The sequence below is a fragment of the Ruegeria sp. CDSB029 genome, assembly GCF_059611125.1.
Genome location: NZ_JBXWOX010000015.1, coordinates 54,140 through 110,371 on the forward strand (window position 1 = coordinate 54,140; position 56,232 = coordinate 110,371).

Here is a 56,232-nt window from a genome sequence, read left to right on the forward strand (position 1 = left end):
CGTATTTCCGTTCACCGCCCTGCTGACTAGAGGCAGCGAAGCCACCCACGACGTGTATGTCGGTGGCGACGCCCGCGCGGGCATGGCACGGAAGGACCACGGCCTCGTCATGCGCTACGCCGATGACAAACTTGCCTAAGAAAGGCATATAGGCGCCCGGAAGGATGCTTTCGGTGATCATCTTGAGACGGTGGAATTTGACGGCAACGACCACTCATTGCTGACGCTGGATTTCCATGAACCGGCCTACCAGCGTGTTCAGGTCTACTTTCGCGCGCGCTTTGCCCGGGCTGAATAACATACAACCCTTCCCCTTCCCTTACGCATTCGCTATTGCAGGCGCTGACCCGAATTTGTTGACGCAGGACGCATCCTATGGCGATGGAAAAGACATTCAACGCGGCCGAGGCCGAGGCCCGCATTTATGAGGCCTGGGAACAGGCCGGAGCCTTCAAGGCAGGCGCGAACAGATCGCGCGACGAAAGCTTTACCATCATGATCCCGCCGCCCAACGTGACGGGCGCATTGCACGTGGGCCACGCCTTCAACAACACGCTGCAGGACATCCTGACCCGCTGGCACCGGATGCGCGGCTTCGACACGCTGTGGCAACCTGGTCAGGACCATGCCGGTATCGCCACCCAGATGCAGGTGGAAAAGATGCTGGCCGCCACCCAACAGCCCAGCCGAAACGAGCTGGGACGTGAGGCGTTTCTTGACAAGGTTTGGGAATGGAAGGGCGAATACGGCGGCACGATCATTGAGCAGTTGAAACGACTAGGGTCGTCCTGCGATTGGTCGCGCAACGCCTTTACCATGGCGGGCGCACCGCGTGATCCGCGGACCGGGCACGAGAACTCGGCCAACTTCCACGATGCCGTCATCAAGGTCTTCGTCGATATGTACGAAAAGGGCCTGATCTATCGCGGCAAGCGGCTGGTCAACTGGGATCCGCATTTTGAGACCGCGATCTCGGACCTTGAGGTCGAGAATATTGAGACGCCCGGTCATATGTGGCACTTCAAGTACCCTCTGGCTGGTGGTGAGACCTATACCTACGTCGAAAAGGACGAGGATGGGAACGTCATCCTCGAAGAGGAGCGCGATTACATCTCGATCGCCACGACCCGCCCTGAAACCATGCTGGGCGACGGCGCGGTGGCCGTTCATCCGTCGGATGAACGGTATGCGCCAATCGTTGGGAAACTCTGCGAAATCCCGGTTGGTCCGAAAGAGCATCGCCGCCAGATTCCGATCATCACCGATGACTACCCCGATCCCGATTTCGGCTCGGGCGCGGTGAAGATCACTGGCGCGCATGACTTTAACGACAACATGGTCGCCAAGCGCGGCGGCATTCCGATGTACCGCCTGATGGACACCAAAGGTGCGATGCGGGCAGATGGCGCGCCTTACGCCGAAGAGGCGGACAAGGCGCAGGAATACGCACGTGGTCGCGCGTTCACCGAGAACGAGATCGACGCGATTAACCTCGTTCCCGACCATCTGCGGGGTCTCGACCGGTTCGAGGCGCGCGCGAAAGTGGTCGAAGAGATCAACGCCGACGGTCTGGCTGTGATGACCCGTGCGGATGACCCGGTTCTGGGCACCAAGCTGGGCGAAGATGACGACCCGTCTGCACTGGTGCCGCTGGTCGAGAGCAAGCCGATTATGCAGCCCTTCGGCGACCGCTCGAAAGTTGTGATCGAGCCAATGTTCACCGATCAGTGGTTCGTGGATGCCGAAAAGATCGTCGGCCCCGCGCTGGATGCGGTTAAGGACGGCACGGTCAAGATCATCCCTGAGTCGGGCGAGAAGACCTATTACCACTGGCTGGAAAACATCGAGCCCTGGTGCATCTCGCGCCAGTTGTGGTGGGGGCACCAGATACCGGTTTGGTATGGTCTCGACCTGTCCGCAGAAGACTTCATCGATGACGAAGATGATGGTGACCTGGATCTGGTTGAACTGGGCCGGTTGCTGAATGAAGGTGGCATGCTGCACCGTGGCAATGTCATGGAATGCGCAACCAGCTTGGATGCAGTCACCGAGAAATTCCTGGACGACAACGCCAACATTCCCAGCCCGCTGAGCCACGCATCTGTTGTTGAAGTTTCAGACAAACACGAGGCGATCCATCGGTTTGCTGAAAGTCTCGCTCAGTATGCGGTCGAACAAGACCCAACCAATCTGATCTATCCGGTCTGGCGCGACCCCGACGTCCTCGACACCTGGTTCTCCTCCGGCCTCTGGCCGATCGGCACGCTGGGATGGCCCGAACAGACCGAAGAGATGGAGCGCTATTTCCCGACTGATGTGCTCATCACCGGCGCAGATATCCTGTTCTTCTGGGTCGCCCGGATGATGATGATGCACCTGGCCGTGGTAAACGAGATACCGTTCCATACCGTCTACCTGCACCAGCTCGTTCGCGACGAGAAGGGCAAGAAGATGTCCAAGACCACCGGCAACGTCATCGACCCGCTTGAGATCGTGGACGAATTCGGCGCCGACGCGCTACGGTTCACCAACGCCTCGATGGCAGCAATTGGCGGTGTGCTGAAGCTGTCCCGTGAACGCATCACCGGCTATCGCAATTTTGGCACCAAGCTGTGGAATGCTGTCCGCTTTGCCGAGATGAACGAGGTCTTCACCGACGCCGTTCCTCAACTGAACGTGGCTGACCTGAAGCCCAAAGCTGCGGTGAACCGCTGGATCATCGGCGAAACCGCACGTGTGCGGGAAGAGGTCGACGCGGCGCTGGAAAGCTATCGCTTCAACGACGCGGCCAACGGGCTTTATGCCTTTGTCTGGGGTAAGGTTTGCGACTGGTACGTGGAGCTGTCCAAGCCACTGCTGCAAGGGGACGATGCCGAGGCTCAGGCCGAAACCCGCGCCACGATGCGTTGGGTTCTGGACCAATGCATGGTCCTGCTGCACCCGATCATGCCGTTCATCACCGAAGAGCTGTGGGGCTTGACCGGCGACCGCGCCAAAATGGCTGTCCACGCCGATTGGCCAACCTATTCTGCGGTCGACCTGATCGACGCGGATGCGGATCGCGAGATGAACTGGGTGATCTCGGTGATCGAAAACACCCGCTCGGCCCGTGCACAGATGCGGGTTCCAGCCGGCCTCTATGTGCCGATGCTGGTGACCGAGATCGACGCCAATGGCCAAGCCGCGTGGGACCGCAACGAGGCGCTGATTAAACGTCTGGCGCGGATCGACAGCCTGACCAAAGCGGATGAGCTGCCTAAAGGTACGATCTCGATTGCCGCCCCCGGCGCATCTTTCGGCCTACCATTGGCGGATATCATCGACATTGGCGCGGAAAAGGAACGGCTGGAGAAAGCCAAGGGCAAACTGGCCAAGGAACTGGGCGGTCTGCGCGGGCGTCTGAACAACCCGAAATTCGTGGCCTCGGCCCCGGAAGAGGTTGTCGCGGAAGCCAAAGCCAACCTTGCCGCCCGCGAAGAGGAAGAGGCGAAACTGGACGAGGCGCTGGCCCGTCTGGCCGAGATCGCCTGATTTTCCTCTTTTTGTAGGTTCTCGAATTCCCCAAACCCGCCGTTTGCTCGGCGGGTTTTTGTTATGCGGTGACGCATTTCAACTTGTTTTCATCCGCTTCCAATTGTTAGCAAGTTCTGCAGACAGCTCCGAGGACTTCATGGCGCGCCCTTTCCCTCCTGTGCAGACAATTTCGACCGGGCTTGTGGTGGCGGTCGTAGGGTTTTTCAGCTCTTTCCCGATTGTGCTGCAGGGCCTTGTTTCAATGGGTGCTTCAGAAGCTGAGGCTGCATCCGGTTTGATGATGGCAGCAGTTGCAATGGGTGTGACGGCGATCGTGGTCAGCCTTTGGTACCGGCAGCCGATCAGCGTGGCATGGTCAACACCCGGTGCCGCCCTTCTGGCGGTTTCGGCGACCCCATTGGTCGGATTTTCTGATTCGGTTGGTGCATTTCTTTGCGCCGGAGCCCTGACGGTTGTTGCCGGAATGTGGCGTCCACTTGGACGGCTTGCGGCCGCTATCCCGACAACACTTGCGCAGGCCATGCTGGGCGGGGTTTTGCTGCCCTTGTGCATCATTCCCTTCAAGGCGGCAGTTGAGCTGCCCTGGCAAGCGCTGCCGGTCATTCTGACGTGGTTTATCGCCGGGCGGATCAATCGGTTGATCGCAGTTCCTGCCGCAGTGGTTACCGCGGCAATCGTCGTTGTATTGAACGCCGTTGACGGTTCGGTCCAGCCCGAACATCTGGTCGCCGCCCCTGTCTGGACCATTCCAACATTCTCGGTCGCATCGGCGATCGGGATCAGCATCCCGCTGTTCATCGTCACCATGGCTACGCAAAACATACCCGGCATCGCCGTCATGCGCAGCTTTGGGTATGCGCCAATTGCTGGCAAGTTGTTCTCAGCCGTCGGAGGAGCCAGTATTCTGTCTGCCCCCTTTGGCGCTCCGGCCACGTGCCTTGCCGCGATTACCGCTGCGATGTGTTCAAACGAAGACAGCTACCCGGACCCGAACCAGCGTTACTGGTCAGCGGTTATGGCAGGCCTATTTTACTGCGTCTTTGGCGTCTTTGCCGTGGCGATCACCGGGTTCGCGGCCCACGCCGACCCATTGCTCATGGGCACTCTGACCGGCATTGCCCTGATTGGTGTGATGGCAAATGCGACCTTTGCTGCATTAGAAGTTCCCGCCGAACGCGAAGCGGCGATTCTGACATTCGCCATAACCGCATCAGGAATCACCGTCTTCGGCCTGGGCGCTGCAGTCTGGGGTTTGGCCGCAGGTGGTATCGCCTATCTGGTTACCAACCGATCCAGATGACAGCTTTCCCCCGCTGTGCTGGTCGAGTAGTATGAACCTATGTTTGGATCGCTCGGAAAACTGGTCGAACGCCAGATCAAAAAGGCGCGAGCCGAAGGTCAGTTAGAGGGGCTGGAGGGCGAAGGCCAGCCGCTGCCTGACCGTTCGTCCGAGGCACAGACCGATCCGGCCGTCGCCGCCGGTCATCGGATCATGGCGCAAGCAGGCGTTCTTCCCGAAGAGTTCAGCATCAAGAAAGAGTTGGATGCCGCGCGCAAAACCTATGCGTCGCAGTCCGACGCTGACGAGCGTAAGGTGACTATGGCTAAGATCGCCGAGCTTGAGATGAGATACAATATGGCCCGCGATGCACGACGGGCTTTTATGCGTTAATTGCCGGGCGTAAATGCCCTGCTTGACACGGAAATCGAGTTTCCCGACGGATCCTTGGCATTCGCGAAACTGTAGCCGTCCGCCGTGTGGATCGAACCAAATTTCAGCCCGTGCTGCGCGGCTTGTCTGCAAAACCCAGCAACGTCCACGACATCAAAAACAATTTTGACCGCTGCTTGCCCCTGCCGGGCGGCCTTGCTGGCCGGATGCAACAACAAGCGCAAGCCGTTTTCGTCCGGCACAAGCTCTACAATCCGGTCCCCTTCGAGTTGGCGGGCAGCATAACCAAAATGCGTCTCATAGAAATGCACCATCTTGTCGATATCCTTGGTGTACAGGATCAATCGTGTGACAGGCGCCGAGATCATTTGAACTCTGGCTTGCGACCTTGCAAATTCGCCGCAATGACCTCCATCTGATCCGGTTTGCCGATCAGCTCCGCCTGCTCTGATGACTCCTCCAGCAGCACCTCTGTGCGAGGCTTGGCTTCCGCAACCTCTATCAGGCGCTTGGCCGCGCGGATGGCCGAAGGGCTTTGACCAGCGATGTCTTCGGCCAAGGCCAATGCCTCGGTCAGTGGGTCATCCGACAGTTTGGTAACCAGCCCCCAGTCCGCCGCCTGCGCGGCACCGATGGGGCGGGCCGAATAGGTCAACAGGCGTAAAACATCCGACCGGACCAGCTTGGGCAGCAGAACCATCCCGCCCATGTCGGGGATCAGACCCCACTTCATCTCCATCACGGCGAATTTAGCCTCGGGATGTGCTATCCGGATGTCAGCGCCCAGCGCAAGTTGCAAACCGCCGCCATAAGCAACACCCTGAATGGCACAAATGACGGGAACGGGCACGCGTTGCCAAACCAAGGCAACTTCCTGCACTTCATTGGCGTCCTTGTGGCTGCGGGTCATCAACCATTCGGTCGGGTCCGTTTGCGCCATGCTCGCAAAGCTGGCCATGTCCAGACCCGCGCAAAAGCTTTTGCCTTCACCCGATAGCACCACCGCACGGGCATCCGAGGCAGCGACCTCCTGCCCCGCAGAAATGATGGCCTTTATCATCGCATCATCCAGCGCATTCATCTTGTCGCCGCGCGTCAGAGTTACGTGCGCGATGTGATTTTTGTATTCGACGGATACTCGTGACATCTCAGGCCTCTCAATTCCGGTTAGGGGTACAATGCCCCGATGGATCAGGCAGTTCCACCTCAACGTTAGGGCAGATTTGACGCAGGCATGCGCCCGAACCAGGGCGAATCCAATGTCATGACGTAGAAATGTCCCCCGGCCAACTTGCCACCCGTGGTGATGCCCAGCCGACCCCCGGGGTCTTGCAAGGTCTGCAGGATGTTCCCGTCGCCGTCAAACTGCACCATCATCCCGCGATGGATCGGCGCAGGCCGCACCGTCGGCCCCAGTCGCCAGATCACCTTGCGCAAGAACGGGTATGGCATCAGTGCCTCGCTCGGCACGCGCGGGCTGGCAAATGCCATCCAATACGTACCATCGCCCTGTGCCTCGATGTTGTCGGGATAGCCTGGGAGATTGTCCATCAGGACCTCTTGCTGCCCGACCTTCGGGCCTGTCAGCCAAAGTTTGTGCACTCTGGCGCGCCCGGTTTCGGCGATCAGCAGAAAATCCTCACTCGGCGACAATGCGACGCCGTTCGTATAGACAAAGCCTTCGGCCAGTTTCTCGGTCGTGCCATCGGGCGCGTGGCGGGCAACGTAACCTGTGTCCGATTGCTCCCAGATGGTCAGAACCGAGGTCGGTTTGGTTCCACCCATCGTTTCTGGATCGAACCGATCAGACGAGTTTGAGAAATAGATCGCCCCGTCCTGCGCCACGTCCAATTGATTGGCATAGATCACTGGCGCGCCGTCTATCTCGGACACGACTGGCTGCAGCGTTCCGGGGCCGGTCCATCGCATGATGCCGCGGAAGCTGTCGGCGATGTAAAGCACCCCATCCGGACCGACCGTCAGGCCCAAGGGCCGACCACCGAGGTCGTCAACTTTCACCGGGACCTCGCCGTCTATCTGGTATAGAGCCCCGGACAGGCTGGTCGTGTAGACGGACCCGTCGGGCATGATGGCAATGTCTTCGGGGCCTTTCTCACCGTCAGGCAACGAGATCAGCTCCAGCTGGTCCAACGCATTGTTCTCCGCAAAGTCACCAGTGAAACCCGGTGCTTCGGGTGGGGTCCATGCCACCGGTTGAACCGGGACCGGCCAGAAAACCAGATAGGCGAGGCCGACAATCAACAAGCCCAAAACAATGCGCATGCGCGCTCCTCCCTTTAATCGTTACGCGAACAATGCGGAGCAGCATCCTGCAACGCAAGCTTGCCTGTCGTATGACCTTACGTTTATCTGCCCCCATGACAGAGCCACGCTATACCCCGCTTGCCCAATCCCTGCCTGCAACTGTGCCGTTTGTTGGCCCCGAAACGCAGGAACGCCAGCGTGGCGCGCCATTTGTGGCGCGGCTGGGCGCAAATGAAAGCGTGTTTGGGCCCTCTCCGCGCGCCATAGCGGCAATGACAGAAACGGGGATCTGGATGTATGGCGATCCGGAAAACCACGATCTGCGTGCCGCATTGGCGGATCACCATGGGGTCGGGTCGGAAAACATCGTGGTTGGCGAAGGCATTGACGGGCTGTTGGGCTACCTAGTGCGGCTACTGGTCGGATCCGGGGACGCGGTTGTCACCTCAGATGGGGCATACCCGACCTTCAACTACCATGTGGCAGGGTTCGGGGGGACACTCCACAAGGTGCCATATCGCGACGACCACGAGGACCCGGCGGCGCTGTTTGCCAAGGCACGTGAAGTGGATGCCAAGCTGGTGTATCTGGCCAATCCTGACAACCCGATGGGTAGCTGGCATTCCGGAGCGGATATCGTGGCGGCGCTAGACGATCTGCCCAACGGGTGTTTGCTTGTATTGGACGAGGCCTATGTGGAATGTGCGCCTGAAGGCACCGCCGCCCCTGTGGCAGCAGACGATCCGCGGGTGATCCGGATGCGAACTTTTTCCAAGGTGTACGGCATGGCGGGCGCGCGGGTTGGCTATGCCATCGGCGCACCCGGCCTGATTTTAGCCTTCAACAAGGTGCGCAACCATTTCGGAATGAACCGAGCCGCGCAGGCCGGTGCGCTGGCCGCACTGAAGGATGCAGAGTGGCTCAATCATGTTCAGACCAAGATTACCGAAGCGCGTGACCGGATTGGCCATATTGCACGAGAAAATGGTTTAGCGCCCTTGCCCTCGGCCACCAACTTCGTTGCCATTGATTGCGGGAAGGATGGAGCCTTTGCCAAGGCGGTTCTGGACTCGCTGGTTGCGCAGGGCATTTTCGTGCGTATGCCCTTTGCCGCCCCGCAAAATCGCTGCATCCGCGTCAGCTGTGGCGAGGCAGCCGATCTGGATGCTTTTGCCACAGCATTGCCAAAAGCGCTTGCCGAGGCGCGGCGTTAGGTCTTCGACGCAAGCACCGCAGCTGCAGCTTCTAATGCGCCTTTGCCGCGAGGGATATCTAGTGCGGCCATGGCTGTTTCCACACCGCCCAACGTAGCCATAACCATCTGGCCGTTGACGTGACCCATATGGCCAAGACGGAAGCATCCGTCCCAGTCGTCCATCCCCAGACCAATACCAAGGGTCAACCCCAGTTGGTTTTCAGTGAACTTGCGCAATGGCGTGCCGCGCTCCTCGGTCAGTCGCAAGGCGGTGACAGCGTGGCTGCGATGTAGACGATCAGCGGAATTCAGATGCAGCGCGCCACCTTGCGCCCAAATTTCACACGCTTCCCAGATCGCCGTGGCAAGGCGTTCGTGACGCGCCCAAACCTGTTCCATCCCCTCGGCATGGATCATGTTTAAGGCCGCGCGCAAACCGTAGAGGTGATGGGTTGGCGCGGTGCCATTAAAATACTGATAGAACAGCTCGGGGTTGGATCGTGGCTGCCAGTCCCAGTATTGCGATACACGCGGCATAGCGGCACGCTTGGCCTGTGCTTTGTCATTGAAGAAGACAAAGCCGGTGCCAGCGGGTGTCATCAGCCCCTTCTGACAGGCCGTAACTGTGACGTCGACGCCCCAGGTATCCATTTCGAACCGGTCACACCCCATCGAGGCAATGCAATCCGCCATCAAAAGCGCCGGGTGGCCCAGATCGTCCAGCAAAGCGCGCAGGGCTGGAATGTCGTTCCGGATTGAACTTGAGGTGTCCACATGAACGGCCAACACCGCCTTGATCTTGTGGGCCTTGTCGCCACGCAACGCCTCGGCAATACGGTCGAAGTCCCATGCTGTGGACGAGCCGAAGTCGATCAATTGAACCTTGGCGCCGATACCCTCGGCCATCTCGGCCCAGCCATGGGTAAATCGGCCAGATGCGGGGGCTAGAACCGTTTCACCGGGTGCGATGACGTTGGACAGCGCGGCTTCCCACGTTCCGTGGCCGTTAGAGATATAGATTGCAACGCTATGCTCGGTCCGCGCCACGCGGCACAGATCGCGGGTCAGCGACGGCATCATCTCGATCAGCTCGCCCTCGTAGATATTCGGTGACGGGCGGTGCATGGCTTGCAACACCGCATCCGGGATGACCGAAGGTCCTGGAATCGCCAGATACTCGCGCCCTTGCGCCAGGGAAATGGGGTCTATCATGGGATCAACCTGTATGAATTGACGCCCACCCTAGCGCAGCTTTAAGCGGCGTCAATCCATCAGCTTGGAGGCCGCGCGCGCAAGGTTTTCGATACCGGCCCAATCCCCATCAATGACCATCTTTTTCGGCGCAACCCAGCTTCCGCCCGCGCAGACCACATTGGACAAGGACAGGTAATCCTTTGCATTTTCGGGGGACACACCACCGGTCGGGCAAAACTTGATTTGCGGCAACGGTGCGCCGATCGCCTTCAACGCCGGTGCACCACCCGATGCTTCGGCCGGGAAGAACTTGAGCATGTCATAGCCCTTTTCCAACAGACACATCGCCTCACTGGCTGTGGCGGCGCCGGGCAACAAGGGCAGGCCTTCGGCCTCGCAAGCCGCGATCAGAATGTCGGTGGCACCGGGCGAGACCCCGAATTGCGCGCCTGCCTCTTTCGCGGCGCGCACATCTTCGGGCGTCACCAAAGTTCCTGCGCCGACGACGCCGCCCGGCACATCCGCCATCGCGCGGATCGCGTCCAGCGCGGCGGGTGTACGCAGAGTAACCTCAAGCGCGGGGAGGCCACCTGCGACAAGCGCCTCTGCCAATGGTCGCGCCTGAGCCGCATCATCGACGACAAGGACAGGAACAATGGGCGCAAGTGCGCAGATTTCACGCGTGCGTTGGGTTTTGGACATGGGTCAAACTCCGAAAATACTGGCGCCGGTGTCTGCTGATCCGACATTTTGGCGGAAGGTAGCGAACAGGTCACGCCCCACGCCGTGTTGGTTGGCCGACAGATCAGCAGTGGCAGGCGCACGGTCCAGAACCCCGGGGGTGACAATCTCCAACTCACCCTTCACCGCATCGACGCGCAAGATGTCGCCATCCTTCAGGTAAGCGATCGGCCCACCATCGAGCGCCTCGGGGCAGACATGGATCGCCGCAGGGACTTTTCCGGACGCGCCGGACATACGACCATCGGTTACAAGCGCCACCTTTTGCCCACGGCCCTGCAAGATCGACAGGATCGGCGTCAGCGAGTGTAGCTCGGGCATGCCATTTGCTTTGGGTCCCTGGAACCGGACAACAACGATGACGTCGCCTGTGAACTCTCCAGCCTTGAACGCGGCTTTCGCCTCATCCTGATCATGGAACATGCGTACAGGTGCTTCGACAACCTGATGTTCCGGGGCGACGGCCGAAACCTTCATCACGCCGGTGCCCAAATTGCCAGTCAGGCGCGACAACCCACCAGTGGGTTGGAACGGGTCTTTCGCCGGGCGGACGATTTTTTCGTTCAGGCTGTGGCCAGCTCCGTCTTCCCAAACCAGCTCACCGTTCTTCAGCTTCGGTTCTTTGGTATAATTCTGCAGCCCCTGCCCCGCGACGGTTAGAGTGTCGGGGTGCAGCAGCCCGTCTTCCAGTAGCGTTCCAATGCAGTACCCAAGACCACCCGCTGCGTGGAAGTGGTTCACATCTGCCAGACCGTTCGGATAAACCCGTGCAACCAAAGGCACCACGGCGGAAATGTCAGAAAAATCCTGCCAATCCAACACGATACCACCTGCGCGCGCCATTGCGATCAGATGGATCAGCAGGTTGGTCGACCCACCCGTGGCCATCAGACCCACGATGCCGTTCACAAACGCCCGCTCATCCAAAACCTGATAGACTGGTGTATAGTGGTTGCCCAGCGCACTCAGCGACAGGGCGCGGCGCGCGCCTTCTTCGGTCAGTGCGTCCCGCAGAGGCGTGTTGGGATTCACAAAGCTGGAGCCCGGCAGGTGCAGGCCCATGAATTCCATCAGCATCTGATTGGTGTTCGCGGTGCCATAAAAAGTACAAGTGCCCGGTCCATGATACGCGGCCATTTCAGCGGCCATAAGCTCGTCACGGCCGATCTCTCCTGCGGCAAATTTCTGGCGAATCTTTGCTTTTTCATCGTTGGGCAAACCGCTGGTCATCGGTCCGGCTGGCAGGAACACAGCGGGCAGGTGGCCGAACGCCTGTGCGCCGATGATCAAACCGGGAACGATCTTGTCACAGACGCCCAGGAAAACGGCCGCATCGTAGGTGTTGTGGCTCAGTGCCACTCCGGTCGCCAGGGCAATCACGTCGCGGGAAAACAGAGACAACTCCATCCCCGCCTCGCCTTGGGTGACGCCGTCACACATGGCTGGCACGCCACCCGCAACTTGTGCAGTGCCACCTGCGGCTCGGATCGCATCGCGGATCAGGCCGGGATAACGCTCGAACGGCTGGTGGGCGGAAAGCATGTCGTTATAGGCGGTGACGATGCCCAGATTACCGGCCGTATCAGTGGCCATCGCTTGCTGATCCTCACCCGCACCGGCATAGGCATGGGCTTGACCGCTGCAAGACAAATGCGCGCGCGCCGGTCCCTTGGATCGGGCATGTTCCATACGCTCAATATGCGGGCCGCGCAGTCCGGCGCTGCGGTCGATGATGCGTTGAGTGACGTCGGTGATGACTGTATTAACCATGATTACCCTCCGATCTGACGCCAGCGGCGCCCATCGCGATGCATCAGCATCAGCGCTTCTTCTGGGCCGGAACTGCCCTGATCATATTTCGCGGGGCGATCTCCACGCTCTTCCCAACTGTGAATAATGGGATCAACCCAGGCCCAGGCGGCTTCGGCTTCGTCGCCGCGCATAAACAGGGTTTGGTCGCCACGAATGACATCCATGATCAGTCGTTCATAGGCGTCCGGCGATTGCGCCTCATCCCCAAGCGCCTCGGCAAAACTCATGTCCAGTGCAACATCTGACAGGCGGAACCCGCCCTGCCCCGGTTCTTTAATCGTTGTTCGCAGGGTAATACCTTCGTCCGGTTGCAGGCGGATCACCAGCACGTTGCCGTGCAGCGCGCCGACATTGGGGAAGATCGTATGCGGCGGATCCCGGAAAAACACCGCGATTTCGGATTCGCGAGCCCGCAGGCGTTTTCCAGTTCGCAAATAGAACGGCACACTGGCCCAGCGCCAGTTGCCGATATGAGCCTTAAGAGCGATGTAACTTTCTGTGCGGCTCGCGGGGTTGCCAACATGATCCAAATAACCGTCGCCACCTTTGCTCGAACGATATTGGCCGCGTGCGATGTCAGACGGCGCAACAGGCTCCAGCGCCTCGATCACCTTGACCTTCTCGTCCCGCACGGCGTTGGGCGAAAATTTGGACGGAGGTTCCATCGCAGTCAGACACAGAAGCTGAACAAGGTGGTTCTGCACCATATCCCGCATCGCACCGGACTGATCGTAATAGGCCCCGCGCCCTTCGACGCCAACAGTCTCGGCCACGGTAATTTGAACGTGATCGACATGTGTCGCGTTCCAGAGAGGTTCGAACAGGGAATTTGCAAAGCGCAGCGCCATCAGGTTCTGCACCGTTTCCTTTCCCAAATAGTGGTCGATCCGATATATCTGGTGCTCTTCAAAGCAGGCTCGCAGCCCGGAGTTCAGCGCCCGGGCTGACGCGAGGTCGTGGCCAAAGGGTTTTTCGACCACGATACGGCTGTCAGGGGTCGCCAAACCATGATCGCTCAGCCGTTTTGCGATGCCCGAGAAAAGGCTGGGACCAACTGACAGGTAGAAGGCGCGTACCACGTCAGGACGCAAGGTGTTGGCAAGATCTTTCCAGCCAGAATCTCCCATTGCGTCAACGGGAACATATTCAACATGGCTTAGAAACTGATCCAGAACGTCCTTTTTGAATGCAGGCGCAAATTCTCTCATCGAGGCGTGTATTTGGTCCCGGAACCCGTCGCTGTCCATGTCGGACCGCGCTGTGCCGATAATCTTTGCGTCTTCGGGCATCTGACCGACTTCGAACCGATGATAGAGCCCGGGTAAGATCTTGCGCTGCGCCAGATCACCGGTCGCGCCGAATAGCACCAGATCGAACGGGTCTACCGGGATTACGCGTGAAACCATCTATGGGCTCCTTCAAATCTGCTGGCATCACTTAGGCGCAGTTATCACTGGTCCTTGTGATGCAAGCATTGTTACCGCTAACATTCAGGCACTGAATAGGGAAGCACAACTGGAAAATCAACCCTGATTCCGCAACCACTCCATTACCGAGGATCGAACCGATTGGTCTCCGCGATGACGGGCGTCGGCAATGATCTTACGCAGTGACTGCAGGTCGGCACGCAACAACACGCTTTTGACCGGGCCAATCGACGCCGGGCGCATTGACAAGGTCCGAATACCCATGGCTGCCAGACACAGTGCCTCAACCGGTCGCCCGGCATCCTCGCCACAGAAAGACAACGGCGTGTTCGAGATATTGCAGCGCTCGACAATCCGTTCGATGAAGGTCAGGAAGCTGACGTTCAGCGTGTCATAACGTCGGCGCACCAGCTCGTTTTCGCGGTCAGCGGCAAAAAAGAACTGTTTCAGGTCGTTGCCCCCGATCGAGACGAAATCCACCTCGTCAAAGAACTTCTGCGGGGCAAAGGCGAGAGATGGCGTTTCCAGCATTGCGCCAACTTCGATCGATTCTGGCAGCACATGACCAAGACGCTTTTCGCGTTCGATGGTCTTGTTCACTTCCCAACGTGCCTCACGGTATTCTTCGGCCTGCGCCACAAACGGGAACATGATTGTCAAAGGCCGCCCATTGGCTGCACGCATCAACGCCTGCAACTGCATCCGCATCACGCCGCGTTTGTCCAGACCAACGCGAATAGCGCGCCAGCCCAAAGCTGGGTTCGGCTCTTCGACGTGCTTCATATAGGGCAGAACTTTATCCGACCCGATATCCAGTGTGCGGAAAACCACGCGCATGTCACCAGCAGCATCCATTACGCGCTGGTATTGTGTCACAAGCTCGGACCGCTTGGGCATCTGGTTGCGGATCAGGAACTGAAGCTCGGTGCGGAACAGGCCCACACCCTCGGCCCCCGAATTGCCCAGCGACGGCAGATCAGCCATCAGGCCCGCGTTCATAACCAAATTGATCCGCTCACCATCGCGCGTCACTGTCGGAGTATCGCGGATCGAGGCATAGCGTTCCTGCGCTTTGGCCTGCATGGCGATTTTATCGCGAAACGCGGAGACAACCGTATCTTCCGGGCGCAGTTGGACCATGCCCTGATCGCCATCGACCAGAATATGATCTCCGTTCAATGCCTCTGTGGTGATGTGCCCAACGTGAACCACCAGTGGAATTGCCAGGGCACGGGCCACAATCGTGGCGTGGCTACCGACCGAGCCTTCCTCAAGAACGATCCCTTTCAACGAGCGACCATATTCCAGCAGATCCCCAGGCCCGATATTTCGGGCAACCAGGATCGGATCGGGTGGCAGGTCGGCCCCGTTGGTGCCCCCCTGCCCGGTCAGGATACGCAGCAGCCGGTTGCTGAGGTCATCCAGATCTGCCAGCCGTTCACGCAGATAGGGGTCGGTGACCTGCCCCATCCGGGCGCGGGCTTGCGATTGTTCTTTCTCAACCGCCGCTTCGGCGCTAAGGCCCAGGGCAATGTCCTCTTCCATCCGGCGCATCCAGCCCTTGGAATTGGCGAACATCCGGTATGCTTCCAGTACCTGCAATTGCTCCTTGTCACCGCCTTGCGAAATCTCAAGCATCTTGTCGACGCCCACGCGCAACTCATCAACGGCTTCGTTCAGACGTTCGCGTTCGCGGTGGGGGTCGTCGGCAATCGGGTTGGTGACGACAACACGGGGTTCATGCAGCCAGACATGCCCTTCGGCAGCTCCTTCCTGTGCCGGGCCTCCCTCAAATTGCACCGATTGCTGGTGCCGGGGTGAAAGGGCAGCGCCCTCGCCCACAAAGGCGCCAAGCTCGGTCATTTCGGCCAAGACCATGGCGACCACTTCCAGCGCGTAGACCTCGTCAGCGGAATACAAACGCGCGTCACGAGATTGAACGACCAATACGCCCAGCTTTTCACCCAAACGCTGGATCGGCACCCCAATAAAAGACGAGAATCTTTCTTCACCAGTTTCCGGCATATACCGAAACCCTTTGGTCGAAGGCGCGTCGGCGGTGTTCACGACCTTGCCGGATTGCGCGACATGGCCCACGAGGCCTTCACCCAACCGCATACGCGTTTTGTGAACCGCCTCTGGAGACAACCCTTCGGTCGCGCAAAGCTCAAGAGTGTCGGAATCCCGGAACAGATAGATCGAGCACACCTCGGCCCGGATACTATCCGCGATCAGATGCGTGATCCGGTCAAGACGTTCCTGACCGGCGGCTTCGCTCGCCATCTCTTCGCGCAGCCGCCCCAGCAGCTTGCGGGATTCTGTTTCGGTGCCTTCCGCCATATCCCACCCAAATTACGGAATCAGGCGAGACCTTTGGCTGAAATGCTCAGGCCGCCTTGTCCAATTCAAAGGCATCATGCAGTGCCTGAACAGCAAGTTCCATGTATTTCCTGTCGACAAGGACGGAAATTTTAATCTCAGAGGTTGTAATGACCTTGATGTTGATCCCCTCATCCGAGAGTATCTTGAACATCTTGGCCGCCACGCCCGACTGCGAGCGCATGCCGATCCCCACGACCGAGACCTTGCAGACATCCTGGTCCGCGACCAGTTCGGCATAGTTCAGCTCACCCGCATCCTTGATTGCCAGCAATGCCTGTTCGGCGCGCGCCACCTGATCGGTGGGGCAGGAAAAGGTCATGTCCGTGCGCCCCTCGTCCGAAATGTTCTGCACGATCATATCGACATTCACGCCCGCATCGCTGAGCGCGGTAAAGATAATCGACGCGATGCCCGGGCGGTCAGCCACCGAGACAACGGTCATCTTGGCTTCGTCGCGGGAATAGGCCACACCGGCCACAACATTGGATTCCATGATATCCTCCTCATCGCAGACCAGGGTACCGGCCTCGTCGGATTGTTCCTCAAAGCTTGAAAGAACGCGCAGTTTTACCTTGTAACGCATCGCCAGTTCGACAGAGCGGGTTTGCAGAACCTTTGCCCCCAACGAGGCCAATTCCAGCATTTCCTCGAACGAAATTCGGTCCAGCTTGCGTGCTTTTTCGCAGATGCGCGGGTCGGTGGTATAAACACCGTCAACATCCGTGTAGATGTCGCACCGCTCGGCACCGAAGGCGGCGGCAAATGCCACGGCGGTGGTGTCCGACCCACCTCGGCCCAGGGTCGTGATACGGCCTTCCGGGCTGATGCCCTGGAACCCGGCGACCACGGCAACCTTCATGCCCTCGCCAAACTTCTGGTTCAGGTTATCGGTCGGAATTTCTTCGATCCGGGCCTGGCTGTGGGCGCTGGTGGTCATCAGCGGAACCTGCCAGCCCTGCCAGCTGCGGGCCGGGACATCCATTTCCTGCAACGTCAACGCCATCAGGCCAGCGGTGATATTCTCACCCGAGGACACGACGGCATCATATTCCCGCGCATCGTACAACGGTGATGTTTCATCGACCCAGCCCACAAGCTCGTTTGTCTTGCCGGACATGGCCGAGACGATGACGATCACGTCATAGCCCTTCGCCACTTCGACGCCGATGCGCTTGGCTGCGCGGCGGATACGGTCAAGGTTGGCAACCGAAGTGCCGCCAAATTTCATCACGAGTAAGGGCATGGGGGCAAGTGTCTCCGCGCCTTGGATTTCTGGTCTCGTGCGTCTTATGCGAGGGGGGCCGCAAGGGCAAGAGTTCAAAACCGGTCGGATGGCCGCATCTGACCGCTTTACAACGGCCACAGAGGCTGTCAGCCTGCACCCCGCAATTATTCCCAGAGGTTTTCCATGTTCCGCGTTGCCGCAGCCCTCGCCCTTTTGTCTTCATCCGCCTTTGCGCAGGTCTCTACGCTGGCAGCAACCGACGGCAAGAATGCTTTGGGCACGGTGCCCTGTGCCAAAGCCGGTGCAGCGCTAAGCAGCTGCCACGCCGAGCTGCGCCACCATGACGACGGTACTACGACCTTGGCAGTGGGGCTGGGCGGAGCCGAAGTACGCAGCATCTATTTCACGGATGGTGTACCGACCTCTAGCAGCTCACCTGCCCGGATCAGTCACGAAACACGGGGTGATTTAACGGTGGTCTTCATCGATCCGGATGAAGTTTACGAAATCCCAACGGCGGCTTTGAAACGTCAATAAGCGTGCGGCTGACCGTCCCAGGTTTCAAAACACCCGGTTGTGGCAAGTGACAATGCCCCAAAGCGGTCAAGCAGCCCGTCGGCAGCCTGATCAACAGTGATCGCAGCCTGAGTGCCCCCCATATCCGTCTGCACCCAACCCGGATGGTAGATGCCAACGGCGACACCATCCGCGCGCAAATCCGTCGCCAGATTGCGCCCCAGATTCAGGGCCGCCGCTTTGGACGCACGATAGATATAGCTGCCACCGGGCGCGCGCGTATGCGACGCCATCTGGGACGACAGGATCGCAACCTTGCCTTTCGCGACCTGAAGATTGGGCAAAAGCGCCTGCACGGTCAGAAACACGCCCGTCACGTTGGTCGCAAAACTCTGCGCCCACATGTCGGCAGGATAGCCGTCTATGCCGTGGCCTTTGTCCAGATAGACCCCGGCGTTGCAGATCAACAGATCAACCGGACGACCCGCAAGCCCTTGTGCCATCGCGGCCTGCTGTTTCGGATCAGTCACATCCAGTACAAGCTGCGCACTGGAATCCCGGGCGGTTCCGGTAACGTCATGCCCCTGCGCGCGGTAACGATCTGCCAGAGCTTGGCCAATTCCGCGATTAGCGCCGGTGATAACGATATGCATGGGTCAGTTCGTTTTACGGGTGGGTAGGAAAGGAAGCGGCGAAACCGGCACGCCATCTTCAATCAGCGCTTTCGCCTCATCGGGCTTGGCTTCGCCATAAATCGCGCGTTCGGGCGCATCGCCCAAATGGATCTTACGCGCCTCTTTGGCAAAGTCCTTACCGACATAGTCCGAGTTTTCCTCGACCTTGCGGCGCAGATCGGCCAGCACCTTCTCGATGTCTGGCGACGGGGTCGCGACATCCACCTGTTTGCCTTGTGGTTCGGTTGTCTGAGCATTGCGGGCCGGACGAACGCGAGGGGTCATGATAGCCTTATCTACTTGCGCGTCACCACACACAACGCAGGTCACCATACCTGCGGAGGCGAGTTTGTCGTAAGCGGCGGCCGATTGAAACCAACTGTCAAATGTATGGTCGCGGCTGCATTTCAGCGAATATTGAATCATGGTCCGTCCATTTTCCGGTAGGCAAATAGATACCGACAGACATGGCAAGATCAAGCCCTTCGCAAGGCGAGTCAGTGTAGAATCGGGCCAAGACGGCGTAACAAAAGGGACAGTTCCCGCGATTTCACCAGAGAGGCCGCTTTTTTAGGCGAAACCCACTTTCGCTTTCGTTGGGCCCGTTCAGGAAATTCAGGCGCTATCGACGTAACACAGAGGGGAAAGACATCCACCAGACACAATACGGGGTTCGTACTGGAGTGGGGTTTCAAATATGAGAAACGGCCCATGGGATTGTTTGCGCAGTTGCCTTTAACCCCAGCCTCTTCCCAAGCTTCTCGTCCGGCGGTTTGCGACGGTGTCATATCCTCGATTAGCCAGCCCTTCGGTATGATCCAGCGCTTGGATTTGCGCGTTGTGATCAGCAAAACCCTGAGCTTTCCGTGTTTGATGCGATAGCAGAGCGCTGCCGATTGATGCTTAAGCCGCAGGTGCTGTTCGCTTCCCCGCAGACACGTCGGTTGCCTCGCACCGATCACGCCGCACCACCTTTCAAACTGCTTTCACCCTCAATCGCCGACCTTTGAGGTTTTTATACATTTAGCGGCCGGCTGGGGTCAGAATACCATATGGTGCGGTTTCTTCCAAGCATTTAGGTCGGTTTCAAACGCGGGCAGCCAGCTTCCGAACCAGATCTTCATGCGGGATATCGGCATCGATTGCCAGTCGCCGCAACCCGAAGTGAACGCGCGCCACCTGTTGATAATATCGGGTGTAGACATAGTTCGTACCACCACCTGCGATCGCACCCAGAACCGGTATCGATTGCGCTGCCAGCTTCTGGCCCAGTACAATGGACAGTCGCGGCGCTACCGCTGAAATTAGCTTTTGCATCGCTGGGCCAGTCAACGTCAGGCGGACCGAAAAGAAACCCAGATCGGCGCCATCGTCAAAAGACAGTGGTCCGGCTGCGGACAGGACCCGAACGCAATCAAATTTGACGCCTTCCTCGGACGGATCGAACCCTTCGCGGAACGCCGCACCCTGAATGGCACGCAATAGCATGGCCGTTGTTGCAGGCAATTCCATCAGGGCAGTCGACACGCCACCCATGCCACCGGCCGCCCCCATCGCCGTTGCGACAGCCGTGTTCACCCATGGCTTTTGATCCGGAACGGCACGACGCGAACCCTCGGCTGCGTGCATCGCTAGCCAAAGCGCCTGTTCGGTGGCCCCTGTCAGCCCCTCCCGCACAGATACAGGAAGTTGTTCCAGTAGCGATTCCGCCGACCCCCCCAAACTGTTCAACAGTTTAACGCCGGGACCTCCGGCGGTTCTGTAATACTTGGCCAACCGATCCAATTCGGCATCGGTATCCAGCTTTTCGACTAGAAGCACGTCCTGCATATAAGCCCTCCTGACGTTAAACATCGGGGCTGAACGGCAGGGTTTCAATAGCTCAGCGCGTCCAGCGGGTCACCTCGCCACGCACATTCAACCATTCACCGGGGCTCAATTCCACGCCTAAGACCCGGTCAGGGTTTGTTGGGGGCGGCATTTCCACACCGGAAAGCCGGGTGAACCCGAAACGCGCATAATAAGGCGCATCGCCCACCAGCATTGCCCTTTGCCAGCCAATTTCGCGACCAGCCTCAAGCCCCTGATGGATCAGGAATCCCCCCAGACCTTCGCCCTGGTGGGTCGGGTGCACCGCCACGGGACCCAGCAACAAAGCGTCGTGATCGCCCACATGCACGGGCCAGAAACGGATCGCCCCGGCCAGAATGCCCTGCCCGTCGCGCGCAACAAGCGAAAGGCCCGACACGGGTGGAACATCATCGCGCAGACGATACGAGGACAGCGCTTCACGCCCCGGCGCAAAGCACAGGTCGTAAAGTGCCTCGACCTCCCACCAATCATCCGGCTCCTCCGGCCTGATCACGAACTGCTGCACCCTGCCCTCTTTTCCTAGCTGGCAATCGCCCTAGCACTTCGGTACGCCTTGGGCAAACGCTTGGAGATCTTATGTTCTATCGCCCCGAAGACGGCCACGGCCTGCCACACAATCCGTTCAACGCCATTATCACGCCGCGGCCGATTGGCTGGATCTCGACGCGTGACACAGATGGGATCAACAATCTGGCTCCGTATTCGTTTTTCAACGGCGTTGCTTACACCCCGCCGCAGGTGATGTTTGCTTCAACCGGAACCAAACACGATCAAGACGGCACGAAAGACAGTCTTGCCAATATCAAGGCAACGGGGGTGTTTTGTGTAAACGTCGTGGCCCACGCACATCGCGACGCGATGAATGCCAGCTCAGCAGGCTTGCCGAAACATGTCGACGAATTTGGCCATGCAGGCCTGACACCCTTGGAATGCGAAACCATCCCATGCGCCCGGATCGATGGGGCTCCGGCAGCGCTGGAATGCAAGCTAACCCAGATCGTGTCCCTTCCGGGCGAGGCCAATCGGGTGGTGTTCGGAGAAGTAACCGGCGTACATCTGCGCGACGATTGCTTGAAAGATGGAATGTTCGACGTCACAACATTCCAACCGCTGGCAAGGCTTGGGTACCGGGACTATTCGGTGGTCACCGAGCTGTTCAGCCTTTCACGACCGGATGACTGATGCCAATTCCTGACCACTTACGCAGATACCCGATAACGCTCCCTGACGGCTCTGATCACAAGGGCACGGTTTTCCTGTCTGAAGCGATTGACCATCCCAAGTTTCAGGCCGGAGAATACAGCTACGCATCGGATTTTGATGCGCCCGAGGATTGGGCGCAACAACTTGCCCCCTACCTGTTTCCGTTTTCGCAAGAAAAGCTAGGGCTGGGGAAGTTCTGTCAGATCGCCCATGGCGTACGTTTCATCACATCATCGGCCAATCATTCAATGGATGGATTGACGTGCTTTCCGTTTCCAGTGTTCGACCCGGACGGAATGACCGGGTTTCAGCCGGACACGCGCGACACTCTCATCGGCCACGATGTCTGGATTGGCTATGGCGCGATGATCCTGCCCGGTGCGCAGATCGGTTCGGGGGCAATTATTGGTGCCGGGTCTGTTGTTCGCGGAAACGTACCGCCCTATGCGATCATTACCGGGAACCCTGCCGAAGTGCGGCGGTTCCGGTTCGAAAAGGACACCATCGACCGGCTTTTAGCATTGAACTGGTGGGATTGGCCCGCCGAGAAGATCGCCGAAGCCGAAGAGGCGCTTCTGTCTGGTAATATTGAAGAATTGGAACGGATTGCTCCAAAGTAAAAGGCGGCCGAAGTGGCCGCCTTTTGCAATCAATGCCCGCCCAGCACACCCGTGCGGACCGAGTAATCGACGGCCAATTCGTAGTCCGGGTCATCGTCGCTATCGACCATAAGGTGGCCGGCCTTGTTCAGCAGTTTATGGCAATCCCGGCTGAGGTGGCGCAGCATGACGCGTTTGCCCGCAGCCTCGTATTTTCCAGCGATGTTCTCGATGGCTTGCAGCGCGGATTGATCCACGACGCGGCTTTCGGCAAAGTCCACGATTACAGTGTCAGGGTCGTTCTGAATATCAAACAGTTCAATGAATCCGTCGGACGAACCAAAGAACAAAGGCCCCTGAATCTCATAGACCTTTGCGCCTTCTTCCGTCTCCGAGTCCCGTGTGACCGCATGGATGCGTTTCGCATTGTTCCAAGCATAGGCAAGAGCTGAGACGATCACACCTACAACTACGGCAACCGCAAGGTCTTCCATCACGGTCACAACAGTCACCAGAACGATGACGAACGCATCCATCAGGGGCACCTTGCGCATGATCTTGAACGAGTTCCAGGCAAAGGTCCCGATCACCACCATGAACATTACACCAACCAACGCAGCCAGCGGAATCTGCTCAATCAGCGGTGAGGCGAACAAGATGAACACCAGCAGGAACAGGGCCGCAGCAATCCCGGCGATGCGGGTACGGCCGCCGGATTTTACGTTGATCATCGACTGACCGATCATCGCACAACCGCCCATGCCGCCGAAGAATCCAGTCGCTACATTGGACACACCCTGCGCAATGCATTCTTGCGAGGCCCCTCCGCGCTTGCCGGTGATTTCACCAACGAGGTTCAGGGTCAGCAGGGATTCAATCAAGCCGATGGCGGCCAGAATGACAGCGTAGGGCAAGATGATCTCAAAGGTTTCCCAGTTCAGCGGCACCATCGGGATGTGAAACGCCGGCAGGCCGCCCTCAATTGAGGCCAGATCACCAACGCGCGGCACATCAAGACCAAAGCCAATTACCAGCGCGGCCACGACAACGATCCCAGCCAAAGGCGCAGGGATAATGCGTGTGATGCGCGGCATGACCCAGATCACCGCCATGGTCAGCGCGACCAGTCCCAGCATCGTATAAAGCTGTAGGCCCGAAAGCCATTCGCCACCGCCCACACCGTGGCCGGTGTTTTCCATGGTGCCTGGAACCTTGAACTGCCCCATCTGGGCCAGAAAAATCACGATGGCCAGACCATTTACAAACCCCAGCATCACCGGATGCGGCACCAGCCGGATAAAGCGTCCCCAATGCATCGCGCCTGCAATGACCTGCAAGACACCCATCAGAACCACCGTGGCGAACAGGTATTCCACCCCGTGTTCAGCCACCAACGCCACCATCACAACAGCCAGAGCGCCGGTTGCGCCGGAGATCATGCCCGGCCGACCACCGATCAGCGCTGTAATCAAACCGACCATGAACGCGGCATACAGTCCGACCAACGGGTGCACACCTGCGACAAAGGCAAACGCTACCGCCTCGGGGACCAGCGCCAGCGCAACGGTCAGGCCCGACAACAGCTCAATCCGCAGGCGCGAGACGGTCAGCCCCTCATCCGGCATCCAGCGGAGATCGGGTTTGGCTATACGATTGGCAAAGCTTGCCAGCATGGCTCGGGGCATGAGACGTCCTGTGGGGTTGTTTGTTCGCGCGAAAGGGGCCTTTTACCTGTCATACCTGACATTAGATACTGCACCCAGCGGGACCCTGATATGCGTAAACTGCATAGCTAACAAGCAAGTTACACAAACCCTTGAAGCCACTTGCCAAACCCGCGGTTGCCACGCAGAACTCTTTCAACAGTTTTTCACGGAGAGCAGCCATGACCCAGACCAAAATCGCCATTATCGGCGGATCAGGCATTTACGACATCGACGGTTTGGAAAATGCGGAATGGGTCACGGTCGAAACCCCATGGGGTGATCCTTCGGATCAGATCCTGACCGGATCGCTGAATGGCGTTGAGATGGCCTTTCTTCCTCGTCACGGGCGCGGCCACGTGCATTCCCCTACTGAAGTGCCTTACCGCGCCAATATCGACGCGCTGAAGCGGCTGGGCGTGACGGATGTGATCTCGGTGTCGGCCTGCGGGTCGTTCCGCGAGCACATGGCGCCGGGTGATTTCGTGATCGTCGATCAGTTCATCGACCGGACATTCGCGCGCGAGAAGACCTTTTTTGGCACCGGCTGCGTGGCCCATGTCAGCGTTGCACACCCCACCTGCCCACGCCTGTCGGACGCGTGTGAGACTGCCGGTCGAGCGGCAGGGATCACCATTCATCGCGGCGGCACCTATCTGGCGATGGAGGGGCCGCAATTCTCAACACTGGCGGAATCCAAGATGTACCGCGAACACTGGGGCTGCGACGTGATCGGCATGACCAACATGCCCGAGGCCAAACTCGCCCGCGAGGCCGAGCTTTGCTATGCCTCGATCGCGATGGTCACCGATTACGACAGCTGGCATCCGGACCACGGCGAGGTGGACGTCACCGCCATCATCGCCACACTAACCGGCAATGCCGAGAAAGGCCGTGCGCTTGTCAAAGGTCTGCCCGATCTGCTGGGCGCTGATCGCGCGCCCTGCCCTCATGGCTGCGACCGGGCACTTGAATATGCCATCCTGACCGCGCCGGAGAAACGTGATCCCACCGTGTTGGCAAAATTGGATGCTGTTGCTGGTCGGGTTCTCTGACCGGCAGCTTTAGTTGGCTTGCAGGGATTGTTGAACCTTATCCCACAACCCGTGCGACCAGAGGTCGTTGTGGGTGCCCTCCGGGATGACATAGATCTGCGCCGTCTCCCCGGCCATCGCGGCCAAAGCTTCGCCGTGATGCAGGGGAACCGTTTCATCCTCGGTCCCGTGGAAGATCAAAGTCGGAACGGTGACGTTCTCGATCAGATCACGGGTCGCGAACTGATCCCGCATCAGGGCATGCACCGGTAGCCAGGGATATCTTTCCGCCGCGACGTCCACCGTAGCCGTAAAGGGTGCCTCAAGCACCAGCAGCTGTGCATTTGGGCGCTGTTCAGCTACGGCAGTCGCAACGGCTGTTCCAAGACTTTGGCCGTGCAACACAACGTCCGCACCTTGGCGATCCAACTGGTCATACATCTGGATGCCGTCGGAAATCAGCGCCATCTCGGACGGTTCGCCCTCGCTGCCCGGATAGCCACGATAGCTGGGGGCCAGCAGGCCGAAGCCACTGTTGAGGATCTCTCTCATCCGGTCGGCCCGGTCGCCCAGATTGCCCGATTGGCCATGAAAAAACAAAACAGTTGGCGCGCCTTCTATCGCGGGTGGGGCGGTCCACGCGGTCAGCGTGACACCATCGGACATAGTGAGGGAAACGGTCTCAACATCGGCCAGGCCGATCGAATTGGGCGCAGACAACTCGCCATCTGGTTTGAACAACAGCGATTGCTGGTTCACATACATATACCCCACGATGCCCGCGTAGATCACCGCAAGGACCGGAACCAAAAGGATCAGCGCGCCCTTCACGTGGGCAAGCCGCAAGGGATTGGGGTCAGGTGTCGCGTTCGCGCGTGTTTGATCTGTTTGAACCATCGGCCTCTCCGAAGCGTTGCGTCCGGTCCAAGGTTGGTGGCCCGAGGAACCGTTTCAAGCCGCACGAAGCACACTTAATCCAATCTTAAAACTTGTTGCCGCATTGCACGGCGCCGGCTCTTTTTTGCCCGTCATCTTGAAAAATCGCCTGTGCTGCACCGATCTGTGGTTCGCACGGCACCGTCAAAACGCCGGCGAAACAGAGGGATAGCATGAAGCGACTTGAGGCATTGGACGCAGCGCGATTTCTGGCGTTTTGCGGAATGGTTCTGGTGAATTTCCGCATTGCTGCTGAGGTCGGCCCTGGTAGTGACTGGGCCTCGATTCTGATCGACTCGTTGGAAGGTCGCGCTGCCGCATTATTCGTCATTCTGGCCGGTATCGGAATTGGATTATCCTCTGTGTCAGCTTCGGTACTGCTGCGCCGGGCGGCGTTTCTGTTCGTGCTAGGCCTGGTCAACATGACTGTTTTTGACGCCGATATCCTGCATTTCTACGCCGCGTACTTCGTTGTTGGTGCAGCTTTCCTGACGGCCCCCGCAGGCGCGTTGTGGCTGGGTTCGGCTGGGGTGATGGCACTGTCCATCTTCGCCGTCATGATCTTTAACTATGACCTTGGCTGGGATTGGGACACACTGACATACACTGACCTTTGGACCCTGCCTGGTTTCTTGCGCAACCTGCTCTTCAACGGATGGCACCCGATCTTTCCCTGGGCGGCGTTCCTTTTGATTGGAATGGCCATTGGTCGGTCGGATCTTCACACAATCTGCATCCAACATCGGTTGATCATGTGGGGGTTTGGAGCCGCAGTATTTGCGCTTTTCCCGCAGATGCTGATCGCGGACCCTGATTTGGCGACCTATTTGGGAACAGAGTCCATTCCTCCTGGGCCGTTCTACATCATTGCCGGAACAGGGTCAGCTTGCGTGGTGATCGGATTACTATTGAAGCTGTGGCCGAAGATCGAAAAGCTGCGCATTGGCCCTGTCCTGACCGCGCCCGGTCGGCAAAGCCTGACACTTTATTTGGCCCACATCCTGATCGGCATGGGGATACTAGAAGAAGCCGGTCTGCTGAACGGATCACTGAACGCCCCACAGATCGTGGGTTGCGCGATTGCATTCTGCGCCGCGTCCTCGGTCTTTGCCCTATTGTGGTCTCGCAAATTCAAACGCGGTCCGCTTGAGGCGCTGATGCGCCTGACAACGCAACCACGCAGGGCTTGACCTTGCGCGCTGGTCCGGGCTTGCTGCGGAAAACGCATTACAGGATTTCCGATGTCCCTTGACCTTTGGCTCGCCTTTGTCGCTGCATCTACCGCCCTACTATTGATCCCAGGCCCGACGGTCCTGCTGGTGCTCAGCTATGCCCTGTCCAAGGGGCGCAGCGTGGCTGTCGCCTCGGCGACGGGTGTAGCTGTTGGGGATCTGGTGGCTATGACGGCCTCTCTTTTGGGGCTTGGCGCGCTGGTCCTGGCCTCGGCCACCTTGTTCACAGCCCTCAAATGGGTCGGTGCCGCCTACTTAGTCTGGCTGGGGATCAAACTGTTGCGCAGCGCGCCATCAGGCGGGCTTGAGACTGTGGACACCGGGCGCAACGTCACCGCAGGCAGCGTTTTTGGCCATGCGGCCGCCGTCACCGCGCTGAACCCGAAATCCATCGCGTTTTTTATCGCCTTCGTTCCTCAGTTTCTGCGTCCGGCTGACCCACTCGGACCGCAATTTGCTATCCTGATCGCAACTTTCGTGGGATTGGCATGGCTGAATTCGCTGGCATACGCCCTGTTGGCGGACCGCCTGCGTCAGATGATCGGCCGTTCTGGCGTCATCACCGCAATGACCCGGTTCGGAGGGCTGGCATTAATCGGGATGGGGGTGGCCACGGCTGTCCTGCGCCGCCCGGCCTGAGGGCTCAGCCCTCAGCGTGTTCCTTCATGAACCCGCGAATGAACCGCCGGATTTCTCGAGCGGCCGACGTGTCCAGCTCTTTGCATAGCTGAACAAACTCGTCCCGTTCATCCTTGTCCAGCCGCAGGACCAACTGACTGTTTTTCTTGGTTGAAACCTTGCCGTCTTTCGTTCCCACGCGTCCCATTTCCATCAAAACCCCAGACATACAAGATAGTCTTTGTATATACTTCGCATAGAATTTGTAATTCACGAGCACCTAACAACAAAAGAAGGTTGTGGCAATGAACCTTCATGTCGCTCAGGCGATTTTTGAAAGATCAGGGCAAGTGGCGCATTCCTTACCTGACGTGGATGCCCGATACACTGAACCGCGACAACGGCCAGTCGAAACGTCCCAAGTGAGGGGCGGCAATCTTTCCTTGCATGACTCACACCAATGGGCCAAACAGCCCAGCGTGTTTTGACGCCAGAGAGGTGGGCCATGTCCAGAAACAAGTCGGTCAAAGATTACATACGGACCATCGTGGATTTCCCACATGAGGGGATCATGTTCCGGGACGTAACGACCCTGTTCGCGGATCCGCGCGGTTTCCGCATGGCGATTGATCAGATGCTACACCCCTATGCCGGCGAACGCATCGACAAGGTTGTTGGCCTTGAGGCGCGCGGCTTTATCCTTGGCGGCGCGATCGCGCACCAGCTTAGCGTCGGTTTCGTGCCCATCCGCAAAAAGGGCAAGCTGCCGGGAACTACGATCAGCCAAGATTACAAGTTGGAATACGGCGAGGCGATTGTCGAAATCCACGACGACGCCATCCAGCCGGGCGAAAAAATCCTCGTGGTCGATGATCTGCTGGCAACAGGAGGCACCGCTGCCGCAGGCATCAAACTGATCGAACGGTTGGGGGGCGAGATCGTCTCATGCTCGTTCATTATCGACCTGCCAGAGTTAGGCGGGCGCAAGGCATTGGAAGACATGGGAATGGATGTCCAAGTCTTGTGCGAATTCGAAGGCCTTTGACAGCCCGCACATTCACAAAATCGTGAGTTGAAACCTGAAACCGAGCTGGCTTAGCGCGGTTTTTCATTGGACCAACCCGAACTTATCGACATATTCAGTGATCTTCCTTCGATGACGCACCGTATCCCGGTTGATGCCACCAAGGGCATTCCAATAAGGGATATCATACCATGTTTCGCAAACTCGCAATTGCCGGTGTCGCAAGCTTTTTCGTAGGAACGGCCGCTTATGCTGATGGTCACTCCAAGGATATTGTCGACGCCGCAGTCGGCGCAGGCAGCTTTGAAACTCTCGTCGCCGCCGTTCAGGCCGCAGAACTTGTAGATACCCTGAAAGGTGAAGGCCCTTTCACCGTGTTTGCTCCGACCGATGACGCCTTTGCAGCCTTGCCCGAGGGCACAGTCGAGACCCTTCTGCAACCCGAGAACAAGGATCAGCTGGTCGCCATCCTGACCTATCACGTGGTGCCGGGAAAAGTGATGTCAGGCGATCTGTCCGATAACATGACAGCTGCAACCGTACAGGGCGGAGAAGTCAAGATTGATCTGGACAACGGCGTGATGGTCAACGACGCCAACGTTGTGCAGGCCGATATCGAAACGTCGAACGGCGTCATCCACGTGATTGATAAGGTTATTCTGCCTGAATCGTAATATCAGCGCGCGGCCCACGCGAAGTGGGTCGCGCCTACACCTTTAGTACGGCGCCTGGATTCATGATCCCCTTTGGGTCAAGGGCAGCTTTGATCGCACGCATTGCAGACAGTTTTACCGGATCGCCATAATTCTCCAAATCATCCGTTTTCAAACGGCCTATGCCGTGCTCAGCGCTAACCGACCCACCGAATTCATGCACCAGATCATGCACCGCGCGCTTTACACTATACCGCTGGGTATCATATTCCGCGCGGTTGTGCCCCTGCGGCGGAAACACGTTGTAGTGCAGATTGCCGTCGCCCAAATGTCCAAAGCAATTGATACGGAATGTCCCCAACGCATTGACCACCTCGGACCCACGCCGGATAAACGCGGGGATATCCGAAATCGGGACCGAGATATCATGGCTTGAGACCGAACCGATCAATCGGTTGGCCTCAGGGATCTGCTCACGCACCGCCCAAAGTTCCATTCGTTGCGTTTCGCTTTGAGCTATGACCGCATCATCTACTAGCCCGCGCGCTTCTGCAGCCTCGAACACCGCCATCAGCGCTTCTGACGCTGACACGCCGCCGGAAAGTCCCAACTCCACCAGCACCATCCATTCGGGCTGGTCGTCAAAGGGCTGACGGATATCGGGCAAAACCTCGGACAGGAACTGCAGGCCTTGCTTATGGATCAGCTCAAAGGTGCTGACCCCCTCGCCCACCTGATCGCGTGCCAGCGCCAGCAGATCAATGGCAGCTTCAGGCGAGGTTACCTGAAACATTGCAGTGCCGGTTTCAGCCGGCCGTGGGGACAGCTTCAACGACGCGGCTGTGATGATCCCCAGCGTACCTTCCGCTCCGATCAGGAGGTTGCGCAGATCGTACCCGGTATTATCCTTACGCAAACGGCTCAGACCATGCCAGACCTCACCGTTCGGCAAGACGGCCTCAAGCCCCAAGCACAAATCTCGCGCATTGCCGTAGCGCAGGACATTGACCCCGCCCGCATTGGTCGCAAGATTGCCGCCGATCCGGCACGATCCCTGTGCAGCCAGCGCAAGGGGGAACAGCCGATCCGCCTCTTCCGCGGCGGCTTGAACATCGGCCAGAATGGCACCGGCCTCGGCGATTAGAATGTTCTCGGTCGGATAAACCGCCCGGATGGCAGACATCCGCTCCAGTGAAACAAGCAACGGGGCCGGGCCATCTGCCATCACCTGCCCGCCGACCAGCCCGGTCCCGCCGCCATAAGGCACGATGGGAACCGACGCGTCCGAGGCCAACTGAACGAGCGTCGAAACCTGTTCTACCGACCTCGGCAGGGCCAGAACGCCCACATGGCCAGCAAACCTGCGGCGCGGCTCTTCCAGATATCGGGCCTCGACGGGATGCAGAACATCGTCACCGATCGCCGCGCGGATCGACTGGGCAAAAGTATCATCGGCAGGGTTCAGTTTCATACCCTTTCCTTGCCCAAGCAGCCGTGCGCCCACAAGCCCTATTCCAGTTCAATGAGGTATTGCGGCTCAAGCACCACAACTGTCGGGCGGTCGGGCAACGTGCGCAGGGACATTGTGATCTCAGACTCCCCTTTGCGTTGAACCGGAAAATCTTCGCGGATATCGACCAGAAACCGGTCCAGTGAAAAGCTGGAAAACCAATGCATCGGAATGATGATCGAACTTTTCAGTCGCTTCAAAACCGTGATCATTTCCGGCAACGGCATCGTCGTACCGCCATCCACAGCAGCCATCACAACATCCAAACGGCCCAATGCGGCAAATTGTTCATCTGACGGCACGTGGTGCAGGTGACCCAGATGACCAATGCACAACCCTTCAACCTCAAACACAAAGATAGAGTTTCCGCGCTCTTCCACACCGCCATAAGAGGATCGGATATCGGTCGAGACATTGCGAATCAGCATCTCTCCCAAATCAAGATAGTGTTCGATCCCCTGCCCGAACTCGCCCCACCCCGGCAACACATTCGGGATGGCAGGATCTGGATGGGCGGTCCAATGGGTGCCGTGGGCGTGATTCATCGTCACCACGTCCGGGATTAGATCCGCGCTACCGATGAAACCGGTGAAGTCCGTTACCGCGTTCAACCCGCCCTGCGTCTGGATCATAAACGACGCATGAGCGATATAGCTGATCCGAACCGAGAACTCTGGCACAGGATCCTGCCAGGCTGCTTTATGAATATACTCAATCCCCGGTGCGGCATCCGCGATGGCAATGCAATGGCTCGGCCGCCGTTCCTGTGCCGAAGCCCCACCCGAGATCACCATCAATACCGCAACAACCCAGCGCATGTCCGGAGTGTAGCGCAGAACACAGGTAAGTCACGCCTGCAGATATCGCGTGAGTGAAATCACGGAATTGGCATTTTCTAGGAGCAGTTCAGAGAACGATGCACTTCCGCAGCTTGAAGGGCCGTGAAACTTTCGCCACACGTAACGCTTGAGCCAACGGATCACTCACAAAAAATGCGCGGCGCATTTTTGTGTCAATCCAGATATCCGGGCCATCCAATGCTATCGCGCTCACGGCGATGTCTTTGTCTTTCATGACCAACGGTGGCTGATAAACTTCTTGATTTTCGTAGGGTCTATCAATGTTCGGAGATTGATCTGTCAGCACTGCAGCTTTTTGATTGCCGAAGTTCAGACAATAATATTCTCCTTCAACCGGAGTGGCACGGTCATGTTGAAACAGTTTGACTGGATAGAGATTCCCGTCGCCAAGATCAAACTGTCGCACACGCGGCGGACACGGTCCATGCACCCGCAGCCATAAAGAAGTCTGGTTGCTTCTTCTCTTTTTTGTCTTTGTAATCGGCAAATACCTCCGAAGGGAAGAAATCCGCTGTAAGCGGCTCTCCTCGGACCTTTCGGGTGTTTGCGTCCGCTGTGAACTTCAGATCATTATCCCAACGATCAGAATGAAATCCTTTCAACGCCGCAGTGCCCACCATTGCATCGCTGATCCAGATTACTGGCTGTTTTGCCCGCGCCATAGACCTACCCCGCGTCCGTCTTCCCGCGCCGGTCCGAGCGCAAGCTGGCATACAGCACATGCGTCCGCCAACGCCCGTTGATCTGTAGGTACGACTGCGCCACGCCCTCGTATTTGAACCCCGAACTTTCCAGCAACCCACGTGATGGTTTGTTCTCGGGCAGGCAGGCAGCCTCTATCCTACTCAGGTCCAGTCGGGTAAAGGCGTGATGAACGATCGCACCAATGGCCTCGCGCATGTAACCCTGACGGGCAAAAGACTGGCCCGTCCAATATCCCAAGGTTCCTGCCTGCGCCGGGCCGCGACGGACATTGTCCAGCGTGATGGCCCCCAAAAGCACATCATCCGTGCGACGGAACAAAAACAGTGGGATCGCCGTCCCACCGGCCACGGAGCGCTGCGCCCAATAAACCCTGTTGGTAAAGGACTTGCGGCTTAGGTGATCCTTGGCCCAGACCGGCTCCCACGGGGTTAGGTATTCCTGTGACGCGCGCCGTAGCGCCGCCCAGTCGTTAAAGTCGGAATGCGCGGGCGGGCGCAAGCTCAGGCGCTCGGTTTCAAGTTTCAGCTTGCGTCTGCCCAACAGCATCACGCCGCACGCCTCTCCTGCAATTGCGCCAGCGTGGGTGCGCCCGAGACAGGACCGTATAGCGCCAGCGCAGCAGGGGCCTGCACTGCCATCTGTTCGGCGAAGGCACGCACATCTTCTGTGCTGACGGCGTCGATCTTGGCCACTGCATCCTCAAGCGAGGGAACCCGGTCCCAGATCTGCACCAGACGCGCCAGACGTTCCGCCCGGTTCGACGGGCTTTCCAGCCCCATCAGCATACCGGCTTTCATCTGCGCGCGGGCGCGGGCAACCTCTTCGGCGCTCATGTCTTCGGCGGCGCGCTTCATCTCATCAATCGTTATGCTGGCCAGCTCTGCCACCTGATCTGCTGACGTTCCGGCGTAAATCGTCGTCGTGCCGGTATCGGCATAAGCTCCGGTCTGCGCAAAGATCGTGTAGCACAACCCGCGTGTTTCGCGCACTTCCTGGAACAGGCGAGAGGACATGCCTCCGCCCAGCGCAGTCGAATAAATCTGTGCGGTATAGATCGCATCGTCGCGATAGCCCGGGCTTTCCAGCGCCAGTGCGAAATGCGCCTGCTCCAGCTCTTTCTCCTGCCGCGCTTCGCCGCCAGTGAAACGGGCGGTTTCCGGGATCAGCCCCTTGCAGGGTTTAAGATGGCCAAACAACGCCTCAGCGGTTTTCATCAGCGCATCATGATCAACGGCACCTGCAGCAGACAGGATCATCTGCTCAGGCCCGTAGTGCTCGGCGACGAAACCGGAGAGATCCTCTCGGGAAAACGCGCTGACACGTTCGGTCGGACCCAGAATGGTTCGACCCAGCGGTTGATCGTGATAGCTCTGCTCTTGCAACCAGTCAAAGATCACATCGTCGGGCGTGTCATAGGCCTGACCTATTTCCTGTAGGATCACACCGCGTTCAACTTCAATCTCACGCGGGTCGAAGATCGGGTTCAGAACGATGTCACCGATGACATCCATCGCCAGCGCCACATCGTCTTTGAGAACACGCGCGTAATAAGCCGTCACCTCGCGCGACGTGTAGGCGTTGATATACCCGCCCACGTCCTCAATCGCCTCGGCGATTTGCAAAGCTGAACGGCGCTTGGTTCCCTTAAAAGCCATATGCTCCAAGAAATGCGCGATACCGTTCTGTTCAATCCGCTCGTGCCGCCCACCGGCGGTCACCCAAATGCCGATGGCCGCCGATTGCAACCCCGGCATATGTTCACTGACGATACGAAATCCGTTCTTCAGTTGGTCTTGTCTGACAGTCACTCAGCGATATGCCTTCTGATATGATCCTCGAGGGTGCCCAGATCGTTGGCGATGCGGGTCACCCGTTCCGGACGTTCATACAGATCAGACATGCGGGATGGAAGAGGCGGATGTTCGCCGCTTGCCTTCTCGACCGCTGCCGGGAATTTTGCGGGATGTGCGGTGGCCAGTGTGATCATCGGAACGTCGGTCGAGCGATGCTCTTCTGCAACCTTGATGCCCACGGCGGTATGCGGGCAAACCAGTTCTGCACTGTGGGTCAGAGTGGACTTGATTGTCGCCAGCGTCTCATCCTCGGATACACGGCCCGAGTCAAAGCTTTCGCGCAGCGCTTCCATTGCGCCCTGGCTGACATTGAAGCCGCCGTTCTTCAATTCATCCATCAACTGCGCGACGGCGCCGCCATCCTCGCCATACGCATAGTAGAGCGCACGCTCAAAGTTCGAACTGACCTGAATGTCCATCGACGGGCTGATCGAGGGGATGGTGTCGCCCTTGAAGTACCCCTCGCCAGACAGGCAACGATGCAGAATGTCGTTCTGGTTGGTTGCGACAACCAGACGATCAATTGGCAGGCCCATGCGCTTGGCAAGGTAGCCCGCGAAGATGTCACCGAAATTGCCGGTCGGCACCGTAAAGCTGACCTTGCGATGCGGTGCGCCGAGGCTGACAGCAGCGGAGAAGTAGTAGACGATTTGCGCCAGAACACGGGCAAAGTTGATCGAATTCACGCCAGCCAGCTTCACGCCGTCGCGGAAGTCGAAATCGTTGAACATGTCCTTTAGCGCGGCCTGACAATCGTCAAAATCGCCGTCCACGGCCAACGCATGCACGTTGCGGTCCGCGGGTGTCGTCATCTGCCGACGCTGCACTTCCGAAACTCGGCCATGCGGGAACAGGATGAACACGTCCACGGCGTCGAGCCCCCGGAACGCTTCGATCGCTGCTGATCCGGTATCGCCGCTTGTCGCACCCACGATGGTCACACGATCTCCGCGCCGCTTCAGCGCCACCCGAAACAGTTGACCGATCAGCTGCATGGCGAAGTCTTTGAAGGCCAAGGTCGGCCCGTGGAACAGCTCCAACAGGAAGTGGTTTTCGTTCAACTGCTTCAATGGCGCGCGGGCGTCATGGCCAAAGCCCTGATAAGCCCGGGCAATGATCTCTTTGAACTCGTCTTCAGCGAAGGACCCGCTGACATAGGGCCACATCACTCGAAACGCGATTTCCTCATAGGGCAGACCCGCCAGCGCCGCGATCTCGTCCTGTGTCATAACCGGGATATCAGCAGGCAGGTACAGGCCACCATCACGGGCCAGCCCGGTCAGCATCGCCTCTTCAAACGTCAGTTCGGGCGCCTGCCCGCGGGTCGAGATGTATTTCATGTCACGTCACTCTCAGAAGGGGCGCGGCTGCGCCACAGAAAATATCCGGTCATCGCGGCCCAGACCAAAGCCAGGCCAAACCATGTTATTGCATATTGCAAGTGATCGTTCGGGATGCCCGTCGTGCTGACGGGCAAAGGCGTTATTCCGGGATCGGTTTGCGAGCGGGCGATCAGCAGAACGGGTTCCGCACCCAGAGCCGCTGCCAGATGGGGCACATCACGGGCAAACCAGATGTTTGCATTGAGGTCAGGTTCAGGCGTGTAACTGTCGATCTCATCCGGCCAATGCAGGTTTCCGGTTATCTCCATCGGGCCGTTCAGACGTTCGGCTTCCTTGGCAGTCGTCGGAACAAAGCCACGATCCACCATAATCGTTCGACCTTCGGTGACAAAAGGCTGTATGATCCGGTACCCAGCCCCGACTTGCTTGACCGAGACTAGAACGTGAACTTCGTCCAGGAGCATTTCACCAGTCACAGCGACCGTCAGATACAGGTCTTCTCCTCGCGTTGGGTTTGCAGGGAGCGATGTGATGTCGCCATCAATCATGGCTCCGATCTCCGCCAGAAGAGTTTCTTTCCAAACCAAACGCTGAACCTGCCACACACCCAGCGACAGCAGCACGCCCAGACCGGCGAGGCCGAAGATCAGAAGGAACAGAGTGCGGCGCATGGTGGAGCAAAACCTCATTGCAGGAACCGGCGTCTTGTTAAGGGGCGAGCCGTGCGATTTGCAACCGCCCAATTGTATGGGGCGCAATTTTTGCGCCCGGAACAGAGAAAAAGCCGCCCCGAAAGGGCGGCTTTTGCAATTTGTTCGCCCGTCTGGCGTTACATCAGCGGCGCTTGGCCCCAGATGTATACTGCGAAGAACAGGAACAGCCAGACAACGTCAACGAAGTGCCAGTACCAGGCAGCCGCCTCAAACCCGACGTGTTTCTCAGGCGTGAAGTCACCCTTGAGCGCCCGGATTAAGCACACTGACAGGAAGATGGTACCGATAAGAACGTGGAAACCGTGAAAGCCTGTTGCCATGAAGAAGTTCGAATAGAACTGATCACCGCCGAATTTCCAGCCTTCATGCGCCAGCAGCTCATAGTATTCAAATGCCTGCAGACCTGTGAATGCGACGCCCAGAGCGATACCGATGGCCAACCCCTGCACCAGCGCCTTTCGATCATTGCCGTGCACCAGCGCGTGGTGCGCCCAGGTGATTGCGCAGCCCGACAGCAGCAGGACCAGAGTATTGATCAGCGGCAGGTGGAACGGGTCAACCGCGTGAATGTCAGGCTGGATGTATTCGGTGCCGGCATAGTCGTACATCGGGTACATGCGATGTTTGAAGAACGACCAGAACCAGGCAAAGAAGAACATCACCTCGGACATAACGAACAGGATGAAGCCATAGCGCAGGCCGATGCGGACAACCGGTGTGTGATCGCCCTGGCGGCTTTCGACCACAACCTCGGACCACCATGCGAACATGGTGTAAAGAACGGCCACCAGACCGGCCCAGAACATCCACGAGGTAACCCCGTGCATCCACAGGACGGCTCCGAACAGCATCACAAAGCCGCCGATCGCGCCGATCAGAGGCCAGATCGACGGGGCCAGAATGTGATAATCATGGTTTTTTGCGTGTGCCATCAGCGTCCCTCACCTACAGGCGTTAGTTCGTTGTTATATCAGCCTGCGTCTCAAGGGCGGCAACGCCCTCGGGCAGGTCAATTTCGTAGAATGTATACGACAGTGTGATCGTATGAACATACTTAGCTTCAAGATCCTCGACCATTTCAGGGTCGACGAAAAAGGTGACCGGCATCTCAACACGTTCACCGGGTTGCAACACCTGCTCTTCAAAGCAGAAACAGGCGATTTTCTGGAAATACCCGCCGGCTGAATACGGAGTCACGTTATAGGACGCCTGTCCCGCGATGGGGCGGTCGGTCGGGTTGTAAGCTTCATAGAAGGCCAGTCCGGTTTCGCCGATACGCACTTCCATCTCGCGCGCGACCGGCTTGAATTCCCATGCCATGCCTTTCGCCTTCGAGGCGTCAAAGCGGATGGTCACCTTGCGATCCAGAATGTCTTCGGGTGCAGTCGCGGCCACACCAGTGGTTCCACCAAATCCGGTTACACGGCAGAACCAGTCGTAAAACGGAACAGAGGCCCACGCCAAGCTGCCCATCAGGACAACCACGCCGACTGTCTGCGCAACAGTTTTCTGAGGACCTGTCAGCGCCATCAGTTCTGTACCTCTTGCGTCGCCAAGCTGAAGTCCGTGCCCGAAACCTTAACGATCGTCAGGCCAAAGATGATCACGATGAAGGCAGCCAGCGTCAGACCTACCCCTAGGTTACGACTGAACCGGCGTTGGTGTAGTTCGTGGCTCTTGCGCAGGCTCATGACCAACCTCCTAACCCATAGGGTTTCAGCAGTGCTTCGACCAGGATAGCACCAAAATGCAGGAACAGGTACAGCAGCGACAACTTGAAGAACGCGCGTTCAACCTTGAAATTGTCGGCCTCGGAGTCATCCTCGTTCCGGCGCGAAATCTGCCACGCTCCGCGCAGGAACAGCGCGTTCAACACCACAGCCACGGTCAGGTAGATCGGACCGCCAATACCCGAGAACGCGGTTCCAACAGCCAGCATGGCCAGCAGCCCGGTATAGACCAGAATGTGCCAGCGCGTGGCGCGACGACCATGTGTAACGGTCAGCATCGGAACACCCGCATCGTCGTAATCCGAGCGCATGAATAGCGCCAGAGCCCAGAAATGCGGCGGGGTCCACATGAAGGTCAGGGCAAACATCAACCACGGCTCGATCGACATAGACCCTGTTGCGGCAACCCAGCCGATGACCGGCGGGAATGCCCCTGCCGCGCCGCCGATCACGATGTTCTGCGGCGTCGAGCGTTTCAGCCACATCGTATAGACGACAACGTAGAAAAAGATCGTGAAGGCCAGGAAAGCGCCAGCAAACCAGTTGGTTGCCAGACCCAGCATAATAACGGACAGCCCCGACAGGGCCAGCCCGATTGCCATCGCCTCACCCTCCTGGACCTTGCCAGACGGGATCGGGCGGCCTTTGGTACGCTTCATCACGCGGTCGATATCGGCGTCCCACCACATGTTCAAAGCGCCGGATGCGCCACCGCCGATGGCGATGAACAGGATGGCGCAAAAGCCGACGAATGGATGAACAGGGACCGGTGCCGCAAGAAGGCCGACCAAAGCGGTGAACACGACCAGCGACATCACACGCGGCTTCAGCAAGGCAAAGAAATCGCCAAAGCTGGCCTCATCCGCGTGGGATTGGGCGCCTACTGTGCTGGCATTGATGCTTGCGTCGCTCATTTCCGGTCCTTCTGGGGCGAAAGCTGCGCGGGTACCGCGCAGCCTGCATTACCTTTGGCGCGAGCTTTTCAGCCCGCGCGGGTCATTACTTGGATGCAACCTGATAGGCTGCGGGCTGACCTGCATACTCTTCCAGTGCGCCTTGCAGCCACTGCTCATACGCCTCTTCGCTTACCACTTTGACGGTGATCGGCATATAAGCGTGATCCTTGCCGCACAGTTCGGAACATTGACCGAAATAGATGCCTTCCTTTTCGGCCTCGAACCACAGTTCGGCCAGTCGACCCGGAACACCGTCCTGCTTCACGCCGAAGGACGGGATGGTCCACGAGTGGATCACGTCTGATGCGGTAACCTGCATGACGATGACCTTGCCAACCGGAACGACAACGGCGGTATCGGTGGCCAGCAGCCATTCGTCATCGCTGTAGCCGGCATCCGCCAGTTTGGCACGCATCGCATCGTTCAGAACAAATGGGGTCACGTCCGCATCGGCCGGGCGTGCGCCTTCATCCAATGTGGCCGGATGGCCCAGCAGATAGCTGTCAAAGGCGAAATCGTGATCAACGTATTCGTAGGTCCAGTACCACTGGTTCCCAACGACTTTGATGGTGATGTCACCTTCGGGAATTTCCTGCTGATTGAACAGAACTGGCAGCGAGAAGGCACCGATGAAGACCAGAATCAGGATCGGGCCAAGGGTCCAGGCAATCTCAACCGGGGTGTAGTGCGAGAATCGCGCCGGTTCAGGGTTGTTACGCGAATTGTAGCGAATGATGCAGTAAATCAGCAGACCCGCGACAAACAGGCAGATCGCGGTGATGATCACCAGAATCATATCATCCAGCCGCTGAATCCCCGAGGCCAGACTGGTAGCAGCAGGCTGGAACCCAAGGCCGCCATCAACCGGCTTACCAATAATCTCAAGCTCCTGAGCCATTGCGGGAAGGCTGGAGAGGGCTGTCATCAACCCCGAAAGCATCAAAGCATTCTTCATTTTCTGTCCTGATCGTCTGATCTTTGCTTCTCTGGCGAAAAGGTGTGAATCAGTCGCACCTCTCCCGTTGTCTTTGGCCGCGTTAAAAACCATATTCCGTCGGGTAGATAAAGCAAAATGCTTGCGTCAAACAGACGCTATTTTTGATCTGGATCAAACTCGGAAGGTCCCAACAGATGTCCAATGACCCGTTTCGCCCATTTGATAGCGCTATTCCGCAGGACGAGGCGCTTGCGGTTTTGCAATCCGCCACTTCCGGGGCAGAAGACGGTGAGCTGTTTGTCGAGCGGCGAAAATCCGAGGCTTTGGTCTTTGACGACGGGCGCTTGAAGACGGCATCTTATGACGCATCCGAAGGGTTTGGCCTGCGGGCGGTGCAGGGCGAAGTTGCCGGGTATGCGCATTCCACCGATGTCTCAATTCCGGCACTGAAGCGGGCAGCCGAGACCGCGCGCCTGGCTGTTGGCGACGGCGGCGGCACGCTGGCCGATGGTCCGCGCGCTACCAATACCCGCCTTTATACGGACGAAGACCCGATTGAATCCGCTGGTTTCCCGGTCAAGATCGAAACACTGCGCGAGATCGACGCCTATGCCCGCGACATGGATCCCCGCGTCGTGCAGGTTAGCGCGACAATCGCCGCAGCCGTGCAAGAAGTCGAGATTTTGCGCCCGGACGGCGTACTGATGCGAGACGTGCGGCCAATGACCCGCCTCAATATCTCGGTCATCGTCGAACAGAACGGTCGCCGCGAAAGTGGCTCGGCCGGGGGTGGCGGGCGCGTCGGGCTAGACGGCCTGATCGATCCGTCGGATTGGCAGGACAAAGCGCGCGAGGCGTTGCGGATCGCCTTGGTCAATCTCGACGCGATCCCGGCCCCTGCCGGCGTGATGGAGGTCGCGCTTGGCCCCGGTTGGCCAGGCATCCTCTTGCACGAGGCAATCGGACACGGTTTGGAGGGGGATTTTAACCGCAAGGGAAGCTCGGCCTTTGCCGGTTTGATGGGACAGCAGATCGCATCCAAAGGCGTGACCGTTGTTGATGACGGCACAATCCCGGATCGTCGCGGCTCGATCTCTTTGGATGACGAAGGCACACCCAGTTCAAGGACAGTTTTGATCGAAGATGGCGTCCTGACCGGCTATATGCAGGATCGCCAAAACGCGCGCCTGATGGGCGTGGCCCCCACCGGAAACGGGCGGCGGCAAAGCTATGCGCACAAACCCATGCCGCGGATGACGAACACTGTGATGCTGGGTGGTGAGGCTGATCCGGCCTCTTTGGTTGCGGACATCCAGGACGGAATCTGGGCCGTTGGTTTCGGCGGCGGTCAGGTGGATATCACCAACGGCAAATTCGTGTTCTCGTGCACCGAGGCGTACCGCGTGGAAAACGGTAAGATCGGGGCACCCGTCAAAGGCGCGACCCTGATCGGCGACGGTCCATCCGCCCTTAAACGCATTCGGGGGTTGGGCAACGACATGGCGCTGGATCCGGGCATGGGAACCTGTGGCAAAGACGGCCAGTGGGTACCGGTCGGCGTTGGCCAGCCTACCGTTCTGATGGATGGCCTGACAGTCGGCGGATCGGCCGCATAGCCGGGAATCGCTTGGCGGGAAATCGAGAGCGCAGGGTTAACGCTGCGCTTTCAGCCCGCCGGCGCCTTAACATCCTGTCAGGCGCCCGCATTGAAGGCCGTTGTGTTTATTTCATACATTTCAACGCACTAAATAACTCTAAGTGATAAACGCCGAAAATTATCCGGATAATTTGAAGAGATTCACAAGCTGTTAACCCCAGCAATCGTAAACCAGTTCTGCAATCAGGCGGAGCATCGGATGACCGAAGAGCAGCATTCTTCCTATCACCCCACACTCCCACCCACCACGGAAGAGGATCGGTTTTCCTGGCTTCGTCTGTTGCGCTCTCGCAAGGTTGGCCCGGCGACGTTTCGTCGGCTGATGCGGGAACATGGTTCGGCGCAGAACGCGCTGACCGCACTGCCCGAAATGGCGCGTGCTGCCGGAATCGATGGTTATGAAGTTTGCCCGCCCGGCTTGATTGAGGCGGAACTCAGGGCCGCAAAAGTCGCAAACGCGAAGCTTTTGTGCCTTGGGTCCGCCGATTTTCCTGATGCTTTGAACGATCTGTCCGACGCGCCGCCTATGCTTTGGGCGATTGGAGATACTTCCCTGCTACAGCGTCAGTCGATTGCGATGGTCGGCGCACGCAACTGTTCATCGCTGGGTGCTCGGATGGCAAGGGGGCTTGCCACGGATCTTGGAAAGCAGGGATACGTCGTTGTGTCCGGGTTGGCACGCGGGATAGATACCGCGACCCACATGGCCGCGCTTGAAACGGGTACTGTCGCGGTGATGGCGGGCGGCGTGGATGTTGTCTATCCTGCCGAAAACACAGCACTGGCAGAAAAGATAACTGAAACCGGGTTGCGCGTGTCCGAACAGCCTATGGGCGTCACGCCGCAGGCGCGCCATTTCCCGCGCAGAAACAGAATTATCTCAGGTCTGGCACAAGCGGTTGTCGTCGTTGAAGCGGCAGCAAAGTCCGGCAGCCTGATTACGGCGCGGGATACCTTGGACCAAGGGCGCGAGGTTCTGGCCGTGCCCGGCCACCCCTTCGATGCGCGGGCCGCGGGGTGCAACATGTTGATCCGGGACGGCGCGATATTGGTGCGAACCGCGGAAGACATCATTGAAGCGCTTCCGAAACAGGTAACAGCGCCTCAGGTTGAGGCCCCCGCCCCACCCATCGCAGTTGATGAACCAGCAATCACAGGTGCCGCGTTGCATAGTGCGATCTTGTCACTGTTAGGCCCCTCCCCGATTGCCGAAGATCAGTTGATCCGCGACATTGCTGCAACAGCCGGAGAAATAGGACCGGCTCTGATTGATCTGGAACTCGAAGGACAGATCCAGCGGCAGCCCGGCGGACTTCTGTCATTGTCTGCATAAATACCAACTCTGACGAGCGGTTCCTGCCCAAGCCCTTTTTGTGCACAGGCTACGTGATTGAAATAACAACATAACTTCTGTGTTCAAAGGAACGCATTGACAATTCGCCCTTGCCCTCCACATCTTGCACGATCATAGAAGGCGCCAATTCCGTCGAGCGAGGTTTTCCCTTAAATGCCTGTAGTTGTTGTAGAATCCCCTGCCAAGGCCAAAACAATCAACAAATATCTTGGCCCTGACTACACGGTGCTGGCCTCATATGGCCATGTCCGGGACTTGCCGCCCAAGGACGGATCCGTCGATACCGAGCATGAATTTGAGATGAAATGGGAGGTCGGCAACGACAGCCGCAAACATGTCAAAGCCATCGCCGATGCGCTGAAAGAAGACAACGCTTTGATTCTCGCGACTGACCCTGATCGTGAGGGTGAGGCTATCAGCTGGCACCTGCAAGAAGCCCTGACCAAGCGCCGCTCGATCAAGAAAGACACGCCCGTCAGCCGCGTGACCTTCAACGCGATCACCAAGGATGCGGTGACCGAGGCGATGCAGAACCCGCGCCAGGTCGACATGCCGCTGGTCGAGGCCTATCTGGCCCGCCGCGCGCTGGACTATCTGGTGGGTTTCAACCTGTCGCCGGTCCTGTGGCGCAAGCTGCCCGGCGCGAAGTCCGCCGGTCGCGTTCAGTCAGTCTGTCTGCGCCTAATCGTCGAGCGCGAGATGGAGATCGAGGCGTTCAAGCCAGTCGAATATTGGTCTGTGAAGGCAGTGTTCGAAACACCGCGCGGCCAGACTTATGAGGCACGCCTGGTCACACTGGCCGGTAAGAAACTGGACAAACATGATTTGGCCAACGCCACCCAGGCTGAATTAGCGGTGCAAGCCATTACCAGCCGCGCGCTGAGTGTTTCTTCGGTCGAAGCCAAGCCTGCCGCGCGCAACCCCAGCGCGCCCTTCATGACCTCTACCTTGCAGCAGGAAGCAAGCCGCAAGTTCGGAATGGGCGCGCGTCACGCGATGCAGGTTGCTCAACGCCTCTACGAGGCGGGCTACATCACATATATGCGGACCGACGGCATCGATATGGCGCCCGAGGCCGTGGCGGCCACCCGCGATACCATCACAGACCGTTACGGTGCAGAATACGTGCCGGACAGCCCGCGTATCTATAAAAACAAGGCCAAAAACGCCCAGGAAGCGCACGAATGTATCCGCCCGACGGATATGTCCCGCGAAACCAAGGCCCTGAAGGTCACAGATGAAGATCAGCGCAAGCTGTATGACCTGATCTGGAAGCGTACCATTGCCTGCCAGATGGCTGCTGCGCGACTGGAGCGCACTACGGTCGAGATTGGCAGCGATGACGGCCAGATCGGCCTGCGCGCCACCGGTCAGGTTGTTCTGTTCGACGGGTTCATGCGCGTTTATGAAGAAGGCCGCGACGACGTGGCCGATGATGATGAAAAGCGCCTGCCGCAAATCATGCAGGGCGATCCAGCTCGGTTTGCCAAAACATCCCTGCGCGATCAGTTCACCAAAGCAACCAGCGAGGGCACTGAAAAGGCCGCGAAAGAGGCCATTCTATCCGAGAACGAATCTGTACTGGCCCTGCAGCACCACACTCAACCGCCGCCGCGCTACACCGAAGCTACGCTGGTCAAGCGGATGGAAGAGCTTGGGATCGGGCGACCGTCGACCTATGCCTCGATCGTGACTACGATTCAGGACCGGGAATATGTGCGCAAGGACAAGAACCGGCTGATCCCCGAGGAAAAAGGCCGGATCGTCACGATCTTTTTGCTGAATTTCTTCCGGCAGTATGTTGGTTATGAATTTACTGCCAATCTGGAAGAACAGCTGGACGACGTCAGTGCTGGTGATCGGGACTACAAGGACCTGCTGGGCAAGTTCTGGCGCGATTTCTCGGCTGCTATTGGCGAAACGTCCGAATTGCGGATCTCCGAGGTTCTGGACAAACTCGACGAAGCCCTGGCGCCGCAACTTTATCCGCCACGTGAAGACGGCTCGGACCCGCGTATCTGCCCGAAATGCGGACAGGGTCAGTTGCACCTGAAGACGTCGCGCACCGGCGGGTTCGTTGGGTGTGGAAACTATCCTGAATGCACCTATACCCGCCCCATCGCCGGCGAAGGCGCTGAAGGCGAGGAACGTCTTCTGGGCGAAGATGCAGGCGATGATATCTGGCTGAAATCCGGCCGCTTTGGCCCCTATGTTCAGCGCGGCGAACCGACGCCCGAGAACAAGAAACCACCGCGCGCCTCACTGCCGCGTGGGTGGAGCAAGGATGACATGGATCTGGACAAGGCGCTGACGCTTTTGTCCCTGCCCCGCCAGATTGGCGAACACCCCGAGGGCGGCATGATCAGCTCGAATTTTGGGCGGTTTGGTCCCTATCTGATGCATCAGTTGGCCGATGAGGCCAAGCCGGTCTACGCCAATCTCAAAGACCCCAACGACGTGTTCGAGATCGGCATGAACCGAGCGGTCGAGTTGCTGGCTGAAAAGCGCGCCAACCCCGGACGGGGCCGTCGCGCAGCGGCCAAAGCGTTGAAGGAATTGGGCGAGCATCCCGATGGCGGCGCGATGCAGGTGCTGGATGGGCGCTATGGGCCATACGTGAAATGGGAAAAGGTCAACGCGACCATTCCCAAAGACATCAAGCCCGAGGACGTGACACAGGAAATGGCCATCGAACTGGTCAACGAACGCGCAGCCAAAAAGGGCACCAAGAAAAAAGCGGCCCCCAAGAAGAAAGCTGCGGCCAAAAAAACAACCAAAAAGGCCGCCACCTGACAGGGGGTTAGGTAGAAATACCACCCACCCCTTGGTTTCATTGACTTCCCCGTGACGTGGCGGCACAACCTGCGCCATCACCATGTCATTGGGGGAGTTTTCCATGAAGAAAGTCTATGCCAATGCCACCGAGGCACTCGATGGAGTGATTTCGGACGGCATGATGATCGCGGCAGGCGGTTTTGGCCTGTGCGGTATTCCTGAGCTGCTGCTTGAGGCCATCAAGAACTCGGGCGCCCAAGATCTGACGTTTGCCTCGAACAACGCAGGCGTTGACGATTTCGGCATCGGCATCCTGTTGCAGACCAAGCAGGTCAAAAAGATGATCAGCTCTTACGTCGGTGAAAACGCCGAGTTCATGCGTCAGTACCTAGCAGGAGAGCTGGAGCTGGAATTCAACCCGCAAGGAACCCTTGCCGAACGCATGCGCGCTGGTGGTGCAGGCATTCCCGGCTTCTATACCAAGACCGGTGTGGGCACCGTGATCGCCGATGGTAAAGAGCACAAAGACTTCAACGGCGAGACGTACATTCTGGAAGAAGGCATCTTTGCCGATCTGGCCATCGTCAAAGCCTGGAAGGCCGATGACACCGGCAACCTGATCTTCCGCAAGACGGCGCGCAACTTTAACGTCCCTGCTGCGACCTGTGGCAAGATCTGCATCGCCGAGGTCGAGGAAATCGTGCCGCGTGGTTCGCTGGACCCCGATATGATCCACCTGCCCGGCATCTACGTGCATCGAATCATCCAGGGACAGCACGAAAAGCGCATCGAACAACGCACCACCCGTAAGAAGGAGGAAGCATAATGCCCTGGGATCGCAATCAGATGGCCGCACGTGCGGCGCAAGAGCTGGAAGACGGCATGTATGTAAACCTCGGCATCGGTATTCCGACGCTGGTGGCAAACTATGTTGGTGACAAGGACATCACCCTGCAATCTGAGAACGGTATGCTGGGTATGGGCCCCTTCCCCTTTGAGGGCGAAGAAGACCCGGATCTGATCAACGCTGGCAAGCAGACGATCACTGAACTGTCCCGCACTGCCTATTTCGACAGTGCCACATCGTTTGCCATGATCCGCGGCGGCAAGATTGCGGCTGCCGTTCTGGGCGCGATGGAAGTCGATGAAGAAGGCGATCTGGCCAACTGGATGATTCCGGGCGTGCTGGTAAAGGGCATGGGCGGCGCGATGGACCTGGTTGCAGGTGTTCGTCGCGTGATCGTCGTGATGGATCACACCAACAAGCACGGTAAGTCCAAGCTGCTGAAGAAGTGCACCCTGCCACTGACCGGCAAGAAGGTGGTGAACCGCATTATCACCAACCTTGGCGTTCTGGACGTGGTTGATGGCGGCCTGAAGATCATTGAGATCGCCGAAGGCGTGACCGAGGACGAAATCCGCGCCGCGACCGAGGCCAACATCGTCAACTGATTCCCATCAATGAAAAGGCCCACCAGATCCAGGTGGGCCGTTTTCAATTCAGCGATTGGAATACACACCCATCCGTAATCAGTTGGGGCGGTGTCGAACACAACGCCCGCGCCACCTGAAACGCTGCAAGAACCTTGGGTACGTAATCACGGGTCTCTGCGTACGGCGGGACGCCCTCGTGCTTACGAACGGCCCCTTCCCCGGCGTTATACCCCGCAAGGACAAGGATCGGGTCGTTACCGAATTCTTCCATCAGCCAGTTCAGGTACTTCACACCGCCCGCGATGTTTTGCGACGGCTGGGTACTGTCCTGAACTCCAAACCGTTTGGCGGTTGCAGGCATCAATTGCATCAATCCCTGTGCCCCGGCCGAGCTTACAGCGTCAGTGCGCCCAGCGGACTCAACGGAAATGACCGCCAGAACCAATGCTGGTGAGACATTTGTTCCAACGGTCGAGCGCAGAATATCCACGCGGCGCTGTTGGGCGATGTTTTGCAGGGTCTGTAAACGGGGTGCCGCGACATTGATCGCAGCCAGCGCATTCATGGCATCGTGCAGTCGTCCGGACCCGGCCTCGGCCAAGGACGGCGACACCCTTTCCCAGAAAGCCTTGTACGAACCAACCGGTTTTTTGCTCGCACCGGGAAGAGTTGGCGGTACGACACGCGTGCGCGCGATGATTTCAGGTTCGACCAATTCTACCCCCGTACTAGGGGCAGACGGGATCTTCGCATGCTCATCGGGCGTGATCTGAACCGTGACGCGCGGTCGTGTGCCGGGCTTGGGGGCCTTGATCCGTTTGTAGACACCTCTTGGTTCAACCTCGTTTGCCACGACTGGCACAGGGCCAAACAGCATCAACGCCGTCAAACCAGCGCAAGTCATTGCGAGCCGGAGATTCATTTGCCTGCCTCATGTTTTTCTTTTGGTTGATTTGAACCTCGAATCTGCCCGTAAAGCCAGAAAAACAACGTGAAATGGGGCAAATTCGCCTCATTTGCCGCAAATTTGCATCTGGCCGTCTAGACAACCTTTGCGTAGTGAAGTTTTTTATTGTTTTTTTTCAATTACTTACCAAAATAACTACCAAAAAGTTAAACTTCATCAAAAAAAAATGGTGTTTGGCCCAATTCCTGCCACGCATAGCGGTCAATCATAGTGCCATACCGAGACGATCGGGAGCGGACTGAGAGAGGAAGCTCTGATAGACGCCGAGGTTTAATAGACTTTTTTAGATCCTTTAGGAGGGACGTAACATGATCAAGTTCATCAAGAACTTCCGCAAAGACGAAGACGGCGCCGTAACAGTAGACTGGGTCGTTCTGACCGCAGCAATCGTTGGCCTGGCATCGGTCGCCTATACCCAAATCGGTACCGGCACTCAGGCTGTTTCGAACAAAGTAGGTGCGACTCTGTCCGACGCGGCGACCAAAACCGCTTCATCGATCCCTGTCACTCCGCCGACCACGCCTTAATCTAAGCGCTTAGTCTTTGTGACTATTTTTCTCGGGGCTGGGTTGTTTGACTCGGCCCCGTAATTTTTCATGGCCCAGCATGGGAAACGATATGTTCAAAAGAACGATCCTATTCTGCAAACGTGAAGACGGGGCCGTGACGGTTGACTGGGTGGTTTTGACAGCCGCAATCGTGGGAATTGCCGCCGGTGTTTTCGTTGTTTTTCATCAACCAGTCCGAGACCTGGATGCCAGATCAGGTGCAGCCCTGAGTGGGATCGATGTCGCTGACGAAATTTCCGTGCGTTTCGACGCACCGGATTCGTGAACTCGCAATTGCTTAAATGTCCAAAAAAATTATTGGACGCGAAAATTTTCAAATATTGTCCCCCTTTTCGACACAATCTCCCTTTAGATCAGTGTTGATCTTCGTCGTAAATCTTTGACGAACTAACTAAATCGAATAACTAAGAGGGGACGCGAATGCGGCTAGTATTTGGACTTGTCCTGATTGTTGGGGTCGCTTTGGCCGGTGGGGCCGTCTACTTGGCAAGGGACTACATCAGTCAAACCCAAGCGGAACTTGAACGGGAAAGATTGGCGACTCAAAACGCGCTCGCAAATGTTAAGACCATTCCAACAGTCCCTGTCACGGTCGTTAACCGGGCCATGAAGTATGGGGAGCGTCTTGCGCCGGAAGATGTACGCATCGTGCAGTGGCCTGAGGACGCGATTCCCGAAGGGACTTTTTCGGACATGGCCGTTTTGTTTCCCACGGATGGGAGGGGCGAGCGGTTTATCCTTCGTACAATCGAAAAAGACGAAGCCCTTTTGGAAGTCAAAGTTACCCAACCCGGTGAGTCGGCCGGCCTTACGTCTCGTCTTGAGAAAGGCATGCGCGCCTTCGCAATCAGTGTAGATGTTGCATCTGGTGTATCTGGCTTTTTGCGCCCAGGCGATAACGTCGACGTTTACTGGACCGGATCCCTAAGAGGTACTGGCGGCGAGGGAGAGATCACACGTCTAATCCAGACCAACATCGAACTTATCGCAATTGATCAGACCGCAGGATCGGACGTGACCGGCACAACTATTGCCAGGACGGTTACTGTCGCTATTACCCCGGAACAGGTCGCCGCTCTCGCCCAGGCACAGAACACCGGGCGGTTGTCACTGGCGCTGGTCGGTGCACAAGATGAGACTATTGCGACTGCGATTGAAGTGGACCAAAGAAAGCTCCTGGGAATCGAAGAAGCAGCGCCCGCACCCGTCAAAGTCGAGAAACAGATTTGCACGGTTAAGGCGCGTCGTGGCGGCGAAATCGTCGATACCGGAATAATAACGCCCTGCACAAACTAGCGCGAAATCAAAACGTTAAAGCCACAAGCCGCGCCATCAGCGCGGCTTGTTTCGTTTCGAATGTTGCGCATTACCCACATAAGGAAAATTCCAGAAACCATTGATTATTGCAATAAAATCGTAATTCGCGCAGTGTTACCGCACATAAGGCATTAGACCTAAAACGAGGCGTGATCGGAGAGGCAGGTCACATGAAAATAAAATCTTGGTTCAACGCAACCCTTCTGGGGTTGGCGTTAGTTATCAGTTCGGCCAGCACTGCTGTCCAGGCTGAAACACTTCGCGTGGTTAAGAACGGTACGGCGGAAACGCTGGACGTTCCGATGAACCGCGCAATCGTCGTTGAAAGCGAAACACCTTTTGCGGAACTCAGCATTGCCAACGCAGGCATCGCTGACATTTCGTCGCTTTCTGATCGTACCATCTATGTTTTGGGTAAGGCACCTGGCCTGACCACGCTGACTTTGTTCGATGGGGCTGGCAACCTGCTGGCCAATGTTCGGGTCCGTGTTTCGCCGGATGTGTCTGAATTCAAAGAGAGATTGCGGCAGATTCTACCGGGTGAGCCAATCGAAGTGCGCACTGCCAACGACGGCATCGTTCTTTCTGGCACGATTTCCAGCTCGGCCAAATTGGCCCGTGCTCTGGAGCTTGCAGAACGTTACGCGCCCGAGCGGGTTTCGAACCTGATGTCCGTTGGCGGCGTTCAACAGGTTATGCTGAAAGTTCGCTTTGCCGAAATGAATCGGTCGGTTGCGAAAAGTCTGACTGCATCGTTGGGCTTTGGCGGCGGTGACGCTACGGGCGGCTTCAACACCCTGAACAGTGCAGGCGCTTTGGCGAACGCCCTCGCCGACAGAATTCCCTTCCAGCAGACAAATACAGGTGCCATCCTGTTTGGCTTTGGTGCCGGTTCAACGCAGGTACGCTTGTTGTTGGAGGCGCTCGAAACCAAAGGGCTCGCCCGTACTCTTGCAGAGCCCAACCTGTCAGCCCTGTCAGGTCAGGAAGCTGAATTCCTGGCGGGTGGCCAAGTCCCGATTCCTGTTCCTGCGGATGACGGCAACATTGCAATCGAATATCGGAACTTCGGTGTGCAGGTTCTCTTTACCCCTCGCGTGGTGGATGGTGATCTGATTAACCTTGAGTTGGGAACATCGGTCTCAACTATTGACCCGAACTCCAACTTCTCAATTGCAGGCAACAACGTGCCTACCTTTATCTCACGTCAAACAAAGACGACGGTTGAATTGCGAGACGGAGAGAGCTTTGCGATTGCAGGGTTGATTCAGGACAACTTCGCAGACCTGAACAGCCAAATCCCATGGGTCGGCGACATTCCTGTACTGGGTTCTTTGTTCCGCAGCGCGGAATACCAGCGTCAGCAATCTGAACTGGTTATCATCGTCACAGCCCATCTGGTATCACCCACCCGTGGTGAAGCCCTGGCCCTGCCGACAGACCGCGTCAAACCGCCTAGCGAGTTTGACCTGTTCTTGAACGGAAGAACGGCGCGAACCACACGCGTTGGTTCGGGTGCTGCGTCTGAAGTCGCCAAACAGGACTTTGGCAGCTCATACGGCTACATCCTGGAATGATTGAGAGGATAGGACCAATGCAAAAGTGGATCATAACACTGGGTCTGTCGGTCGCCGTTGCCGCGTGTACACGTGAAGCGGGGTACGAAGCTGACCAAGGCGCCTTTGGCAACGCAACTCTAAACAACGTTCAGGTCATGAACGGTGAGCTGACATACGCACAAATTCTGGGCCAGCGGTTTGCCGCAGAAGTGCCAACGCAGATCAATTTTGCGTTTAACAGTTCTCAGCTGGACGCTCAGGCGCAGCGGGTCTTGTTGCGGCAAGCGGCATGGATCAAGCAGTTCCCCGAAGCACGGTTCCGCGTTTACGGCCATACCGATGCCGTTGGCTCAACCGGGTATAACCAGTCGCTTGGGCAACGTCGTGCAAACGCAGCCGTTGCATTCCTGACGCAGCAAGGGATCTCGCGGTCGCGTTTGGAAGCTGTAGTTTCCTTCGGAAAAACGCGGCCTCTGATCGACACTCCGAACCGAGATCGCCGCAACAGGCGCACGGTCACCGAAGTGTCGGGCTTTTTGGATCGCAATCCGCTGGTTCTGGATGGCAAATACGCCGAAATCGTGTACCGCGAATACGTCGAAAGCGCCACGAGGGAAAGCTACATCCAGCGCGACGATGCTGGCGGCAGTGATGAATAATCCATAAGAAATGGGCGGCATCGTCGCCCATTTCCCTACAATTGGTTCTTTTGCGCCAAAATCTTGCCTAAGTTCCAAGCCATCTTTTCAACAATTAGGTGAAGTGCGGCCCGAATTGGCCGCGGCCGGGCAACAGCGAACTGAACCGAACCAGACATGTTCGGGCAGTGAGCAGGCCCAGACGACGAGGATTGTGTGAATGACAAGCGCCAAAACGCATGATGACGGAACTGCCATTCTGGCCTGCACGATCAGCCGTGACGTCCAAAATTTTGATCTTCTGATCGAGGACATGGAAACCATTTTGGGCGAACGCTGGGGCGACCTTGGCTTCGCCGAAGCCCTGGCTTTTTTCAGCCAACCTGAGGCGGAAAGCCTTGAATTCGTTGCGCTTGCCATTGACGGAGAAGATGAGGACAACCTTTCTCTGATGGGCGAGATCATCTCGCAGGCCAAAGAGAAAAAGATCAAGATCGTACTGATCGCCGAAGACGTCACACCTGCATCTCTGCACCAACTACTTCGCAAGGGCGCGGACGAGTTTGTCCCCTACCCTCTTCCCGAGGGAGAGCTGCAGGAAGCCATCGAGCGCATGAACAAACCTGAGCCGGTAGCAGCGACTGCGGTTGCGACAGCTCCTGCCGCTCACGGTGATTCGAAGGAAGGCGCGCTGTTTGTGGTCCATGGGCTGGCAGGCGGTGTGGGATCAACGACTATGGCGGTCAATCTCGCCTGGGAGCTGGCAACTGCGTCAGACAAAGAGGCACCTTCTGTGTGCGTCATCGATCTGGATCTGCAATACGGCAGCGTGTCGACCTATCTGGACCTTCCCCGACGCGAAACCATATTTGAGATGCTGTCGGACACAAACTCGATGGACGACGATGTCTTCTCGCAGGCCCTACAAACCTATGAGGAAAAGCTTGAGGTCCTGACTGCACCGTCCGATATGGTTCCGTTGGACCTGATCACACCCGAAGACATCGAGCGCGTCATCGAAATAGCCCGCAGGAAATTCGACTACGTGGTTGTCGATATGCCGACAACCCTTGTTCATTGGTCGGAAACGGTTCTTCAGGCTGCACATGTGTACTTTGCCATGATCGAGCTGGATATGCGATCCGCTCAGAACGCGCTGCGGTTGAAACGCGCCCTTCAGGCCGAGGAACTGCCGTTCAACAAGCTCCGGTTTGCTCTGAACCGAGCCCCGAAATTCACTGACCTGAATGGCAAAGGCCGGGTCAAGCGAATGGGCGAAAGCCTGGGCATTTCAATTGACCTGCAATTGCCAGATGGTGGCAAACCCGTCATGCAAAGCGGTGATCACGGATTGCCGCTGGCCAAATCCGCTGCCAAAAACCCGCTGCGTCGGGAAATCGCAAAACTTGCAAAATCGCTTCACAGTTTGGGCAGCAGCAGCGCCGAGGCCGCGTAACCGTATTTCAGAGGGGTAGTCGCCGTGTTTTCAAGATACAAGAAGCAGCCAGCAGCGCAGCCGGTCGAGGCTGCTCCAACGCCTGAGGCTGCGGCACAAACGCCTGCTCCGAAAAAAGCATCCACTGAAAACGCCGTCGCCCGTCGCCCAATCCAAAAAAAGGCCGCTGAACCGGTCGCTTCGGACCGGGATCGCAAGCGCAAAGAGCGCCTGGGTGAAATCAAGATCGAGATGCACCGGGAACTGCTGGAAAACCTGAATCTTGCGGCACTTGAAAAGGCCGGAGAATCTGAACTTCGGGCAGAAATCAGCGCTATCTCGAGCGAAATTCTTGAATCTCGTGATATCGTTCTGAATCGCGAAGACCGGTCGCAGTTAAACAAGGAACTGTATGACGAAGTCACTGGTCTGGGGCCCCTTGAGACGCTGCTTCAAGACGACAGCGTCAACGACATCTTGGTAAACGGCCCTCAGCAGATTTTTGTCGAGCGGCACGGCAAGCTAGAAATCAGCGACGTCACGTTCAAGGACGAAAAGCACCTGATGCGGATCATCGACAAGATCGTATCCGCCGTGGGTCGTCGGGTCGATGAATCCAACCCTTATGTCGACGCCCGCCTAGCTGACGGGTCGCGTTTCAACGCAATGGTGCCACCTATCGCCGTTGACGGGTCGCTTGTTTCCATTCGTAAGTTCAAAAAAGACAAGCTGGCCATCGACGATCTGGTCAATTTCGGCGCATTTACCGAAGAAATGGCCGCCTATTTGCAGGCAGCTGTTTCAACGCGTCTGAATATCATCGTTTCGGGCGGTACAGGCTCGGGCAAAACGACGACGCTGAATGCCTTGTCCAGCTTTATTGATGACGCCGAACGCATCCTGACCATCGAGGATACGGCGGAACTTCAGCTGCAGCAGACCCATGTAGGACGGATGGAAAGCCGCCCCCCTAACGTCGAAGGCAAAGGCGAAGTAAGCCCGCGCGATTGTTTGAAAAACGCCCTTCGTATGCGTCCTGACCGCATCATCGTTGGCGAGACGCGTGGCGCCGAGGTGATCGACATGCTGCAGGCCATGAACACGGGCCACGACGGTTCAATGACCACGATCCACGCCAACTCGGCCCGAGACGGGATTTCGCGTCTCGAAAACATGATCGCAATGGCCGGGATCGAGATGCCGATCAAAGCGGTCCGCAGCCAAGTCTCATCAGCTGTGAACCTGATTGTGCAGGCCAGCCGCTTGCAGGACGGCTCGCGTCGGATGACCTCAATCACCGAGATTACGGGGATGGAAGGTGACGTGATTTCTATGCAGGAAATATTCAAGTTCCAACGCGTTGGTCTGACGCCAGACAACAAGATCATTGGCCATTTTACCGCGACCGGTGTTCGCAGCCACTATTCCGAACGCTTCCGTCTGTGGGGCTTTGACCTGCCTCCATCCATCTACGAACCTACGACCGTCTAAGGAGATCCGGATATGCAACTGCCCGTAGAGGCTCTTATCTATGTTGTGATCTTCGTAGGAGTTCTTCTCCTGGTCGAGGGCATCTATCTTGTGGCATTTGGCAAGTCCATCAGCCTGAACAGCCGTGTGAACCGGCGTCTGGATATGCTTGAGAAAGGCGTCGGACGCGAGCAGGTCCTGGAACAGCTGCGCAAGGAAATGCAGCAGCATATGAAAACCCAGAGCATCCCGCTCTATTCGCTGTTGGCCGACAAGGCGCAAAAGGCCGCAATCGCCTTTTCGCCACGCCAGTTGGTTATGATCATGGTGCTGGTTTCAGGCTTTGCTTATGTTGGGTTAAGTATCGGGACGGCCACGGATACCGTATTGCGGATTGCGCTTTCGATTGGGATCGGTGTCGGGGGTGTCTATGCTTGGGTGAACCACAAAGCCTCGAAACGTATGGGCCTGATGGAGGAACAACTGCCCGACGCCGTTGAACTGATGGTTCGTTCTCTTCGCGTTGGTAACCCATTTGTCTCAACAATTCAGATTGTTGCGAGCGAAGTACAGGATCCGCTTGGAACGGAATTTGGTATCATCGCTGACGAATGCGCCTATGGCCGTGACGTGGGTGAAGCCCTAAAGGACATGGCAGAACGTCTGGGGATGCAAGATTTGCGCTTTTTGTCTGTTGCTGTCGGAATCCAACAACAGGCAGGCGGTAACCTGGCGGAAATTTTGGCGGGCTTGGCCCAAGTTATCCGTGCTCGGTTTCGCCTGTTCCGGCGCGTTAAGGCGATCACTGCCGAAGCAAAATGGTCCGGCAAATTTCTGTCTGGCTTCCCCCTTTTCTGCCTGCTGTTCATTCTGGTGAAAGATCCGGGCTACTATGACGAGGTTGTTGACCACGAGTGGTTCATTCCGATGTGCTTCTTT

The 56,232-nt window shown here is 57.7% G+C and carries 57 protein-coding genes (2 of these 57 only partly in view); 25 read left to right on the plus strand and 32 right to left on the minus strand.

What is annotated here, in order from left to right; all coding sequences use genetic code 11:
• Positions 1-214 carry the 5' portion of a hypothetical protein gene (locus AC2FI8_RS16985; protein WP_496780275.1) on the minus strand. It extends 29 nt beyond the left edge of the window, so only the first 214 of its 243 coding nucleotides appear in the window; its start codon is at positions 212-214; the stop codon falls past the left edge of the window.
• Between the two features lie 161 nt (positions 215-375).
• On the opposite strand from AC2FI8_RS16985, the gene AC2FI8_RS16990 reads away from it, so the two are divergent.
• From AC2FI8_RS16990 to AC2FI8_RS17000, 3 genes are all read left to right on the plus strand, one after another.
• Entirely contained in the window at positions 376-3,531 is a 3,156-nt protein-coding gene (locus AC2FI8_RS16990; protein ID WP_496780277.1) for a valine--tRNA ligase, read from the plus strand.
• A 139-nt stretch (positions 3,532-3,670) separates the two neighbouring features.
• On the plus strand, positions 3,671-4,834 hold the full coding sequence (locus AC2FI8_RS16995; RefSeq protein WP_496768183.1) for a benzoate/H(+) symporter BenE family transporter: 1,164 nt from the start codon (positions 3,671-3,673) through the stop codon (positions 4,832-4,834).
• 39 nt (positions 4,835-4,873) lie between these two features.
• Entirely contained in the window at positions 4,874-5,206 is a 333-nt protein-coding gene (locus AC2FI8_RS17000; protein WP_496726024.1) for a DnaJ family domain-containing protein, read from the plus strand.
• On the opposite strand, the gene AC2FI8_RS17005 is transcribed toward AC2FI8_RS17000, so the two are convergent.
• The 3 genes from AC2FI8_RS17005 to AC2FI8_RS17015 all read right to left on the minus strand — a co-directional run bounded on the left by AC2FI8_RS17005 (position 5,203) and on the right by AC2FI8_RS17015 (position 7,489).
• Positions 5,203-5,574 carry a VOC family protein gene (locus tag AC2FI8_RS17005; protein ID WP_496780279.1) on the minus strand — a complete coding sequence of 124 codons (372 nt, stop codon included), beginning with the start codon at positions 5,572-5,574 and terminating at the stop codon, positions 5,203-5,205. The two genes, AC2FI8_RS17000 and AC2FI8_RS17005, sit on opposite strands and share 4 nt — an antisense overlap.
• Positions 5,571-6,353 (minus strand): crotonase/enoyl-CoA hydratase family protein, encoded by a 783-nt coding sequence (locus AC2FI8_RS17010; RefSeq protein WP_496726022.1) that lies wholly within the window; start codon positions 6,351-6,353, stop codon positions 5,571-5,573. Before AC2FI8_RS17010 ends, AC2FI8_RS17005 begins: the two co-directional genes overlap by 4 nt.
• Positions 6,354-6,418: 65 nt before the next feature.
• Positions 6,419-7,489, minus strand: a complete 1,071-nt coding sequence (locus AC2FI8_RS17015) for an SMP-30/gluconolactonase/LRE family protein (protein ID WP_496768177.1) — start codon at positions 7,487-7,489, stop codon at positions 6,419-6,421.
• Positions 7,490-7,584: 95 nt separating this feature from the next.
• Between AC2FI8_RS17015 and AC2FI8_RS17020 the strand changes: the two genes are divergently transcribed.
• The gene (locus tag AC2FI8_RS17020; RefSeq protein ID WP_496736778.1) at positions 7,585-8,685 is read left to right on the plus strand and encodes a pyridoxal phosphate-dependent aminotransferase; all 1,101 of its coding nucleotides are present in this window, start codon (positions 7,585-7,587) and stop codon (positions 8,683-8,685) included.
• Here AC2FI8_RS17020 and AC2FI8_RS17025 read toward each other — a convergent pair.
• From AC2FI8_RS17025 to AC2FI8_RS17050, 6 genes are all read right to left on the minus strand, one after another.
• A complete protein-coding gene (locus tag AC2FI8_RS17025) occupies positions 8,682-9,878 on the minus strand; it encodes a pyridoxal-phosphate-dependent aminotransferase family protein (protein WP_496780281.1) in 1,197 nt (398 codons plus the stop codon). The genes AC2FI8_RS17020 and AC2FI8_RS17025 overlap by 4 nt on opposite strands.
• 51 nt (positions 9,879-9,929) lie before the next feature.
• A complete protein-coding gene (locus tag AC2FI8_RS17030; RefSeq protein WP_496780283.1) occupies positions 9,930-10,562 on the minus strand; it encodes a bifunctional 4-hydroxy-2-oxoglutarate aldolase/2-dehydro-3-deoxy-phosphogluconate aldolase in 633 nt (210 codons plus the stop codon).
• Between the two features lie 3 nt (positions 10,563-10,565).
• The gene (gene edd, locus AC2FI8_RS17035; protein WP_496780287.1) at positions 10,566-12,371 is read right to left on the minus strand and encodes a phosphogluconate dehydratase; all 1,806 of its coding nucleotides are present in this window, start codon (positions 12,369-12,371) and stop codon (positions 10,566-10,568) included.
• Positions 12,372-12,373: 2 nt separating this feature from the next.
• Positions 12,374-13,819, minus strand: coding sequence for a glucose-6-phosphate dehydrogenase (gene zwf / locus AC2FI8_RS17040; protein ID WP_496780289.1), 1,446 nt, complete (start codon positions 13,817-13,819; stop codon positions 12,374-12,376).
• Positions 13,820-13,936: 117 nt separating this feature from the next.
• A complete protein-coding gene (ptsP, locus tag AC2FI8_RS17045; protein ID WP_496780291.1) occupies positions 13,937-16,180 on the minus strand; it encodes a phosphoenolpyruvate--protein phosphotransferase in 2,244 nt (747 codons plus the stop codon).
• A 46-nt stretch (positions 16,181-16,226) separates the two neighbouring features.
• Entirely contained in the window at positions 16,227-17,465 is a 1,239-nt protein-coding gene (locus AC2FI8_RS17050) for an aspartate kinase (RefSeq protein ID WP_058272246.1), read from the minus strand.
• A 165-nt stretch (positions 17,466-17,630) separates the two neighbouring features.
• On the opposite strand from AC2FI8_RS17050, the gene AC2FI8_RS17055 reads away from it, so the two are divergent.
• Positions 17,631-17,984 (plus strand): hypothetical protein, encoded by a 354-nt coding sequence (locus tag AC2FI8_RS17055; protein WP_496768171.1) that lies wholly within the window; start codon positions 17,631-17,633, stop codon positions 17,982-17,984.
• Here AC2FI8_RS17055 and AC2FI8_RS17060 read toward each other — a convergent pair.
• The 5 genes from AC2FI8_RS17060 to AC2FI8_RS17080 all read right to left on the minus strand — a co-directional run bounded on the left by AC2FI8_RS17060 (position 17,978) and on the right by AC2FI8_RS17080 (position 21,014).
• Positions 17,978-18,616 (minus strand): SDR family NAD(P)-dependent oxidoreductase, encoded by a 639-nt coding sequence (locus AC2FI8_RS17060; RefSeq protein ID WP_496768169.1) that lies wholly within the window; start codon positions 18,614-18,616, stop codon positions 17,978-17,980. The genes AC2FI8_RS17055 and AC2FI8_RS17060 overlap by 7 nt on opposite strands.
• Positions 18,617-18,619: 3 nt before the next feature.
• A complete protein-coding gene (locus AC2FI8_RS17065) occupies positions 18,620-19,063 on the minus strand; it encodes a DUF1178 family protein (RefSeq protein WP_496768167.1) in 444 nt (147 codons plus the stop codon).
• A 71-nt stretch (positions 19,064-19,134) separates the two neighbouring features.
• On the minus strand, positions 19,135-19,599 hold the full coding sequence (locus tag AC2FI8_RS17070; RefSeq protein WP_496768165.1) for an NUDIX hydrolase: 465 nt from the start codon (positions 19,597-19,599) through the stop codon (positions 19,135-19,137).
• Positions 19,600-19,723: 124 nt separating this feature from the next.
• Positions 19,724-20,467, minus strand: a complete 744-nt coding sequence (locus AC2FI8_RS17075) for an EcsC family protein (RefSeq protein ID WP_058272251.1) — start codon at positions 20,465-20,467, stop codon at positions 19,724-19,726.
• 52 nt (positions 20,468-20,519) lie between these two features.
• Positions 20,520-21,014: a GNAT family N-acetyltransferase gene (locus AC2FI8_RS17080; RefSeq protein WP_109313430.1), complete on the minus strand. Its 495-nt coding sequence runs from the start codon at positions 21,012-21,014 to the stop codon at positions 20,520-20,522.
• Positions 21,015-21,085: 71 nt separating this feature from the next.
• Between AC2FI8_RS17080 and AC2FI8_RS17085 the strand changes: the two genes are divergently transcribed.
• Together AC2FI8_RS17085 and AC2FI8_RS17090 are read left to right on the plus strand one after the other, a co-directional pair.
• Positions 21,086-21,691, plus strand: a complete 606-nt coding sequence (locus AC2FI8_RS17085) for a flavin reductase family protein (RefSeq protein WP_058272253.1) — start codon at positions 21,086-21,088, stop codon at positions 21,689-21,691.
• The gene (locus AC2FI8_RS17090; RefSeq protein ID WP_496780293.1) at positions 21,691-22,332 is read left to right on the plus strand and encodes a CatB-related O-acetyltransferase; all 642 of its coding nucleotides are present in this window, start codon (positions 21,691-21,693) and stop codon (positions 22,330-22,332) included. The genes AC2FI8_RS17085 and AC2FI8_RS17090 overlap by 1 nt, the downstream gene beginning before the upstream one ends.
• A 29-nt stretch (positions 22,333-22,361) precedes the next feature.
• On the opposite strand, the gene AC2FI8_RS17095 is transcribed toward AC2FI8_RS17090, so the two are convergent.
• Positions 22,362-23,996, minus strand: coding sequence for a SulP family inorganic anion transporter (locus AC2FI8_RS17095; protein WP_496768158.1), 1,635 nt, complete (start codon positions 23,994-23,996; stop codon positions 22,362-22,364).
• A 200-nt stretch (positions 23,997-24,196) separates the two neighbouring features.
• Here AC2FI8_RS17095 and AC2FI8_RS17100 point away from each other — a divergent pair, with 200 nt between their 5' ends.
• A complete protein-coding gene (locus AC2FI8_RS17100; RefSeq protein ID WP_496780295.1) occupies positions 24,197-25,069 on the plus strand; it encodes an S-methyl-5'-thioadenosine phosphorylase in 873 nt (290 codons plus the stop codon).
• Between the two features lie 9 nt (positions 25,070-25,078).
• Here the strand turns inward: AC2FI8_RS17100 and AC2FI8_RS17105 are convergent, their stop codons facing one another.
• Positions 25,079-25,945 carry an alpha/beta hydrolase gene (locus tag AC2FI8_RS17105; RefSeq protein WP_496780297.1) on the minus strand — a complete coding sequence of 289 codons (867 nt, stop codon included), beginning with the start codon at positions 25,943-25,945 and terminating at the stop codon, positions 25,079-25,081.
• 212 nt (positions 25,946-26,157) lie between these two features.
• Here AC2FI8_RS17105 and AC2FI8_RS17110 point away from each other — a divergent pair, with 212 nt between their 5' ends.
• A complete protein-coding gene (locus AC2FI8_RS17110; RefSeq protein ID WP_496780299.1) occupies positions 26,158-27,174 on the plus strand; it encodes a DUF418 domain-containing protein in 1,017 nt (338 codons plus the stop codon).
• Between the two features lie 51 nt (positions 27,175-27,225).
• The gene (locus tag AC2FI8_RS17115; RefSeq protein ID WP_496780301.1) at positions 27,226-27,855 is read left to right on the plus strand and encodes a LysE family translocator; all 630 of its coding nucleotides are present in this window, start codon (positions 27,226-27,228) and stop codon (positions 27,853-27,855) included.
• Between the two features lie 4 nt (positions 27,856-27,859).
• On the opposite strand, the gene AC2FI8_RS17120 is transcribed toward AC2FI8_RS17115, so the two are convergent.
• Positions 27,860-28,063 carry a hypothetical protein gene (locus tag AC2FI8_RS17120; protein WP_496726000.1) on the minus strand — a complete coding sequence of 68 codons (204 nt, stop codon included), beginning with the start codon at positions 28,061-28,063 and terminating at the stop codon, positions 27,860-27,862.
• Positions 28,064-28,339: 276 nt separating this feature from the next.
• Between AC2FI8_RS17120 and AC2FI8_RS17125 the strand changes: the two genes are divergently transcribed.
• Both AC2FI8_RS17125 and AC2FI8_RS17130 read left to right on the plus strand, forming a co-directional pair.
• Positions 28,340-28,879 carry an adenine phosphoribosyltransferase gene (locus tag AC2FI8_RS17125; RefSeq protein ID WP_109313474.1) on the plus strand — a complete coding sequence of 180 codons (540 nt, stop codon included), beginning with the start codon at positions 28,340-28,342 and terminating at the stop codon, positions 28,877-28,879.
• A 170-nt stretch (positions 28,880-29,049) separates the two neighbouring features.
• Complete coding sequence (locus AC2FI8_RS17130; protein ID WP_496780303.1) at positions 29,050-29,532, plus strand: fasciclin domain-containing protein; 483 nt, start codon at positions 29,050-29,052, stop codon at positions 29,530-29,532.
• Positions 29,533-29,566: 34 nt separating this feature from the next.
• On the opposite strand, the gene AC2FI8_RS17135 is transcribed toward AC2FI8_RS17130, so the two are convergent.
• The 13 genes from AC2FI8_RS17135 to coxB form a co-directional block, all read right to left on the minus strand.
• Positions 29,567-30,982, minus strand: a complete 1,416-nt coding sequence (locus AC2FI8_RS17135) for an FAD-binding oxidoreductase (RefSeq protein ID WP_496780305.1) — start codon at positions 30,980-30,982, stop codon at positions 29,567-29,569.
• A 38-nt stretch (positions 30,983-31,020) separates the two neighbouring features.
• Positions 31,021-31,839 carry an MBL fold metallo-hydrolase gene (locus AC2FI8_RS17140; RefSeq protein ID WP_496780307.1) on the minus strand — a complete coding sequence of 273 codons (819 nt, stop codon included), beginning with the start codon at positions 31,837-31,839 and terminating at the stop codon, positions 31,021-31,023.
• Positions 31,840-31,927: 88 nt separating this feature from the next.
• A complete protein-coding gene (locus AC2FI8_RS17145) occupies positions 31,928-32,287 on the minus strand; it encodes a hypothetical protein (RefSeq protein WP_496768138.1) in 360 nt (119 codons plus the stop codon).
• Positions 32,274-32,543, minus strand: a complete 270-nt coding sequence (locus AC2FI8_RS17150) for a hypothetical protein (protein WP_496768134.1) — start codon at positions 32,541-32,543, stop codon at positions 32,274-32,276. The genes AC2FI8_RS17145 and AC2FI8_RS17150 overlap by 14 nt, the downstream gene beginning before the upstream one ends.
• A 4-nt stretch (positions 32,544-32,547) precedes the next feature.
• Entirely contained in the window at positions 32,548-33,132 is a 585-nt protein-coding gene (locus tag AC2FI8_RS17155; RefSeq protein ID WP_496768133.1) for a GNAT family N-acetyltransferase, read from the minus strand.
• Positions 33,132-34,394, minus strand: coding sequence for a M16 family metallopeptidase (locus AC2FI8_RS17160; RefSeq protein ID WP_113790541.1), 1,263 nt, complete (start codon positions 34,392-34,394; stop codon positions 33,132-33,134). The genes AC2FI8_RS17155 and AC2FI8_RS17160 overlap by 1 nt, the downstream gene beginning before the upstream one ends.
• Positions 34,391-35,779 (minus strand): threonine synthase, encoded by a 1,389-nt coding sequence (gene thrC, locus AC2FI8_RS17165; protein ID WP_496780309.1) that lies wholly within the window; start codon positions 35,777-35,779, stop codon positions 34,391-34,393. The genes AC2FI8_RS17160 and thrC overlap by 4 nt, the downstream gene beginning before the upstream one ends.
• Positions 35,776-36,453 carry an SURF1 family protein gene (locus AC2FI8_RS17170; RefSeq protein ID WP_496725992.1) on the minus strand — a complete coding sequence of 226 codons (678 nt, stop codon included), beginning with the start codon at positions 36,451-36,453 and terminating at the stop codon, positions 35,776-35,778. The genes thrC and AC2FI8_RS17170 overlap by 4 nt, the downstream gene beginning before the upstream one ends.
• 158 nt (positions 36,454-36,611) lie before the next feature.
• Entirely contained in the window at positions 36,612-37,427 is an 816-nt protein-coding gene (locus AC2FI8_RS17175; RefSeq protein WP_058272267.1) for a cytochrome c oxidase subunit 3, read from the minus strand.
• A 22-nt stretch (positions 37,428-37,449) separates the two neighbouring features.
• Positions 37,450-38,025 (minus strand): cytochrome c oxidase assembly protein, encoded by a 576-nt coding sequence (locus AC2FI8_RS17180; protein ID WP_496707186.1) that lies wholly within the window; start codon positions 38,023-38,025, stop codon positions 37,450-37,452.
• Positions 38,025-38,186 (minus strand): cytochrome c oxidase system small membrane protein, encoded by a 162-nt coding sequence (locus AC2FI8_RS17185; protein WP_239336011.1) that lies wholly within the window; start codon positions 38,184-38,186, stop codon positions 38,025-38,027. Before AC2FI8_RS17185 ends, AC2FI8_RS17180 begins: the two co-directional genes overlap by 1 nt.
• Positions 38,183-39,139, minus strand: coding sequence for a heme o synthase (gene cyoE / locus AC2FI8_RS17190; protein ID WP_282120031.1), 957 nt, complete (start codon positions 39,137-39,139; stop codon positions 38,183-38,185). Before cyoE ends, AC2FI8_RS17185 begins: the two co-directional genes overlap by 4 nt.
• Positions 39,140-39,224: 85 nt before the next feature.
• Positions 39,225-40,136: a cytochrome c oxidase subunit II gene (coxB, locus tag AC2FI8_RS17195; protein ID WP_496761371.1), complete on the minus strand. Its 912-nt coding sequence runs from the start codon at positions 40,134-40,136 to the stop codon at positions 39,225-39,227.
• A gap of 176 nt (positions 40,137-40,312) precedes the next feature.
• Between coxB and tldD the strand changes: the two genes are divergently transcribed.
• From tldD to AC2FI8_RS17220, 5 genes are all read left to right on the plus strand, one after another.
• Complete coding sequence (gene tldD, locus AC2FI8_RS17200) at positions 40,313-41,734, plus strand: metalloprotease TldD (RefSeq protein ID WP_496780310.1); 1,422 nt, start codon at positions 40,313-40,315, stop codon at positions 41,732-41,734.
• A 240-nt stretch (positions 41,735-41,974) separates the two neighbouring features.
• Positions 41,975-43,108 carry a DNA-processing protein DprA gene (dprA, locus tag AC2FI8_RS17205; protein ID WP_496780312.1) on the plus strand — a complete coding sequence of 378 codons (1,134 nt, stop codon included), beginning with the start codon at positions 41,975-41,977 and terminating at the stop codon, positions 43,106-43,108.
• Positions 43,109-43,282: 174 nt separating this feature from the next.
• Positions 43,283-45,922, plus strand: coding sequence for a type I DNA topoisomerase (gene topA / locus AC2FI8_RS17210; RefSeq protein ID WP_496780314.1), 2,640 nt, complete (start codon positions 43,283-43,285; stop codon positions 45,920-45,922).
• A 103-nt stretch (positions 45,923-46,025) separates the two neighbouring features.
• Positions 46,026-46,730 (plus strand): CoA transferase subunit A, encoded by a 705-nt coding sequence (locus AC2FI8_RS17215; RefSeq protein ID WP_108861806.1) that lies wholly within the window; start codon positions 46,026-46,028, stop codon positions 46,728-46,730.
• Positions 46,730-47,356, plus strand: a complete 627-nt coding sequence (locus AC2FI8_RS17220) for a CoA transferase subunit B (RefSeq protein WP_058276937.1) — start codon at positions 46,730-46,732, stop codon at positions 47,354-47,356. Before AC2FI8_RS17215 ends, AC2FI8_RS17220 begins: the two co-directional genes overlap by 1 nt.
• A gap of 43 nt (positions 47,357-47,399) precedes the next feature.
• On the opposite strand, the gene AC2FI8_RS17225 is transcribed toward AC2FI8_RS17220, so the two are convergent.
• A complete protein-coding gene (locus tag AC2FI8_RS17225; protein WP_496780316.1) occupies positions 47,400-48,260 on the minus strand; it encodes a lytic transglycosylase domain-containing protein in 861 nt (286 codons plus the stop codon).
• A 353-nt stretch (positions 48,261-48,613) separates the two neighbouring features.
• Here AC2FI8_RS17225 and AC2FI8_RS17230 point away from each other — a divergent pair, with 353 nt between their 5' ends.
• The 8 genes from AC2FI8_RS17230 to AC2FI8_RS17265 all read left to right on the plus strand — a co-directional run.
• Positions 48,614-48,832, plus strand: coding sequence for a Flp family type IVb pilin (locus AC2FI8_RS17230; protein WP_496725986.1), 219 nt, complete (start codon positions 48,614-48,616; stop codon positions 48,830-48,832).
• Positions 48,833-48,923: 91 nt separating this feature from the next.
• The gene (locus AC2FI8_RS17235; RefSeq protein WP_496725985.1) at positions 48,924-49,139 is read left to right on the plus strand and encodes a hypothetical protein; all 216 of its coding nucleotides are present in this window, start codon (positions 48,924-48,926) and stop codon (positions 49,137-49,139) included.
• Positions 49,140-49,294: 155 nt separating this feature from the next.
• The gene (gene cpaB / locus AC2FI8_RS17240; RefSeq protein ID WP_496725984.1) at positions 49,295-50,170 is read left to right on the plus strand and encodes a Flp pilus assembly protein CpaB; all 876 of its coding nucleotides are present in this window, start codon (positions 49,295-49,297) and stop codon (positions 50,168-50,170) included.
• Between the two features lie 191 nt (positions 50,171-50,361).
• Positions 50,362-51,768: a type II and III secretion system protein family protein gene (locus tag AC2FI8_RS17245; RefSeq protein ID WP_496725983.1), complete on the plus strand. Its 1,407-nt coding sequence runs from the start codon at positions 50,362-50,364 to the stop codon at positions 51,766-51,768.
• A gap of 17 nt (positions 51,769-51,785) precedes the next feature.
• Positions 51,786-52,409 (plus strand): OmpA family protein, encoded by a 624-nt coding sequence (locus tag AC2FI8_RS17250; protein ID WP_496725982.1) that lies wholly within the window; start codon positions 51,786-51,788, stop codon positions 52,407-52,409.
• A 199-nt stretch (positions 52,410-52,608) separates the two neighbouring features.
• Positions 52,609-53,844 carry a CpaE/TadZ family protein gene (locus tag AC2FI8_RS17255; protein WP_496725981.1) on the plus strand — a complete coding sequence of 412 codons (1,236 nt, stop codon included), beginning with the start codon at positions 52,609-52,611 and terminating at the stop codon, positions 53,842-53,844.
• A 24-nt stretch (positions 53,845-53,868) separates the two neighbouring features.
• Positions 53,869-55,314, plus strand: a complete 1,446-nt coding sequence (locus AC2FI8_RS17260; RefSeq protein ID WP_496740608.1) for a TadA family conjugal transfer-associated ATPase — start codon at positions 53,869-53,871, stop codon at positions 55,312-55,314.
• 12 nt (positions 55,315-55,326) lie between these two features.
• Positions 55,327-56,232, plus strand: the 5' portion of a protein-coding gene (locus AC2FI8_RS17265; protein WP_496725979.1) for a type II secretion system F family protein. 63 nt of this gene lie beyond the right edge of the window; only the first 906 of its 969 coding nucleotides appear in the window; its start codon is at positions 55,327-55,329; its stop codon lies beyond the right edge, outside the window.

Bases quoted from the DNA above. Each gene is read 5' to 3' on its own strand.
- AC2FI8_RS16990 (WP_496780277.1), top strand. From the start codon at position 376: ATGGCGATGGAAAAGACATTCAACGCGGCCGAGGCCGAGGCCCGCATT.
- AC2FI8_RS16995 (WP_496768183.1), top strand. From the start codon at position 3,671: ATGGCGCGCCCTTTCCCTCCTGTGCAGACAATTTCGACCGGGCTTGTG.
- AC2FI8_RS17000 (WP_496726024.1), top strand. From the start codon at position 4,874: ATGTTTGGATCGCTCGGAAAACTGGTCGAACGCCAGATCAAAAAGGCG.
- AC2FI8_RS17005 (WP_496780279.1), bottom strand. From the start codon at position 5,574: ATGATCTCGGCGCCTGTCACACGATTGATCCTGTACACCAAGGATATC.
- AC2FI8_RS17010 (WP_496726022.1), bottom strand. From the start codon at position 6,353: ATGTCACGAGTATCCGTCGAATACAAAAATCACATCGCGCACGTAACT.
- AC2FI8_RS17015 (WP_496768177.1), bottom strand. From the start codon at position 7,489: ATGCGCATTGTTTTGGGCTTGTTGATTGTCGGCCTCGCCTATCTGGTT.
- AC2FI8_RS17020 (WP_496736778.1), top strand. From the start codon at position 7,585: ATGACAGAGCCACGCTATACCCCGCTTGCCCAATCCCTGCCTGCAACT.
- AC2FI8_RS17025 (WP_496780281.1), bottom strand. From the start codon at position 9,878: ATGATAGACCCCATTTCCCTGGCGCAAGGGCGCGAGTATCTGGCGATT.
- AC2FI8_RS17030 (WP_496780283.1), bottom strand. From the start codon at position 10,562: ATGTCCAAAACCCAACGCACGCGTGAAATCTGCGCACTTGCGCCCATT.
- edd (WP_496780287.1), bottom strand. From the start codon at position 12,371: ATGGTTAATACAGTCATCACCGACGTCACTCAACGCATCATCGACCGC.
- zwf (WP_496780289.1), bottom strand. From the start codon at position 13,819: ATGGTTTCACGCGTAATCCCGGTAGACCCGTTCGATCTGGTGCTATTC.
- ptsP (WP_496780291.1), bottom strand. From the start codon at position 16,180: ATGGCGGAAGGCACCGAAACAGAATCCCGCAAGCTGCTGGGGCGGCTG.
- AC2FI8_RS17050 (WP_058272246.1), bottom strand. From the start codon at position 17,465: ATGCCCTTACTCGTGATGAAATTTGGCGGCACTTCGGTTGCCAACCTT.
- AC2FI8_RS17055 (WP_496768171.1), top strand. From the start codon at position 17,631: ATGTTCCGCGTTGCCGCAGCCCTCGCCCTTTTGTCTTCATCCGCCTTT.
- AC2FI8_RS17060 (WP_496768169.1), bottom strand. From the start codon at position 18,616: ATGCATATCGTTATCACCGGCGCTAATCGCGGAATTGGCCAAGCTCTG.
- AC2FI8_RS17065 (WP_496768167.1), bottom strand. From the start codon at position 19,063: ATGATTCAATATTCGCTGAAATGCAGCCGCGACCATACATTTGACAGT.
- AC2FI8_RS17075 (WP_058272251.1), bottom strand. From the start codon at position 20,467: ATGCAGGACGTGCTTCTAGTCGAAAAGCTGGATACCGATGCCGAATTG.
- AC2FI8_RS17085 (WP_058272253.1), top strand. From the start codon at position 21,086: ATGTTCTATCGCCCCGAAGACGGCCACGGCCTGCCACACAATCCGTTC.
- AC2FI8_RS17090 (WP_496780293.1), top strand. From the start codon at position 21,691: ATGCCAATTCCTGACCACTTACGCAGATACCCGATAACGCTCCCTGAC.
- AC2FI8_RS17095 (WP_496768158.1), bottom strand. From the start codon at position 23,996: ATGCCCCGAGCCATGCTGGCAAGCTTTGCCAATCGTATAGCCAAACCC.
- AC2FI8_RS17100 (WP_496780295.1), top strand. From the start codon at position 24,197: ATGACCCAGACCAAAATCGCCATTATCGGCGGATCAGGCATTTACGAC.
- AC2FI8_RS17105 (WP_496780297.1), bottom strand. From the start codon at position 25,945: ATGGTTCAAACAGATCAAACACGCGCGAACGCGACACCTGACCCCAAT.
- AC2FI8_RS17110 (WP_496780299.1), top strand. From the start codon at position 26,158: ATGAAGCGACTTGAGGCATTGGACGCAGCGCGATTTCTGGCGTTTTGC.
- AC2FI8_RS17115 (WP_496780301.1), top strand. From the start codon at position 27,226: ATGTCCCTTGACCTTTGGCTCGCCTTTGTCGCTGCATCTACCGCCCTA.
- AC2FI8_RS17120 (WP_496726000.1), bottom strand. From the start codon at position 28,063: ATGTCTGGGGTTTTGATGGAAATGGGACGCGTGGGAACGAAAGACGGC.
- AC2FI8_RS17125 (WP_109313474.1), top strand. From the start codon at position 28,340: ATGTCCAGAAACAAGTCGGTCAAAGATTACATACGGACCATCGTGGAT.
- AC2FI8_RS17130 (WP_496780303.1), top strand. From the start codon at position 29,050: ATGTTTCGCAAACTCGCAATTGCCGGTGTCGCAAGCTTTTTCGTAGGA.
- AC2FI8_RS17135 (WP_496780305.1), bottom strand. From the start codon at position 30,982: ATGAAACTGAACCCTGCCGATGATACTTTTGCCCAGTCGATCCGCGCG.
- AC2FI8_RS17140 (WP_496780307.1), bottom strand. From the start codon at position 31,839: ATGCGCTGGGTTGTTGCGGTATTGATGGTGATCTCGGGTGGGGCTTCG.
- AC2FI8_RS17150 (WP_496768134.1), bottom strand. From the start codon at position 32,543: ATGGCGCGGGCAAAACAGCCAGTAATCTGGATCAGCGATGCAATGGTG.
- AC2FI8_RS17155 (WP_496768133.1), bottom strand. From the start codon at position 33,132: ATGCTGTTGGGCAGACGCAAGCTGAAACTTGAAACCGAGCGCCTGAGC.
- thrC (WP_496780309.1), bottom strand. From the start codon at position 35,779: ATGAAATACATCTCGACCCGCGGGCAGGCGCCCGAACTGACGTTTGAA.
- AC2FI8_RS17170 (WP_496725992.1), bottom strand. From the start codon at position 36,453: ATGCGCCGCACTCTGTTCCTTCTGATCTTCGGCCTCGCCGGTCTGGGC.
- AC2FI8_RS17175 (WP_058272267.1), bottom strand. From the start codon at position 37,427: ATGGCACACGCAAAAAACCATGATTATCACATTCTGGCCCCGTCGATC.
- AC2FI8_RS17180 (WP_496707186.1), bottom strand. From the start codon at position 38,025: ATGGCGCTGACAGGTCCTCAGAAAACTGTTGCGCAGACAGTCGGCGTG.
- AC2FI8_RS17185 (WP_239336011.1), bottom strand. From the start codon at position 38,186: ATGAGCCTGCGCAAGAGCCACGAACTACACCAACGCCGGTTCAGTCGT.
- cyoE (WP_282120031.1), bottom strand. From the start codon at position 39,139: ATGAGCGACGCAAGCATCAATGCCAGCACAGTAGGCGCCCAATCCCAC.
- coxB (WP_496761371.1), bottom strand. From the start codon at position 40,136: ATGAAGAATGCTTTGATGCTTTCGGGGTTGATGACAGCCCTCTCCAGC.
- tldD (WP_496780310.1), top strand. From the start codon at position 40,313: ATGTCCAATGACCCGTTTCGCCCATTTGATAGCGCTATTCCGCAGGAC.
- dprA (WP_496780312.1), top strand. From the start codon at position 41,975: ATGACCGAAGAGCAGCATTCTTCCTATCACCCCACACTCCCACCCACC.
- topA (WP_496780314.1), top strand. From the start codon at position 43,283: ATGCCTGTAGTTGTTGTAGAATCCCCTGCCAAGGCCAAAACAATCAAC.
- AC2FI8_RS17215 (WP_108861806.1), top strand. From the start codon at position 46,026: ATGAAGAAAGTCTATGCCAATGCCACCGAGGCACTCGATGGAGTGATT.
- AC2FI8_RS17220 (WP_058276937.1), top strand. From the start codon at position 46,730: ATGCCCTGGGATCGCAATCAGATGGCCGCACGTGCGGCGCAAGAGCTG.
- AC2FI8_RS17225 (WP_496780316.1), bottom strand. From the start codon at position 48,260: ATGAATCTCCGGCTCGCAATGACTTGCGCTGGTTTGACGGCGTTGATG.
- AC2FI8_RS17230 (WP_496725986.1), top strand. From the start codon at position 48,614: ATGATCAAGTTCATCAAGAACTTCCGCAAAGACGAAGACGGCGCCGTA.
- AC2FI8_RS17235 (WP_496725985.1), top strand. From the start codon at position 48,924: ATGTTCAAAAGAACGATCCTATTCTGCAAACGTGAAGACGGGGCCGTG.
- cpaB (WP_496725984.1), top strand. From the start codon at position 49,295: ATGCGGCTAGTATTTGGACTTGTCCTGATTGTTGGGGTCGCTTTGGCC.
- AC2FI8_RS17245 (WP_496725983.1), top strand. From the start codon at position 50,362: ATGAAAATAAAATCTTGGTTCAACGCAACCCTTCTGGGGTTGGCGTTA.
- AC2FI8_RS17250 (WP_496725982.1), top strand. From the start codon at position 51,786: ATGCAAAAGTGGATCATAACACTGGGTCTGTCGGTCGCCGTTGCCGCG.
- AC2FI8_RS17255 (WP_496725981.1), top strand. From the start codon at position 52,609: ATGACAAGCGCCAAAACGCATGATGACGGAACTGCCATTCTGGCCTGC.